Raw genomic sequence first — 54865 nt, 5'->3', positions numbered from 1 at the left:
TGGTCGCCGCCGGCGTTCTCATCCGGGAACACGGCCGGGGCGTGTTCGTCGCTCCGGAGAAGATCACCCAGGAACTCGTACCGGGGCGCCATTCACTGAGCGTGCCCCGCGCGTCGGGGGTCTGGGCCAGCCGGCTGCTGGAGTTCGCGACCGTGCCGGCCGGCGCCCGGGTGGGCCGCAGGCTGCGCCTCTCCCCCGCCGCGCAGATCGTCTACGTGGCCCGGCTGCGGCTGGTCGACGGTTACCCCATGGCCATCGAGCACTTGCACATCCCGGCCGCCCTGGTCCCCGGCCTCACCTCCCGCGAACTGGAGCACGGGGACCTCTACGAGCATTTGCGCACGCACCACGACGTGCACGTGAACGAGGCGACGCAGACGATCGAGCCCACCGTGGCGACCCGCGCGGAAGCCGAACTGCTGGAGGTGCCCGAGCTCTCGCCCGCCCTCCTCTTCGAACGGCTGACCACCGACACCGCGGGGCAGCCGGTGGAGTACGTCCACTCGCTCTACCGCGGCGACCGCTACCGCATCGTGTCCCGCCTGACGCTCCGCGCCGACACCGCCCCCGCCGCACCGTCCGACGGCCACCATCCGGGCATCCCGCCGGGCGAGTTCATCCACGGCGACCCGGTGGCCGCCTCGACGCTGGGAGACGTGCAGGGGCGACGACGCTGATCCCGGCAGGGGGCGGTTCGCCACCCGGGTTTCACCGGCGCAAGGGCAGTCGGGGTCCATGCCCATGCAGATGGGACGTGATCAGGACGGCCGCCACCCAGGCGATGACCCCGCTCCACGCGAGGACTTCGGACCCGGCGAGACTGCCTGCGATGAGCAGGGCGAGCGTGGCCAGGAGCAGGACCGCCAGGACGCCTCGGCGCCCACGCCCCGCGCGGCTGTGTGCCGTCCGCACCCTGCTCTCGCTCAGCTCGCAGACCAGCTGGTCCCAGACCGCCGTCTCCCGTGCCGTCAGTTCGCTCACGGCCAACCCCGCCTCCCCACACCGCGTACGGACTCAGGTGCTCCGATGCCCCGCCCCGGCCCACCCATGCGCCCGGCCACCGGGTCACGGCCAGCCGCGGCACGGCCTCTCGGCGTACCGGTCACGGAGCGAAGCCGGACTTGCGCGGCAGCGCGAAGGCCGCCACCTCCCCTCGCGGAGGTGGCGGCCCTCAGCGCATCAGCACTCGCGCAGGCCCGGCGCGGGGTCGACCGAGGTGTGGACGTCCACGGCCGCGACGTTGCCCCACTGGCCGTTGTCCAGCTTGGTCCAGTACCAGACGTTGTTGCCGCCGGCGTGCTGGTCACCACGGCCCCAGCACTGGAACCAGCTGGGGCTGGTGTTCAGCGGCCCGCGCACCGCGGAGTTGTACCGCCGGTGCTCGTAGCCCTTGGCGCCGACCCGGTTGCCGCACCACAGCTTGCCGTCGGCGCGGACGCCGCATTCGGCGGCGGCGCTCGTGCCGGTGGCGGGCGTCGCCACGGCGGGTCCGGTCACGGCGACCGTGCCGCCCGCCAGTGCGGCGGCGGCGAGGCCCAAAACGATCTTCCTGGCTGCGGACATGTTTCCTCCTCGGAACGGGCTCCTTCGGGAGCCGGGTGATGGATGTGGTGATCGGTCGTCAAGGGCGTGGTCAGGGACAGGTACGGACGCCGTCCAGCCAGGCGGGGCCCTTGATGTAGATGTTGGTGATCCATGACCCGTACTCGGGCAGGTAGGACCACGCGTCGTTGGTGTAACCCTCCGCGGTCACCGGTTCGGCGTGCTTCTGGCACTCGATGCGCACGGTGGTCGGGCCGGGAAAGCGGTGGACCCGCCTGCTCGTCGTGGACGGCTCCTCGTGGGTCCACACATCCGCGCCCCAGGTGCTGAACGTGCCGGGGGCCGCCGCCGCGGCGATGCGGACCGCTCCCGCGTAGTCCCCGCCCAGCCGTACGTCGCTGACGGCGATCCGAGTGCCCGATTCCCGGGCCTCGACCATCTTTCCCGCGCCCAGGTAGATCGCGATGTGGTGGACGGAGCCACCCGACCCCCAGGCCAGCAGGTCCCCCGGCAGCAGCGGCGCTGTCCCCTGCTCAGCCGTGAAACGCTGCTTCACCTGCGGCGAGTTGAACTGGTGGTACGCGTTGCCCGGCAGCGGGTCCCCACCGGCCGCGCGGGCATAGGCGTACCGGACCAGCCCCGAGCAGTCGAAGCCCAGCCGTTCCGGGTCGTGCGCGCTGTCCGGGTCGCTCGGGTCGACCTGACCGTACGTCGGCCCCGGCTGCGGCCCGTGTCCACCGCCCCAGGTGTACCAGACACCGACCTGTTCGCAGGCGGCCCGTACGGCTCCCTCCGCCACGGCGGAGGCCCCCGGGGCGAGCACGCCGCACGCCCCCGCAGTCTGCGGCGCGGCGGCCACCGCAGTGCCGTGAGCACCTTGCCACGCTGCCAGGAGGGCCACCGCCGCCACCGCCGCCCCGACCGTTCTCCGCATCGTCATGTCCGTCCGCTCCCCCGTACCCCGCCGCAGTGCGCGCGGCTCACCGTGCTGGTTGTGAAGTGCTGTGGCGAGGACGTCGTAGGGGCGCCGCGCCACCGGCCGTCCGCCGGCACTCCGAGACTGTTGCCGGCGAGCCCTGCTTGTCGAGGAAGCCCTGGCGTCCCACCACAACAGGAAACGGGAAACGTTTGGGAAACCCCTTCTCACCAGGCACTTTGAATGACCGTCAACTCGCCTGAAGGGGCCCGGCCGTCAGGCGACTTGCGTTGCCCGGTACGCCGAGGGACGCGATGTGTCCCTGTCAGAATCATTGAAAAGACATGTGACATGTGCCATTTTACAGCGCAACCCGTCGTGGACGGGATCCCTACTCCCCTCCCCAGGAGTGACTTTGCGCGCCATGGCCGTCGCCACCGCCCTGCTCACCGCCGCCATCGCGGCCTCCCCCGCCCAGGCCTCCCCCACCGACCCCAAGCAGGATCACGTCTTCGCCGACCCGGGCCGGCGCCCGGCCCACGGCAACGTCAAAGGTGCTCCCGGCGCGACCGGGACCACCGGCGGCAAGCTCGAATCGCGCATCCTGCCGATCGTCCACACCTGCAGCCCGTCGCTGCGGATCCGCGCCCAGGAGATGACCGCCGACCAGCTGACGGCGACCTGCGCGAGCCTGGCGAACCAGGACGCCTACTTCCACGGCGTGGTCAAGGATTCCGGGCCGGTCGCGAACGACTACAACACCACCCTGGAAGTTGACGTCTTCAACTCAAGCGCCGACTACAAGACCTACGCGGGGAGGATCTACGGCATCGACACCAACAACGGCGGCATGTACCTGGAGGGAGACCCCGCCAGGACGGGCAATCAGCCACGGTTCATATGCTACGAGCGCACCGATGTGAACCCCGGCTGGCAGATCTGGAACCTCAACCACGAGTACACCCACTACCTCGACGGCCGCTTCGACCTGTACGGCGACTTCAACGCCGGCCAGACCACCCCCACCGTGTGGTGGGCCGAGGGCATCGCCGAGTACGTCTCCTACTCCTACCGCGGGGTCACCTACTCGAACGCGCTGGCCGAGGCCGGCAAGCACACGTACTCCCTGCGCACGCTGTTCGACACCACCTACGCCAACAGCGACGTCAACCGCACCTACAACTGGGGCTACCTCGCAGCCCGTTACATGGTCGAGAAGCACCCCGCCGACGTCGGCACCGTCCTCGGCCACTACCGCGCCGGAAACTGGACCGCCGCCCGCTCCTTCCTCACCTCGCTGGACTACGAGAGCGACTGGAACGCCTGGCTGACGGCCGTGGCGGCGGCCGGATGACCACATACGCCCGCTGCCGGTCGGCCTCCCCCCGCAGGTGGCGCCCTCGGTCTTGCCGGCTCGATGTGGCCTGCGGCATCAGCCGCACGTGATGATGTCGTCGGGAGGAGGGAGAGGGGGCGAACTGCCCCCTCTCCCCAGGGACCTGCCCCTTCGGGGGCGGAGGACGGAGGGTGCCACAGTGATCGGGACGGTGTTCCGCAGCGAGGACGTCCCCGCCGACGAGCGCTTCGACCGCTGGCGGGAGCTGATCGACCACAGCCGTGCGAACGACACGACCAGTCCCCATGCCGCCGCCTTCCGGGCGGAATTACGGGTGATGGAACTGGGACCGGTGACCGTGTGGCGGACGTCGTTCTCGCCCGCGCGCTTCCGGCGGAGCTCGCGGAGGATCCGCCGGAACGACCCCGAGCTCTACCACGTGTCCTTGCTGACGGACGGCGGGCTGACGCTGGCGCAGGAGCGCGGGGGGACCGTCACGGTCGGCCCTGGCGGCCTCCTCGTGGACTCCAGCTGGCAGGCGTGCGCCTCACAGTCCTACGCGTCGAGCCCGACGGCCGAGGGCGGTCCGGGTATCGTCGCCGGTGTGGGCGTGGACCTGCCCAAAGCCTTGCTGCCCGTACCCGCACACCAGGTCGAGCGGCTTCTGGGACGGGGGTTGTCGGTGCGGAGCGGCACCGGGGCGCTCCTGGCTGACTTCCTCACCGGCCTTGACCGGCAGGCCGACACCCTCCGGCCGGCCGACGCGCCCCGCCTGGGCACGGTCACGCTCGATCTGGTCTCCGCCTTCTTCGCCCATGCCCTGGACGCCGAGGCCGCCCTGTCGCCGGAGACCCGGCACCAGGTGTTGGCCCGACGCATCCGGACCTTCATCCAGCAGCACCTGCCCGACCCGAAGCTGACCCCGGCAGCGATCGCCGCCGCTCACCACATCTCCCTCAGCCACCTGCACCGCGTCTTCAGTGAGCAGTCGGCGGGCGAGACGGTCGCCGCCTGGATCCGCTCGCAGCGGCTGGAGAGGATCCGCACCGACCTGGCGGACCCCTCGCTGGGTGCCACACCCCTCCACGTGCTCGCCGCCCGATGGGGCATGCCCAGCGCCTCCCATTTCACCCGCGCCTTCCGAGCTGCCTACGGGCTCTCGCCACGCGACTACCGGTACCAGGCTCTGCGGGCTTGAGAGGCAGGTCCCGACACGGATCGTGAAGGCGGCCCGTCGGCCGGCGGCTCGTCGGTGCGGTGGAGGAGACCACCGGCAGGGAACTCCGGGACCTGATGGAGCTGCATTCCGTCGTGCAGATGAGCAGCGTGGGAGGACGGCTTTCCTTCCCCGGGGTCGGCGCCTACTCGGCGACCAAGTTCGCCCTGGAGGGGCTGACGGAGGCGCTCGCGTGGCCGAGATGCCGGAGTACGCCGAAACGGCCGGCGCCGTGCGTAAGGGGCTGCCGGACAGCGACGGCAAGCAGGCCGGCGACCCGGCGAAGGCTGCCGCCGCCATTCTGAAGGCACTGGACAGCGAGAACACTCCGCTCCGGCTCGCCCTCGGCAACGACGCGGTCGACGCGATCACCGCGCAGGCCGAGGCCGCCCGGGCGGAGGCCCTGACCTGGGAGCCGGTCAGCCGCGGTGCCGACTTCGGCGACTGAGGACAACGGGCCCTGCGGCAACGGCAGCGCCCGCCGGGCGCGGACCGCCTCAGGCTCCGGGCGGTGGACTCGCCGATTCGGCGGCGCGGCGGTATTCGGCGTTGAGGCGCTGGGCCTCTTCGAGTTGGTCCTCGAGGATGACGATCCGGCAGGCGGCCTCGATCGGCGTGCCCTGGTCGACGATCTCGCGGGCCCGGGCCGCGATCCGCAACTGATAGCGGGAGAAGCGGCGGTGCCCGCCGGCGGAGCGGAGCGGAGTGATCAGGCGGGCTTCACCCAGGGCGCGCAAGAACCCCTGCGTGGTGCCGAGCATCTCGGCGGCCCGGCCCATGGTGTAGGCGGGGTAGTCGTCGTCGTCGAGACGGCCGAACGAATCGTCTGCTGTCATTGAACCTCTCTCATGGAACGCGTGGAGGGGCCCTGATGCCGAACGGCACCAGGGCCCCGAAGGAACTACTACACCATCTGCCGACCCTGATTCTGCGTCGGCCTTCTGTATCCGCGGGCCCGACCTGAATGCTGTCGGAGCTGCGGGGATCGCGGTTGCTTGACCGGAGACCACCTCACTGTCGATGTCCTGCGGTACCCGGACTCGGACTTCAGCCCGGGCGATCCTGATGGCGCTCTGCTCCTCCGTTCTTCCCTCGTTGATCAACTGCGTACTGCTGTACTGCGTACTGCTGGTGAAGCGACCTTCTCAGCGGCCTGTCACAGCGCCACTTTCCGGCAGCCAGCCCCGTCGCCCATCGTGCGTCTACTCCGGCTTGGAACCCCACTGCCGAACCTCCCGGTGCGCGCGCCCGCAGCCGACGCCTTCACCGAGGTACTGCTCACTGACTTCACTGCTGGGTACTGCGAACCACAGTTGCCGGTACTGCCACTGCGTTACTGCGGTACTGCTCACGGCGGCCCCTGATCACTGCGGGCCACCCGGTCCGGTGGTCAGCCCCGTCGCCGTCCTGCAACCGCTCTGGCTTCGAGACTCCACCACCACACCGTCCTGCTTGCTGCAACTGCGGGTACTGCTGCCCGGCAGTTCATCTCTGCCAGGCCCTTCGTTCTCTCTGGGCTACGAGAGAAACCATACTCATGCCACCACCCAATGTCTACTTCGGCCGTCATAGTTTTTCCGCTGTCGAAGGCGGAGGTAATCGGCCCCGGCCGCCAAGATCCGCCGTGCCCCGCCTCGGGCCGCCCGTCGAAGCGCAGGCGAGGCGGCGCGACAAGGGCTCGCCACCCTGGTCGTGGCCCTTAGCATCGGTGGCCATGGGGACGTACATCGACGGATTGATCGAGACCCGTGCGGAGGGTGGGGCCTGGGAGATGGCGGTCGATCTGTTCGACTTCGGCCTCGGGAAGGAGCGCGACGCCCGCGAGTGCCTGTTCGACTACGGCGGAAGCCTCGGTGTGAGCCGACCGCTGTTCGGCGCGAGGGGGTGGCCGGAGGACTCCTGCGAGGAGGTGCCGAAGGAGGAGGACGAGCTCAACCACAGTCACTCGTACGCGACGTGGGCCGAGGTCGCGGCGGTCGACTGGGACGCGCCGGTCTGCGACGCCCCCGACGGGAACAGGCTGGGGGTGTGGATACCGGGGCCGGGCGGCGAGCTCGTCCTGGACCACGTGCTCTGGGCGCCGGTCGAGGTGATGGAGGCGGCGGAGGAGCTCTTCGGCGAGGACCTGTTCCCGAACGAATGGCCGCCGGGCGGCGAGGTCCATCTGAACGGCGCCGTGTACCGCCCGGTGGTCTACACGGCCGGGTTCCTCGTTCCGCCGGACGGCCGTTGGGGCCCGGTGTGGGCCTCCATGGGTGCGCTGGCGGCCGAGTACGGCGACGAGAACGTCCGCCTGGTGGTGTGGTTCGGCTGAACCGGCCGGCCTGACCGGGGCGACCGACGCGACGACCGCACGCGGTGCGGAGTCCGCGACCGGGCGGTGCGGCGCCCGGCGGTCGCACCCGGCACTTGCGGATGTCGCGACCGCCGCCGGGGATCGCGCACCGTGGGCCCGCATGATGTCCGCCATCCTGGTCAGACGCCCGGCATGCGGCTGAAGAACCGGGTCGTCGTGATCACGGGAGCCTCCGGCGGTATCGGCCGGGCCACCGCCCTCGCCTGTGCGCGCCGCGGCGCCGACGTCGTCCTCGCGGCCCGCAGCGCCCTCGTACTCGAAGACGTGGCGGCCCAGTGCCGGCGCCGCGGCGCGCGGGCCGTGGCCGCACCGACCGACGTCACCGATGCCGGGTCCGTCAACGCCCTCGCCGCGGCGGCCACCGAGCGCTTCGGCAGGATCGACGTCTGGGTGAACGCGGCCGGGGTGGGGATGCTGGCCCGGTTCGACGAGATGCCGACCGCGGAGCTGCGCCGGCTCCTGGACGTCAACGTCGTCGGCGCCGTGCACGGGGCGCGGGCCGCCGTGCCGGTCATGGGGCGGCAGGGGGAGGGCATCGTCATCGACGTGGCCTCCATGCTGGGCGGCGTGGTCGAGGCCCCGTACCTCTCCGGTTATGCCATGTCCAAGGCCGCGCTCGTCACGTTCGGTGAGGTGCTGCGCCTCGAGCTGGCCCTCGGCGGGCCGCGCGGCGTCAGCGTGTGCACCGTTCTGCCCGTCGGGGTCGACACGCCCTTCTTCCGGCACGCGGCCAACCACACCGGCCGCGAGGTCCGCGCCCTGCCGCCCGTCGCGACGCCGGAGCGCGTGGCACGCGCCGTCACCGCCGTCATCCGCCGCCCGCGCGCCCGCAGGCTCGTCGGGCCCTACGCCCGAAGCCTGGCGGCGGCCTACGCGGTGGCTCCCGGACTCACCCGCCTCGCGCTGGGCCTGCGCACCGACCGCCGCTACCTGGGCCCCCGCGGCAGCGCCCCGGCCACGCAGGGCAACCTGCACGTCCCGTCCGGCAGCAGCGCCGCCGTACGCGGCGGCCGCGGCAGCGGCTGGCGCACGGCCGCCCGCAGGACCCTGGCGGCAGGCGCGGCGGCTGCCCTGGGGACCGCCGGGCGCGCCGCGCTGCGCAGGGGTAAGCCGTACCGCCCTGGGTAGGCGCCGCCCATCGACTGCGGCTCCCGGGTCGCACGACACAGCCGTACACCGCCGTACCAGCCGTACACAGCCCCCAGGAGACGACATGGCAGTGCTGCACCGGCTCGTCCACCGGCCGCCGTCCGGCGTATGGGACGTCCTGAGCGACGGCGACCGGTATGCCGACTGGGTCGTCGGCACGTATGACTCGTGGGAAGAGACGCCCCAGTGGCCCCGCGAGGGCGCCACCCTGGGCTACACGGTGAAGCTCGGCCCCTTGTCGTACGAGGGCACCACCGTCGTACGCGTCTGCGAGCCGCAGCACCGCCTGGAGCTGGAGGCCGTGGCGGGCAAGCTGGGCAGCGCCCGGATCGCCATCGAGCTGATCCCGTGGGGCGACGAGACGCTGGTCACCATCGACGAACACCCGCTGCGCGGCCGCAACGGCTCCGTGCACACGGCGGCGGTCGACGCGATCCTCCACCTCCGCCACAGGGGCATGCTCAGGCGCCTCGCCCGCGTCGTCGAAGGCGAAGGACACGGGTCCCGTGGCGACGCCTGACGCCGTGGTCATCGGCTCGGGTCCGAACGGGCTGGTGGCCGCCAACGTGCTCGCGGACGCGGGCTGGAGCGTCGTCGTGCTGGAGGCGCGGCCCGAGCCCGGCGGGGCCGTCCGCAGCGACCGTGGGGTGGACCCCGGTTACGTACACGACGTGTTCAGCGCCTTCTATCCCCTGGCAGCGGCCTCGCCCGTCATCCGCGCCCTGCACCTCGAGGACGAGGGGCTGCGCTGGAGCCGGGCCCCCGCCGTCGTCGCCCATCCCCTCGACGACGGGCGCTGTGCGGTCCTGTGCGACGACGTACACGACACCGCCGCCTCGCTCGAAGCCTTCGCGCCGGGCGACGGGGCCGCGTGGGAACGCCTCCACGCTCTCTGGCGGCGCCTCGGCGACGACCTGCTCGGCTGCCTGTTCACACCCTTCCCGCCCGTCCGGGCCGGGCTGCGCCTCGGGGTGCGGCTGGGGCCCGCGGAGGGCCTGCGGGTGGCGCGTTCCATGCTGCTGTCCGCCCGCAGGCTCGGCGAGGAGGAATTCACCGGCGTGGGGGCGCAGCTGCTCATTGCCGGCAACGCGCTCCACGCGGACCTCGGGCCGGACTCCGCCCTCGGCGGAGGCTTCGGATGGCTGATGTGCATGCTGGGGCAGACGTACGGCTTCCCCGTGCCCGTGGGTGGCGCGCAGGAGCTCACCGCGGCCCTGGTTCGCCGCCTCGAAGCGCGCGGCGGCACCGTCCGGTGCGGCTGCGCGGCCACGCGGGTGGTGGTCCGGGGTGGAAGGGCCGTGGCGGTCCGCACCGTGGACGGCGGGGAGGTGCCGGTCGGGCGGGCGGTGCTGGCCGACGTGCCGGCTCCGCTGCTGTACGAGCGACTCGTCGGCGAGGAGCACCTGCCCGAGCGGTTGCGTTCCGACCTGCGGCGCTTCCAGTGGGACTTCAGTACGGTGAAGGTGGACTGGGCCCTGTCCCGGCCGATCCCCTGGCGGGCCGAGGGCGCCGGGCGCGCCGGAACGGTGCACCTCGCCGAGGGAATGGACGAGCTGACCTGCTTCGCGGCCGACATAGCGATGAAGCGCGTACCGAAGGTGCCCTTCCTCGTGCTCGGCCAGATGACCACGGCGGACCCCAGCCGTTCACCGGCCGGCACCGAGTCCGCATGGGCCTACACGCACGTTCCGCAGACGATCCGCGGCGACGCGGCCGGGGACGGCGCCGACGCCATCTCGGGGCGCTGGGACGAACGCGACAAGGAGGCGATGGCCGCGCGGGTGGAGGCGCAGGTCGAGCGCTACGCGCCCGGTTTCCGCGCGTCGATCAGGTCCCGCCGCGTCCTCGCACCGCCCGATCTCGAACGACTGAACCCTGCCCTGGTCGGCGGCGCGGTGAACCAGGGCACCACCAACCTCCACCAGCAGCTCCTCTTCCGGCCCGTCCCGGGCAACGGCCGGCCCGGCACACCGATCCGCGGTCTCTACCTCGCCTCGGCGACCGCCCACCCGGGCGGCGGTGTGCACGGGGCACCCGGGGCGAACGCGGCCCGTACGGTCCTGCGTTCGTCATGGGGCCTGCGGCGCCGCCGCACCCCCTGACGTCCCCGCGGCGCTCAGCGCGGCTGCGCGTCCGGATCGCGGTCGGAGGCGGGCCAGACGTACGGCAGGTCGTCCGGGACCTCGGGGAAGTGCCTGCGGTAGAAGTCCGCGTCCTTGCGCACCAGCGCCGACTGGTGGCTCCGGTGGAAATCCGGGTCACCGAGCCACTGCGGCAGGTCCCCGTCTGCGGCGAGCTGCTCCTGCGTCCTCGGTTCTGCGCCCGGCTCCCACGCCCGGAGGTCCTGGACCAGGGTGACGGCGCAGGTGTCGCCGCGCCCTTCGGCCGTCCAGACGTGGCAGACGTCCAGTCCGTAGCGTACGAGGGCCTCCTCGTAGCCCGTCCACATCCGTACCGCCGGGTGCCGGCGCCAGCCGTAGCCCGGGACGGTCAGCCCGCGCAGCACCTGAACGGCCTCGACCCGTTGCTTTCCGAGCCGCCGTCCGTCGAGCACGGCTGCCGAGGCCCGGAACGACGCGAACGGCAGGAACGTCTGCACGGGGTCTCCTCGTCTTCTCTTCCTGACGCCCGCCGCTACTGGGCGCGGTGCGCCTTGTGCGGGGTGACCTTCAGGCGTACGCGTGCGGAGAGGCCGGCCTGACCGGTGGACCGGCGTGCACGTTCCACAGGACCGTCGCACAGGGCCCGCAGGACGGGACCGGGCTCGCTGTCGGGGGTGAGGGTGAGGTCGATGTGCGCTGTCGGGCGGTCGGGGCGGCCGGTCATCCGCACCCGTGCGTGCTGCACGCCGGGCTGCCGGCGGACATCGGCGGCGAGGGCGTCGCTGAGGGCCTGCTCGCGCAGTTCCACACCGTCCGTCCCATGTGGCCCCCCGAGGGGTACGGGGCCGGAGTGCGTGCGGCGCAGTTGCGCCAGCAGCCACCGCAGTGCGAGCAGTACGAGGACGGCCAGGACGGCGATCACCACGGGCCACCACCAGCTCTCGTCCGTCCAGCGGGTACGGTCCGCGGCGCTGAGCGGAACGGCGTCCGGAGAGCTCATCGGCCAGCCGTCAGGAGGCCGCAGCTTCCACCGCCGGTACACGTCGAAGCCACCCGCCGCCATCAGGAGGCCCGTGCCGAACAGGAGCGTGCCTGTCACGGCCAGCAGGACCCGGTTGACTGTGGATTTCCCCTGCATGGGATCCGTCTCCTCTTCTCCCCCGGGTGAGTCACTTGCGGCGGGTGCGTACCCGGACGGTGAGCCGCGGCGGGCGGGCGAGCGCGAGCCGGTCGCGTTGCTCACGCAGCGTCTCCAGCAGGTCGGCCCTGACGTCGGCTTCGTTGCGGAAGCGGACGTCCGCGCGCGTCGTGATGCGGTGTCGGCCGACCTGGATGCGGGCGGCACTGACGCCGGGGACGCGCATGGCGGCGTCGCGCAGCATGAGGGCGGCTGCGGGGCGGTCCAGCACGGCCTGTACCTGGTCATCGGGCTTCTTGAGGGGCAGCTGACGGCGCAGGCCGGGGGTCAGCGCCAGGACGATCAGCCAGAGGCCGACGACGGTGAGGACGGCCGCGGTCGTGCGGATCCAGACGTCGTCCAGAGGGCGGGTGGCCAGTTCGTCGGCGAGGCGCGTGCGCCAGGCCGCGGCGGAGCGGCCCGCGCGGACCCTGACGACGTCGAACAGCAGGGTCCCGGCCGCCGCTCCGGTGACCAGGGCGGTCAACGCGGCGGGTATCCGGCGTGGGGACCACGGTCGGCGCGAAGGGCGCGGACGGGCGGCCGCGTCGTTGCCGTCCTCGCGTCGCGGGGTACGTCGCGGGGTACCGCGAGGCTGCTCGACCAGCAGGTCCACCGTGGGGGAACGGCCCGCGTCGGTGGCGGGGGGCGGCTCCCTCTCGGCTGAAGGGTCTTGGTCCCGTGTCATGCCGGCTCTCCTTCCCGGCTCGCGGTGCCCGGTCCGGTCACTGCACGCGTCGCTGTTCGTGGCCGGCGGCGGAGACCAGGTGCTCGATGACCACCGTGACCTCGGTGATCTTCATGCCGGTCAGCAGGGCCACCCGCTCACCGACGTAGTGCTGCACCTCGCGTGCGGCGCCGGCGAGGTCTGCCGGATAGGGCAGGTCCAGAGTCAGGCCGAGCCGCGCGGACCCGCCGGCGACGGCCACCGAGGCGCGCGGAGCAGCCAGTTCCCTGTGTGCCGTGCCCGTGCCTGCCTGCCCGCGCAGGGCCTCGCGTGCGGCGCGCGCCGCTATGCGGGCCACCACCTTGTCCGGGATCACGGTCGCGCCGCGCTCGGCCGCCGGTGGCAGCGCCCGTGTGGCGCCCGCGGCTCCCCCGGGCAGGGCAGGGTCACCCTGCGTGGTCACTGCCGGTCCCGGGACCGCTTGAAGTCGGGCATCTCCATGTCGCCCTGCAGCACGAGGCCGGCCATCAGGCCCACAGCACCCAGGACGGCCACGAGGAGGAAGGCCCAGAATCCGCCGAAGAAGGCAGCGAAACCCAGGGCCATGCCGGCCAGCAGGCCTACCGTTGCTGCACTCATCTCACTCACCTGAATCTCACGTGGATCGGTTCGTCCTGCCCGGCCGCGGAACGCGGGCGCACAGGTTGCGCCGGGTCACTGGACGCGGCTGTCGCCCTCCTCGACTTCCTCTTCCTCGTCGGGCAGGTGAACGTCATCGACGGCGATGTTCACCTCGACCACTTCCAGGCCGGTCATGCGCTCCACGGCCGAGATGACGTTGGTGCGGACGTCGCCGGCGATGTCCACGATCGAGATGCCGTACTCCACGACCACGTCCAGGTCCACGGCCGTCTGCCGTTCGCCGACCTCGACCTTCACGCCCCGGCTCACGCTGGGACGTCCCGCCGGGACCTTGTCCCTCACTGCCCCCAGGGTGCGCGTCATCCCGGTGCCGAGGCTGTGGATGCCCGGTACCTCACGCGTGGCCATCCCCACGATCTTCTCGACGACGCTGTCGGCGATGACGGTCCGCCCCCGCGTCTCGGGCGCGGTCCCGGCGCCGCTGTGGCCCTGCAGAGAGCTGCTCGGGCCGCTCTCGCTGCTCGCGCTGCCCGGCCGGCTCTGATCCGGGGCGGGGCTGATGCTGTCCGACATGGGGACCTCCCAAGGATGTCCGTGTGGGCCCCGGTGCGGTGCCCTCGAAGGGTCTGACACCCCGCAGGCACATTCCTCACGTTCCTCGTGTCGCCCACGGCCGCACGTACCATCGAGGAGTACGTGCGAAGGGCCGAGACGACGGTTTCCGGCAGGAAGCGAGCGGCGGATGCGCGAGCGGACCGGGCGCCCTGCCCCGCCAGGCGCGACAGACCCGCGCCGGGTGGCCGCACGAGCCGTCGCCGATGTCCCGGCCGAATCCGACGCGTCCGGTGGGAGCCTGCCGGACAAAGTGCTTGCCGTACGGGCTGCAGAAGGGGACGACGACGCGTTCGCCGTCCTGGTCCGCCGTCACGGCGGCCGGCTGACCGCCCTCGCGTACCACCTGCTGGGCAACCGGCCGGATGCCGAGGACGCCGTTCAGGACGCCTTCCTCAGCGCTTGGCGACAGCTGCCCGAGTTCCGCCATGGCGCCGGGTTCGGCACGTGGATGTACCGCATCGTCACGAACCGCTGTCTCAACGTACTGAACCGCCGGCCCGCCGCCCTCCCCCTGGACACCGTCCCGGAACCCGCCGCCACCGACGCGGGCAGCGCACCACCCCGCATGGCCGAAACGGATGCCACGGCGGCCGCACTGACACAAGCCCTTGGGGAACTCACGCCCGAGCTGCGGGCCTGCTGGGTGCTGCGGGAACTGCACGGCCTGCGCTACGACGAGATCGCCCACGTGACGGGCAGCAGCGAGCAGACGGTGCGCGGCAGACTCTTCCGTGCACGACGCGCTTTGACGGAGGCGATGCGCCCATGGCGCTAGACGACCCGCACCCCACCCGGGGCGACGACCCGACTGCCGCAAGGCCCCAGAGGGCGGAGTCCACACTGCTCCCCGAGGCAGAGCTGCTTGCCGGTACCGAGCTGCTGCCCTGCGGCCGCCCCCTCCTGGCTGCCTGGCAGCAGGCCCGCAGCCCCGGCTCCACGGCCCCCGACCCGCACACCGGCGACTGCCCCTACTGCCGGCAGGCCGTCGAAGGGCTGCGCGCCCTCGACCGCGCCACGCTGTCCCTGCGCGCCGAGGAGCAACCCGACGTGCACAGCCTCGCCAATCGGGTCATCAACGCGGTCCGGGCCGAAGTGCGACTCGGGGCGTCGCTGCCGCTGGACGACCCCGATCACGACCTGCGCATCGCCGAAAGCGCCGCCGCGAAAGTCCTGCGCCGCGCTGCCGACACCGTGCCCGGCACCCACGCCGCCAGCTGCCGCCTGACCCCCACCCCTGACGACACCGCCGTTCACGTCGTCATGACGCTGGCCACCACCCTCGACCGGCCACTGCCGGAGCGGGCCGCACAAGTACGCCAAGCCGTGCTGCACGCCGCGCACCACGAGCTCGGCCTGGCCGTCACCGGCGTCGACGTGGAAATCAACTCCCTGCTGGATCCCCTCCCCGCGCCCTGGGGCGACTTCCCCGCAGCGAGCGGACGATGACCTCCGCCCCGGGCGAAGACGTCCGCCCCATCGCGGCCCGCGCCGCCCTGGAGGTTCCCGGCGTGGCAGCCCTCCAGCCCGTCCTGGCCGACCGCCTCGCCGCTGCGGCCTCCCGGCTACGACACGGCGCGGGCGCCGCCCCCCAACCCGTCGCCGGAATCCGGGCGGAGCGCGTCTCCGAGGACGGCTGGCATGTGGAAGTACGGTGCATGCTGTACGACGGCCGCCGCGTGGCCGACGTCGCCCGCCAGGTGTGCGAACACGTACAGGCCGCGGTCACCACCCACCTGGTCCGACTCGGCTCACCGGCGACCGTCAGCGTCCGGGTCACGGTCACCCGCACCCTCGTCCCCGCCTGAGCGCGCCCGGCCCGCCGAACTCCTTCACACCCAGGTGTAGTTCGCGTCGGTGACCGCGTCCAGGGCTGCGGTGGTGATGGCGGCGCGGGGGCCGGGGAGGGCGGCGAGGGCGGGGCCGATGGGTGGGAAGACCGGCAGCTCGGCGGTCTTGCGGTAGTCGATCCACTCGATCACTCCGACCTCATGGCTGCCGTCAGGGAGCTCGTCCAGTTCCTGCTCGGCCAGGGTCGCGCGAACGTCGGGGGTGATGTGGAAGCGGTAGATCAGGTGGAGCTTGCGCGGGGGCGGTGTGGGGCCCGGTCGGGTGACGCGCTGGTCCACCACCCACACCAGGTCCCCGCCCTCGGCCGCCGTGGTGTCCAGGCCGAGTTCTTCGGCAAGCTCACGGCGCAGTGCGGCGACGAGGTCTTCGCCGTCCTCGACGTTGCCGCCGGGCGGGGTGTAGTGGGTGGATCCCGCACGGTCGCGACGGATGAGGGCGACCTCGTCGCCGCAGAACAGCAGCGCCCCGGTCCGGATCTTGATCCGGGAGAACGGGACGGGTGTGGCAGGGGTGTTCGTCATGACCGACAGTATCCCGGCCGGACCCGCGTGCCGCCTCCCTCATGGCTCGCAGCGCCGCGGAGGTGCTTCGTACGGTTCACAGGTCCGTGGGGTCCCGGCGCTCCAGCGGCTTGAGTGCCGGGCCCTGCAGGACCTCGCCGTCGATGCCGAAGCGGGAGCCGTGGCAGGGGCATTCCCATGTCCGTTCGGCGTTGTTGAAGGCGACCAGACAGCCCATGTGGGTGCAGACGGCGGACACGGCGTGGAGTTCCCCCTGGTCGTCGCGGTGAACGGCGCACGGTTGCCCGCCGGCTCGGACGACGGTGCCGTCACCGGGCCGCAGCTCGCCGACGGGGCCGTTGGTGCCCTCTCCCAGGGTGGCGAGGCGGTCCTTCACGAAGTGCTTGCCCACATCCCACTGGGCCTTCAGGAAGACGGGCGCCGAGCGGACCACGGGGCCGAACCGGCGGGGGTCGTACAGCTCGGCCCACGGTTCGCCGGCTCCCGTGACGAGGGAGGCGATGAGCCGTCCGGCCATGACGCCACCCGTCATGCCCCACCCGGCGAAGCCCGTGGCCACGTAGACGTTTTCGCCGGCGGTCGGCAGTCCGCCGACGAGGGGGAGGGTGTCGGTGGAACTGTTGTCCTGTGCCGCCCACCGGTGGGTGATCTCGGTGCCGGGGAAGTTCCGCTCGGTCCAGGCGTGCAGGCGGGCGTAACCCGCTTCCGTATCGGTGCCGGAACCCGGAGCGAAGGCTTCTCCGGTGACGATCAGCAGTCGGCGGCCGTCGGCGAGCGGTGCGGTGCGGACCGACCGCTTGCCGCCTTCCTCGGTGATGTACATGCCGTCGGGGTCCTGGTCGGCGGGCAGCGGTCCCGCGATCACCAGGTCGCGGTGCTGGGTGAGCCGGGTGGACAGCAGGGCGTCGTCGAAGGCCGGGTGGTGGGTGGCCACGACCACGTGACGGGCCGGGACGGTGACGCCCGAGGCGGTGGTGAGGCGGCACGGATCGCCGCCTTCCACGTCCGTCACCCGTGTGTTCTCGTACAGGCGGCCGCGGCGGGCGACGAGGTCGTCCACGAGCCCCCGCAGGTAGGCGAGCGGGTGGAACTGCGCCTGGTCCTCGACCCGCACGGCGCCGGCGACCGGGTACGGCAGCCCCGTCTCGGTGACGAACGAGGCGTCGAGCCCCGCCGCACGGGCGGCCTCGGCCTCGGCCCGCAGTGCATCGACGCCGTCGGGGTGCACGCAGTAGGTGAGGGCGGGGCGGCGTTCGAGGTCGCACTCGATGCCGAGTTCTCCGGCCACCTCGATGACGTGGCGCAGCGCGGCGCTCTGGGAGGTCGCGTAGAGGCGGGCCGCGTCCTCGCCGTGTTCGGTGCGCAGGGTGTGGTAGACGGCGGTGTGCAGGGCGGTGAGTTTTCCCGTGGTGTGGCCCGTCACGCCGCCAGCCAGCCGGTCCGCTTCCAGGACGATCACGCTGAGTCCCGCCCTGGCGAGTTCCCAGGCCGCGCTGAGGCCCGCGATGCCACCGCCGATGACCGCCGCATCCACCTCCTCGGCGGCCGTCAGGGCGGGGAACGCGGGGAAGTCGGCCGTGTCCATCCAGTACGAGCGGCCGGGAGCGGAGATCTGAGTCATGACTGCCGGGTGCCCCGGGAGGCGGGTGGCAATGCGTGGCGTCCGGGTGGACCTGGCGGGGGGGGAAGCGCGATGTCAAGCAATCCTTGACACCACGGGCATGTCAAGGTTTCCTTGACGCATGTCGATCTTGAACGCGCAGACCTCCCGCAAGGACGCCTCCACCGCCGCCGGCCCCCTCGCCGGCCTGCTCCCGTTGACCGCGGTCCTGCCCGCCCTGACCGCGATGTTCGGTGACCGGTTCGGCGACGTCGGCTGGGCCGCGCTGGTCGTGGCGGAACTCGTACTCATCGCCACCACGGGCGCCCTCGCCGCCCGCGCCGGTGCGCGGCGATGACCGGCGAGCCGCTGCTCGGCGCGCAGGAGACCGTCCGTATCCGCGAGGGGATCGCGGCCGCGGTCCTCGGCGCCCGTGAGGGGATGGCCGCCTCGTTGGAGCACGACGCCCAGGAGTACCTGCGCCTGGTGGACGCCTCGCGGGTCGGCGCCGAAGAGGCGGGCCGGCTGCTGCGCGAGGCGGTCCAGGGCGCCAGGGCGGCCGGGCACAGCTGGGACACCGTCGGCCGCGTCCTCGGAGTGAGCCGTCAGGCCGCCCAGCAGCGTTTCGCGGGCAAGGCCACGGACGCCGTGACGGCCGCACCGTCCGGGGGCGGGCCGGGCGGCGCTGCCGAGCGCCGCATCCTCAGTCCGCTGTCCGCCTTCAACGAGATGGCCGCCCTGGCGGAGGCCGGGCGCGAGGGCTGGCACCTGGTCGGGTACGGCGCGCTGTTCCACGAGGTGGAGGCGTCCGACCAGCCCTGGGAACACTGCCGGGTGACGCTGGCCTCCTCCGGCCGGCAGCGGCGGATGGAGACCGAGGGCTGGATTCCGGTCGGCGCGGGGTGGTTCCCGTGGCGGTACTACAAGCGGCCACTCGGAGCGGCCGGAGAGCGCTGAGCGCGACCCCACGTCCGCGGAGTCGCGGAGAGCCGGTTCAGCCCGGCCGGCGGTCGCCGGCGGGCATGCCGGGCACAGCGCTGCCGAGGTGCTGCTCCAGCCAGTCGGCGGCGGCCCGCCGGTAGAGGCGGCGGTTGTCCGCCCGCAGGAACTCGTGGCCCTCGTCGCGCAGCGTCAGCAGCTCGGCCGGTACCCCGCGCTCCCGCGCGGCCCGCACGAACTGCTCCGACTCCGTCGGGGGCACATTGGTGTCGTGCTCGCCGTGAACCGCCATGACGGGCGCGCGCAGCCGGTCGATCCGGCTCATCGGGGACAGCGCCCGCAGCAGGTCCCGGTCGTGCTCGGGGTGCCCGTACTTGGCGGCCGCCGACTGGGCGATCCACGGCTCGGTCCCGGTGAAGAAGGTGGCGAAGTCCGACATCCCGCAGACGGCGACGCCGGTACGGAAGAGCTCGGGATGCCAGACCAGACAGGCCATGGTGAGGTAGCCGCCGTACGAGCGGCCCATGACGGCCAGCCGGAGCGGGTCGGCATACCCGAGGGCGACGGAGTGCGCCGCGCAGTCCGCGACGTCGTTGATCGCCGCGAAGCGGCCGGTTCCGAGGTCGGCGTCCACGAAGGAACGCCCCCAGCCCGACGAGCCGCGGACGTCGGGGGCGAACACGTCCATGCCCCGGCCCAGCAGTTCGTGGTACAGCGGGTTGAACACCGGCCTTTCCTGTTCCTCCGGGCCGCCGTGCAGGTGGATCACGCAGGGGGCCGGCCCGCCGGGGTCGCGTCGCGGTGCCCGGTAGTACCAGCCGCCGAGCATCAGCCCGTCCCGGGCGCGGCACCGCAGGGGAACCGGGCGGACCGGGGGCCGGCCGGGCGGCGCCGCTTCCTCGTCGCTCGCCGACCATCCGGTGCGCACCGGGGCGAGAGCGCCGGTCAGGTCCCAGATGCCGGGCCTGCGCCGGGAACCGGACAGCGCGGCGAACAGTCCCCCGCGCCCCACCGGTGCCATACGGGTCACCACCTCGTGGGGCAGGGACGAGGTGTGGCTCGGGCCGACGGGCCCGTTCACGGGCGCGGCGGGCAGGGCCACGCTCTCCAGTTCGCTGGCGCCCTGTACGTTCCAGGCCAGCAGCGCCCACCGGCCGTGGTCCGGAAGGCTCAGCAGGTCCAGCTCGGTCTCCCGCCTCTCGGCCGCCACCGACCACTCCTGCAGGGCGCCGTCCTGGTCCAGCCGTGCCCGGTGGAGGGCGGCGAACTCACGGTCCGCGTCGCTCCGCAGCCACAGGACCCGCGAGTCGGGCGAAAGCCTGCCGATCCACGGATCCCCGTCGGCGACCGGCAGCCTGGCGGTGGTGCGGCCCGAAGCGGTGTCCAGGAGGACGGCCTCCCTGCGGCCGCGCGGCCCGCGGCGCAGCAGCGCGAACCGGCCTTCGGCTCCGATGTCGCACACGCGCAGGGACGCGGCGCCCGCTTCGCTGTAGAGCAGGACGGGGGCCCGGGTGCCGTCCGGGTCGACGAGGTAGGCGGCCAGTCCCCCGCTCGTGGCGGCTCCGGGGCGGACGGAGGTTCCCGGGCCCTCGGTCGGTGCCAGCAGCGGCGGGCCGGCCCCGAACACCGCGCCCGGCCGTACGGAGCGCGCGGGGTCCGGCAGCGGATCGAGCAGGGTCGCACGGCCACCCCGTTCGGTCCACGACTCTCCCGGCGGGCCCTCGGGAAGGGGCGGGCCCGCGTCCTGCGGCAGGTGTCCGGCGCCGCTGTGGGCACCGGCGGCCGCGGAGGGCTGGGCGATGGTGACGGCCAGGGCCGCCCCGTCGCGGGTCCAGCAGCCCAGATGGGCGGAGGAACCCGGCTCGGCGCCCGCGAGCACCTGCCGGCCGGTACCGTCCGGGCGCACGACCAGGACGCGGGTGTGCTCGGCGCCTCCCGGCGCCGTGGTGTAGGCGATCCACCGGCCGTCGGGCGACCACAGCACTTCGGTCACCGGGTCGGGGTCCGCGTCGAGGATGTGGGCCTCTCCCCCGCGGGCGGGGCCGCTCCAGAGTTGCGGCACACCGGTCCGGTCGCAGATGTAGGCCACGTGGTCGCCCGTGGGGTCGGCCGAGGGGTACCAGCACCCGTGGACGGCGAGCAGCGTCGGCGGGTCCACCGCACCGGTGTCGGCCAGGCGGAGCGGAACGGGAGCGGGTGCCGGGCCGGACGGAGAAGACACAGGAGCCGGTACGGGCCCCACCGGGGCTACGGACGTTACGGGCGCAGTTCCCGGGGCGGAGCCGGCAGCGCCACCGCGCGCGGGTCCCGGGTCGCGGTCGCGGGCGCCCGCCGCGGCGCGGGCCGACCCGTCCCGTCGGGTCGGGGGATCCGGGGCGTCCGCCGCACTCGTGGCGGGCGGCGCCGCGGGGGCCCCGCCGGGGCCGGGGCGCAGGGTGCGGCCCGACGGCGCCGGGCCGGGGCGGAAGCGGTGGCTGTGCTGGGAGCGATCCAGGGGCATGGGGGCCTCTTCGAGGGCTTCCGGGGACTCTCACCGTTCAGGGTCATGTGATGCCGTGCGTCTGCAACCAGATCTCCAGGGAGGCCACCTGCCACAGGGTGCTGGCTCCGCGCTTCGTGCGGTGGCGGGCCGGGTCCGCGAGCATCTCGGCCACCCGGCGCTGGTCGAACAGGTCCCGCCGGCGTGCTTCGGGAGCCGTCAGGGCCTCCCGTACCCGGGTGAGGACCGGCTCGGCCATGTGCCGCACCGCCGGCACCGGGAAGTACCCCTTGGGGCGGTCCACGACCGTGCGGGGCAGGATCTGCCGGCCGATGTCCTTGAGCACCCCCTTGCCTCCCTGGGCCAGCTTGAGTTCCGGCGGGCAGGCGGCGGCCAGCTCGACGAGTTCGTGGTCCAGGAAGGGCACCCGCGCCTCCAGGCCCCAGGCCATCGTCATGTTGTCGACGCGTTTGACGGGGTCGTCGGTCATGAACATGTGGACGTCCAGGCGCAGGGCGGCGTCCAGAGAGGTGTGCGCGCCGGGGACCGCCATGTGGTCGCGTACCAGTTCCCGCGAGGTGTCGCGGCGAGGGGCCGCGTCCGGATGCAGCAGGGCCGCCACGTCCTCGTGCGTGCGGTCGAAGTAGGCCTCGGCGTAGGCGTCCGGCGCCTCGGCCCTCGGGGCCGCTGCGATCTTGGGGTACCAGTGGTAGCCCGCGAACACCTCGTCGGCGCCCTGCCCGCACAGCACCACCTTGACGTCCTTGGCGACCTGCTCCGACAGCAGGTGGAACGCCACGGCGTCGTGGCTGACCATCGGCTCGCTCATGGCGCCGATCGCCTCCTCCAGCGCGGCGGGGAGCCGGTCGGAAGGGATCATGAACTGGTGGTGGTCCGTCGAGAACTGCCGGGCGACCAGGTCCGAGTAGCGGAACTCGTCCCCCTCCTCCCCGTGCTCCGACTCGAAACCCATCGCGAAGGTCGCCAGATCGCCGTCGCACTCCTCAGCGAGCAGCGCCACGATCAGGCTGGAGTCCAGCCCACCGGACAGCAGGACACCCACGGGGACGTCCGCCACCGTGCGGCGCCGGACGGCCGTGCGCAGGGCGGCGTGCACGGCCTCCCGCCATTGCGCCGGGTCGCGCCGGAATTCCGCGGGCCGGGTGTACGACGGCTGCCAGTAGCAGTGGTCGCGGTACGTGCCGTCCCTCTCGACGACGCGGACGGTCGCCTGCGGCAGCTTGCGTACGCCGGACAGTACCGTCCGGGGAGCGGCCACGGTGCCGTGCCAGCTCAGGTACTGGTGGAGCGCCACCGGGTCGAGGGACGTGTCGACGCCGCCGCCCGCCAGCAGGGCGGGCAGGGACGACGCGAAGCGGAGACGGTCGCCGTCCTGGGCGAGGTACAGCGGCTTGACACCGAGCCGGTCACGGCCCAGCACCACCCGTCCGGTGTGGTGCTCCACCACGGCGAAGGCGAACATTCCGGCGCAGAACTCCACGCATGCGTGGCCCCACTGCCGGTACGCCTTGAGGAGTACTTCGGTGTCGGAGTCGGAGAAGAACCGGTGCCCCAGCCCTTCGAGCCGCCGGCGGAGCTCCCGGTGGTTGTAGATGCAGCCGTTGAAGACGGCCGTGATGCCGAGCTGTGCGTCGGTCATCGGCTGGGCGCCGTTCTCCGACAGGTCGATGATCTTCAACCGCCGGTGGCCGAGCGCCACCGCCCCCTGTGACCACACCCCTCTGCCGTCCGGTCCCCGTGGCTCCAGTTCATCGGTCATACGCTCGACCGCGGCCACGTCCGGCCGTCCACCGTCGAAACGCACTTCTCCGCTCAAGCCACACATGCGGCACCTCCCGGTCGGCCCCGCCACGGGGCCACCACGCGGCGGGCGCCTGTCCGACGCAGGCCCCGGCCTCCTCCACCCTGGACGTTCACGCCCGGGCGCCGCCCGCCACGGCCCGCGGCGAGCGCCACCCGGGACGAGCAGATGATCGACATACTCGGCGACTGCCCGCCCACGCGCCGCTTAAGCGTGGGATCGATCTCTGCCTCTCCAGCGGAGGAGTGGGCCGTCCACCGTTCGGCCGCCACGCCTGGAGAGAGCCGCGGCTCCCTCACCCGGCATCGGTGGGATACTCGGCCGGGTGATCACTCTCGGCGTCGAGGAAGAGTATCTGCTGGTGGATCCGGACACCGGGCTCCCGGTTCCCCGGGCGGACGCGGTGCGCACGGCCGCGGGTCTCGATCCGGTCAGCCAGGAGGACGACGTCCAGTCCGAGCTCCTCCAGGCGCAGGTCGAGATCGCCACTCCGGTCTGTACGGAGCTCGGGGAGATCGGGGGCCACCTGCTGCGCCTGCGGCACGCCATCGGCTCCGCCGCCGAGCAGAGCGGCTGCCGGGCAGCCCTGTCGGGGGCCGCTCCGGTCAAGACCGCGGCACCGGTACCCGTCACGCCCAAGACGCGCTACTTGGCGATGCGCAGCCAGGCCCGCCGCCTGGTGGACGAGCAGCTGATCAACGGCATGCACGTGCACGCGGGGGTCCCGGACCGGGACATGGGCGCCGAGGTGCTCAACCGGATCCGGGTCTGGCTCCCCACTCTGTTGGCGATGTCCGCGAACTCTCCGCTCTGGGAGGGGACCGACACCGGCTTCGCGAGCTGGCGCACCGTCGTCTTCGGGCGCTGGCCGGTCAGCGGCCCCACGCCGGTCTTCGACGGTGTCGCGGACTACGACCGGCGCGCGGCCGCACTCGTCGATTCGGGCGTCATCTCGGACACCGGGCAGCTGTACTGGCAAGCGAGGCTGTCGGAGAAGTACCCGACGGTCGAGATCAGGTGCGCCGACGTCCAGCTGCGGGCCGACGACGCGGTGATGTTCGCGGGCATCGTACGGGCGCTGGTCGCCACGGCCGTCAAGGACGCGAAGGCCGGAGCGCCACTGCCCGAATGCCACCACGAACTGCTGCAGGCCGCGACCTGGCAGGCTGCCCGGTACGGCGTGGGAAGCCAGCTGGTGGGCTGCGAAGGAGGACGCCAGAGCGGCCGCGACGCGGTGGCCCGGCTCATGCGCCACGTCCGGCCCGCGCTGGAGGAAGCGGGCGACAGCCGCGTGGTGACCTCCCTCGTCCACCGGCTGCTCCGCGACGGGGTGCCGGCGGACCGCCAGCGCCGGGCGATGACCGAGGGCGGCCTGCCCGCGCTGATCGAGCTGATCACGAGCCGGAGCACCGCTCCCTGACCCGCCCTGGCGGGGGCCTGACCACCCGCGGCTGCCGCCGGCTCATGGGGACCGGATCCCGGCCGGGAGCGTCCGCAGGGGGGACCGATGGCCGCCTCCCGCGCTAACCTCTCCCCCATGATTGACATGAGCATGAAGGGTCCGTGGCGTACACTCCGCCTGCTCTCCCTCGTGTGCCTCCTCCTGCCGGCCCTCCTGGGCGCGCAGGGCGCCGCCGCCTCGGCAACACCCCGCACCGATGCGCGCGCCACGGCCACCGCCGCCGCCTCCGCACGCTGGGGCGACCGCCGCCTCGACGAGGTCGCCTTTCTGACCACCCACAACGCCTTCACCAACTACGAGGACTCCCGCTGGAGTTCGGTCAACCAGGCCGAGTCGGTACGCGCCCAGCTCGACAACGGCGTCCGCGGCCTGAGCCTGGACACGCACTGGTACGAGCACAGCACCTGGCTGTGCGTGATCAGCTTCGGCAGCGACTGCTACCCCAGCGACGTGTACCTGTGCCACGGCGACTGCAAGACCTTCGCCGGGGCGACGTACGCCCTGCCGAGGCAGTCCTTCCACGGCACCATGCAGACCGTGGTGGACTTTCTCGCCGCCCATCCCGAGGAGGTCGTGACCGTCTTCCTGGAGGACTACGTCAGTGCCGAGCAGCTGGGGAACTCCCTCGGCAGGGTCGGAGGGCTGAAGGAGATGCTGTTCCGGCCCGACGAGTGGGGCGTACGTCAGCACGGATGGCCGAAGATGGCCGACCTGGTCACCGCCGGGAAGCGCCTGCTCGTCTTCTCGGACCGCTCCGACCGCGAGCACCTGGGCGTCATGTACGACAAGTCCTGGACGGTGAGCAACTACTGGAGCCTCGGCGACCTGGGCAACGACCTCGCCTGCGTCACCCGCTGGCCCGACGTGCCGCTGGACCGTCAGGAACCCGGGTTCCGCCGGCTGTTCACGATGAGCCACCACCGCAACGTACCCACCGTCCTCACGGCCGCCCTGGACAACGGGGCCAAACTGCGCGGCCGCATCGCCGAGCAGTGCCGGACCGCCGCCGGCGGCCGCGAGCCGAACTACGTCTCCGTCGACTTCCACCGCCTGTCGGACGGCAGCGGCCACACCCCCGCCTCGATCGTCGCCGAACTCAACGCGAGCCCGTGAAGGCGGGCCGCCCGGCTATCCGGCCTTCAGACGGCGGCCTATCTCCTCGCTCATACGGCGCTGCAGCTCGGCCAGTTGCTCGTTGGTGTACCCCGTGAGGTCGCCCGGATCCCCCGGGTTCTTCGCGCCCTCCTCCTGCTGTTTCTGCTGCTCCCGGCGTTTGAGCTCCTGTTCCTCGGGCGAGCCGGGAGCCGCGTACCCGCACCGGATGAGCGCTCCGTCGGCGGCCTTGAGGCAGGTCGCCTCGCGGCCGCCCACCTGGCCCTGCCCCTCCACCCGGTACCGGATGTTCTGCTCGCTGCCGACGGTGGCCGTCCACGTACTGCCACCGGTGGGGACGACCTCGAACACCTGGTCGTCGTTGTAGCAGCAGACGTCCCGGTACTCGGCCTTGATCAGGGCGACCAGCGCCTTCGGGGAGGACCACGCCGGAGCGAGGCGGTGGACGGTCATCGGCGCGAGCCCTCCGCCCTCGTGGCGGGTGGGCACCGTCGACACGGCCACGACCGAACTGGCCTCCCCCTGCGGTGTGAGGGGGGTGACGTACGCGCTGCGGCCGGCCTCCTCCCGGTAGCGCAGGGTGAACTCGGACTCGTTGCCCTCGTTGGCGCCGTCCTGCGAGGCGTCCCAGCCGCTGCGCTCGAACCACCAGTCGCCGAACCCGCCCACGGCGGCCGTTCCCTCCCGCTGGCGGGCCGCGAGGCTGAGCGGATAGGAGGGACCGGGAACGGCGGAGGTGTCACGGGTGAGGGTGAGCTTGCCGGTGCGCCCGTTGTAGAGCGCGACACCGGCGGGGCGTTCGGTGACGACGAGGATTCCGGTCTGGCGCTTGAGCGGGACGACCACGACCGGCTCGCCGCCCGAGCAGGTCACGTAGGCGTCCTCGGCCTCGAAGCGGACCCAGCGCTGCTCGGCCGAGATCTTCCTGCCGAGATTGTGGGTGAACCAGCCGCCGATCCGCGCGTCCGCGACGGACACGTCGAACGGGCAGCGCTCCTGGCTGCGGCTCTCGCCGCCGAGCGGGATGTCCTGTACGAGCCCGACCTCGTACCCGGCCAGCCAGCCGCGCCGCTCCACCAAGGTGGCGAACCTGTCCGCGTCGGGCAGGTAGGTGATGTCGGAGATCTCGCCGGTGACATCGCCCAGGTGCGGGGCGGCCTGTGCCTTGCCGACCACGTAGGGCGCCCGGGCCGTCAGCGCCGGTACGGGTTCGGTCACGATGTGCGCGTTCGCCATGTACGCCCGGTCCTGAAGGTACGAGCCGTACACCAGCCAGCAGACGGTGAGGCCCAGGCCGAGGACCGCGCCCAGGCACCCGAGGGCGACGGCCGCGTCTCCCGTGCCGGCGCCGCGCCCCGCGCGCCGCTGCCACCAGCGGACCACCAGCCATACGAGTGCGGTGGCCACCGAAGCCAGGACGGGCAGGGCGAACCAGGCGAAGAGCTTGCGCAATTCCCAGACCGCGATGGTCGTGTAGTACGACGCGTACCACAGCACGAACCCCGCCGGCAGAACGGCGAGACCCACCCGCAGTGCCCGATTCATGGCGCCCCCCGCTCATCGGCCCGTCCCTGCTCGCTCGATTCTGTACCCCGGACCCGACCACGTCACCGGGTTACGCCGTTTTCCCGGGGCCGCCCTTGGCCTGGCGCGCACGATCGGCCGGACCGCGCGCACGCCGGCAGGCCGGGCGGCGCCTGCTCGGGCCCGTGCAGGCGGGGCCCGGATGGCGCAGCGTCTCTGGCCCTCGCTCCGGAGATCGACCAGCATGAGGACAGCGGGATCCGCGGACGAGATGGGCACGCATGCGCGCCAGTCAGAGCAACCAGGACTATCCCTTCGCTGTCACGAACACGGCCGCGGCCGTGCTGGACGAGGCCGGGACCGTCGTCGCCTGGACACCCGCGGCCGAAGCCCTCCTGGGGCGCCGGTCCGCAGAGGTGTGCGGCCGACCGGCACGGGACCTCCTGGCGGACGCGAGCAGCTGGCAGGCGGTTCTGGCTCGCGGCAGGAAGGGGGAGCAGGAGGGGTGGGAAGGCCGGGCCACACTGCGGCACGGCTCGGGACGCGACCTGGAGATCGGCTTTCGCGTCGTCCCGCTGAACGACGGCGCGCAGGGGCACCCCGCCCGCTGCCTCGTACTCGGCGCTCCTCTGGAACTGGTCGCCCAATGGCGGCAGGACCACGCCTTCACGCAGGAACTGTTCCTGCAGGGCCGGGTGGGTCTGGCCGTCTTCGATGTGGACCTGCGCCTGCTGCGGACGAACACGCACCTGTTGCCGTATACCGGGGTGCCCGTCGATCTGAGCGGCCGGCGCCTGGCCGACTTCCTGTGGGCCGAGGACGCGCGGATCATCGACGACCGGCTGCGGGAGGTCCTGCACAGCGGGAACCCCCTGATCGGTTTCAACGCGACCGCACGCACCCTGGACGACCCGAGGGGCGGCCGGGTCGTGACCATCCAGGCGTTCCGGCTGCAGGAATCCGACGGACGTCCGATGGGTGTGGCGACGGTGTTCACGGACGTCACCGACCACGAGCGGGCGCGTGGGCGTCTGGACCTGCTGTACCGCGCGACGGAAGCGCTGGGCGGTTCGCTGTCCGTCCTGCGAGCCGTCGAGGACCTGGTCAAGGTCCTGGCGCCCGGGTTCGGCGACTGCGCCGCGGTGGATCTCGCGGAGACCCTCCTGACCGGCGGTGAACCGCCCGCTGACGGGCACCTTCCGCTGCCCCTGATCCGGATGGCGGTCGCCGGAGCGGACGCAGACGTGCTGCGCACGGGGACGGCCCACTTCACGGCTCCTCTCCCCCCGTCCGTTGCGTACCCGGCCGTGCCCGGGGCGGAGGTGCCCGAACCGGCCGCGCCGGCGGCGCGGGAGTGCCGGGGAGAGCTGGTCACCGGCCTCGGAACCCGGGCCACGGAGTCCGGGGGCGAGGCGGTCCCCGGGTGGGCCACCGCTGTCCCGGGTGCGCATTCGGCGATGACGGCGCCGTTGTGCGCACGGAACATCAGGTTCGGACGGCTGACGCTCTGGCGCACCGGGGACGCTCCCCCACTGGACCGGGACGACCTGGCACTTCTGGAGGAGATCGCCGCCCGGGCGGCGGTCGCCGTGGACAACGCGCGGCGGTACACCAAGGAACGCCGCACCGCTGTGGGCCTGCAGCGCAGCCTCCTGCCGCCGGCCACCTCCGAATCGCCCGCACTGGAAGCCGCCGGTCTGTACCTGCCCGCCGACGCGGACAGCGGAGTGGGCGGTGACTGGTTCGACGTCATCCCCCTGTCGTCGGCCCGTGTCGCCCTGGTGGTCGGCGATGTCGCCGGTCACGGGTTGCACGCCACGGCCCTGATGGGACGCCTGCGCAGCGCCGTACGGGCGATGGCGGACCTGGACCTGGAACCCGAGGAACTGCTGGCGCACGTGGACGACATGGTCCTCCAGGTCGGCGCCGAGGCCGAGAGCGACGACTCGGAAGACGGTGACGCGGGCACCCCGGTGCGCGGCGGACCCGCCTGGGCCACCTGCCTGTACGCCGTCTACGACCCGGTCACCCGGAACTGCGTCATGGCGAGCGCCGGACACCCGCCGCCGGCCGTGGTCAGCCCCGACGGCAGCCTGGAGTACGTCGAACTGAGCCCCGGCCCCCCGCTGGGGGTCGGCGGCTGGCCCTTCGAGCCGGTCGAACGCGATCTGCCGCCCGGGAGCGTCCTCGCCCTGTACACCGACGGCCTGATCGAGCGTGGAGAGGGGGACATCGACCAGGGCATGCGCGACCTGGCGGACCGCCTGCTGCGCGCGGACGTACTCGGCCGGCCACTGCGTCAGGCCCGGCACGACATCGTGGAAGGGCTGCCGCCGGGCAGGCTGAAGGACGACGTGACCGTCCTGCTGGCCCGTACCCGGGTGGTGGACCCGGACTCCATCGCGACATGGCGGCTCGACGCCGACCCGGCGATCGTCGCGGACGCGCGTCACCTCATCCTGGACCAGCTGACCGCCTGGGACCTCGACGAGCTCGCCTTCAGCACGGAGCTCATCGTCAGCGAGCTGGTCACCAACGCCATTCGCCACGCCGGTGGCCCGGTCCGGCTCCGGCTGATCCGGGCGGACACCCTGACCTGCGAAGTCGGGGACTCCAGCAACACCCAGCCGAGGATGCGGCGGGCCAGGAGCTCCGAGGAAGGCGGACGCGGCCTGTACATCGTCGCCCAGCTCTCGCACCGCTGGGGCAGCCGCTACACCAGGGGAGGAAAGACCGTCTGGTCCGAACAGAACCTCCCCCCGGCGTGACGGGCCCTGCGGGTGGCCTCCATGGCTGAGCCGTGGACGCCGCCCGCAGGGCCGCCCTGTTACGGCGCCATCTCGTACGCCCCCGCCAGCGCCTCGACGCGTGCCCAGACGCGCGCCGCGCGTGCTTCGTCGACGACGGGGCGCCGGACCGCGGCGAGCGCCCAGTCCTGCTGCGCCGCGGTGGCGGAGTCCTTGCCGTACAGCTCGACGGCGTGTCCGGAGAAGTCGCGTACGAGCACGGAGAAGAGTTCGTCGAGGACGGACTCGTCCAGGTCCGTCAGGCGGGCCTGCTCCAGTATCAGCTGACCGTGCACGACCAGGGCGAACAGCTGACCGACGGAGAGGAGGAAGTCGAGGTCTCGGCTCTGCTCCTCGTCGGGGGCGACGGTGGCGACGAACTCGCACAGGGCGTCGGCCTGCTCGCGGAAGCGGGCGACGTTCGGCACGGCGGCGTAGGCGTCGTAGGCCGGGCGCCAGTCGTGGAACCGTACGGAGCCGAGGCCGCGGGCCGGTCCCTGGCGGAACAGGAAGTCGTCATCGGCCGCGTCGAGACGGGTCGGCACGGGCGCGTACTCGGCCGGCTCCAGCAGGTGGTTGCGCATGAACTTGAGGATCAGCGCGAGGTTGACGTGGACCGTGCCCTCCAGCTTCGGCAGACTGCGGATCTCGACGGCGGCCTGGGCGAAGTAGGTGTCCTTCTCGAAGCCCTTGGCCGCGATGACGTCCCACATGAGGTCGATGACCTTCTCGCCCTCCGTGGTGACCTTCATCTTGGTCATCGGGTTGAAGAGCAGGTACCGGCGGTCGTCGGGTCCGGCGGAGCGGAAGTAGTCGACCGCGCGGTCGCTGAACAGCTTCATCCCGACGAGACGGACGTACGCGTCGGCCAGCTCTCGGCGCACGTGCGGGAAGGCGGTGACGGGGCGGCCGTAGAGGATCCGGTTGTGGGCGTGCGTGACGGCCTCGTACATCGCGTGCTCGCAGATGCCGATGGAGGCGGTGCAGAGGTTGAACTTGCCCACGTTGACGGTGTTCAGGGCCGCGTCGAAGGCGGCGCGGCCGGTGTGCAGTACGTCTTCGGCGAGGACCGGGTAGTCGTTCAGGCGGAACTCGCTGACGTACTTGGAGGAGTCCACGACGTTCTTCACGAGCTGGTAGGCCGGGTGGCGGCTGTCGGCGGCGAAGAAGACGTAGCCGTCGGGGCCCTCGACGTCGGTGCGGCGGCCGAAGACGGAGACGAGACCGGCGGCGTTGCCGTTGCCGATGTAGTACTTGGACCCGCTCGCGCGGAAACCGCCCTCACCGTCGGGCTCCAGCAGCATGTCGGTGGAGTAGATGTCCGCGCCGTGGGTCTTCTCGGACAGACCGAAGGCGAACACCTCGCCCTCGGCGAGGAGTTCGGCGGCGCGGGCGCGGGCGGCGGGATTGTCGCTCTGCCAGACCGGGCCGAGACCGAGGACGGTGACCTGCCACGCGTACCAGTAGTCGAGTCCGTAGAAGCCGAAGATCTCGTTGAGCGCCGCGATCCGTGCGGTGTCCCAGCGCTTGTCCGGCTCGTCCTGGCCGGCGGCGGGGGCCGGGGTCAGGAACGTCGCGAAGAGTCCTTCCTTCGCGGAGAAGGCGAGGAAGTCGGCCAGCCAGGCACGGGAGCGGTAGTCCTCGATGAGCTTGCGCTTGCCGCGGTCCTCGAACCAGTCGACGGTGGCGCGCAGCAGCCTGCGGGTCTCCGGGTCGAAGTGGGCCGGGTCGTACGTGTGCGGGTTGAACAGCAGAGGGTCGGACATGGCTGTACACCTTCCGAGGGGTGGGGTGGGGACTGGAGTGGGAGGTCGGACGGACGCGTGGGAGGAGAGGGCGCTGCCGCGTGGTGCGGTGCGGCGCCCTCGTGGTGCGGTGCGGTTCAGGCGGTCGCGGGCGGAGTGGCGCCCAGCCGGCGGAGGGTTTCGAGGACGTCGTCGAGCCAGGCGATCGTCATCCGCTCGTACGCGATGCCGCCCCGCAGCACGACGTGCTGGAGCTCCTGACCGACGTCGAGCGGTGCGGGCGCGTCGGGCCCGGTGAAGTCGCGCAGTTCGCCGGTGAGATAGCGCGCGAGGCGGTCGCTGTGTGCCCGGTGGTGCCGCTCGACCTCGCCGATCAGCTCGGCCGGATCGTCGAAGGCCGCACCACGGATCTTCACGGCGAGGTCGTGGCGCAGGCTCTCGGGTTCGATCGGCTCGTGGAGCCACCGGGCGAGGGCGGCCCGGCCGGGGCCGGCGACGGAGTACTCCTTCTTGTCCGGTCGGCCCTGTTGCGGGACGTCGCGGACCGCCAGCATGCCGTCGGCCTCCATGCGCTTGAGGACGCGGTAGATCTGCTGGTGGGTAGCGGTCCAGAAGTATCCGATGGACCGCTCGAACCGGCGGGCCAGCTCATAGCCGGAGCCCGGCTGCTCCAGTAGGGAGACGAGGATCGCGTGATCGAGCGCCATACCGCGATCCTGCTATGCAACTCGTTGCATAGACAAGCGGCAGCGGTCAGGTGAGACGCGGCTCACCCGATGAGCAGGCGTTCAGTTCCCCAGTGCGCCGGGCGCGTCCAGTGCCGGAGGCACCTCGCCGAGCACTTCGACCCCCGCCGCCTGCGCGAAACAGGGGTTCTCGTACACCTTCCCGTCGCTGCCGATCACCGGGCGGTACTCCATCGGACAGACGACCGGGCCCGGGGCGGGCCCATCGGCCGCGGCGGTTCCGGCCGCTACCGACACCGCCGCGGCCACCACGACGGGCGCCAAGGCGACACGGGCGAGGGCGAACACCATGCGAGTGCGATCCATACCGGCCAAGATCCCACCAAAGGTCCGTCCGCACAGCGCCCACGGCAACGCAACCACCCGAACGGCACAGTTGGTACGGTGCCCGGGTGGTGTACTCCGACCTGCGTCCCGCCCGATGATGAGCAGGGGCACCCTGCCGGTGGCGATCGTCCGCGCGTGCATGCGCGGAGGCCAGGGCGGTAGCCCTACGGCGGTGCTGGCCGAGGTGCCGTTGACCGATGACCAGCGCCGTCGTGTGCCGGTTCTGGCGGGAACCTCCCACGCCGTCTTCGTCGCGGTGGACGAGTCCCGGCTCGGCGGGCCCGCCGTTTCCCTCCGGTTCTTCACCGCTGAGGGAGAGCTGCCCGCGTGCGGGCACGGGACCGTCGCCGCGCTGGCGTTCCTGGCCGAGCGCGCCGGGGGTGATCAGTACCGGACCACCCTGCGCGCGTCGGGGCGGGCCTTCGCCGGCTGCTCCGTACGCGAGGCGGCGCAGGTCCGTGCGCGCTTCGAGGCCGGTCCCGTCGGCCTGCGCGAGCCCGAGGGGGCCGAGACCGAGGCCGTCCTGTCCGCACTGGGCGTCACCTCCGCGACGCTTGCCCCGGGTGTCCGCGTCGCCTCGGTGGGGCGGGCGCGGTTGCTGGTTCCCGTGCGTTCGTACTCCGCCCTCGCCGGCCTCGACCCGGACCACGAGCGGCTCCGGGCCGCCTGTGACCGTCTGGGCTTCCTGGGCTGCTACGTCTACTCCCCGCCCACGCCTGCCGGCCGCGCCGCGGCCCGTATGTTCGCGCCTTCGATCGGCGTCACGGAAGACATCGCCAACGCCAACAGCACCGCCTGTCTCGCCGCGCACCTGGCCGGTCGCGGCATCCACGACATCGCCGTCGACATGGGCGACGGCCTGGGCAGTCCCTCCACGATCACCGCGTCCACTCGGCACACCCCGGCCGGACCGCTGGTCCACCTGGGCGGCACCGCGAAGGTCTCACGCGTCGTCCGTCTGTCCCTGCCGGCCGGTCCGTAGGCCGCCGACAGCCGACAGCCGACTGCCGACGACGGAACCGGAACCGGAACCGGAACCGAGTAGGACTCACCCGCCGTCGTGTTCCAGTTGGCGACGCATGTCGAGCAGGTGGTGGCGCAGCTCGTGGAGGGTGTGCACGGCGACCCAGCGCAGGGAGCGTTCCTCGGGCTCGGGATAGGCGTAGATCAGTGTGCGCTCCCAGTCGGACGGAGACAGCCGGTCGAGAACCCCGCTGAACAGCAAGGCCGCGTCCTGGAGTTGGCGCGCGACATCGGCAGGCTTCTGCTGGGAGTATCCGTCGTGCTCGACCCGCTCGTCGCGTCCCATCGACTCGGCAACCGGAACATCACGACGCCGTGCGGCCAGCACCCGCTCCCGCTGGACGAGCAGCACGTCGCGCATGTGACAGGCGTACTCGAGAGGTGACCACACCTGCGGCGCCGAGCGCCGCCGCAGCCCCGGCGCTTCGGCGCCCAGCAGGTCCGCGTAGGCGCGCGCATGGCCCTCGACGAGTGCCGAGACCCTGGGAGCCAGAGCGAGGTCGTACGCGAAACCGCATTCCGCACAATCCGTCATGCACGCACGTTAACAACCGTCCATGCTGGGACGCTTATCGGTGACCCGTTACGGAGGGGGCACTACTCGCCGACCACGCCGTCGATCGCTTCGCGCAGTAGGTCCGCGTGGCCGTTGTGACGCGCGTACTCCTCGATCATGTGGGTGAGGACGTAGCGGAGCGAGAGGGTCTCACCGCGGAAGTCGACGGTGTCGTCGAGGGAAGCGAAGGAAGAAGCGACGGCGCGGGCACGGGCGCATTCCTCGCGCCAGACGGCGAACGCCTCGCCCACGTCGGCGTCCTCGACGTGGAACTCGGCGAACGTGCCGTCGACCTCGCCGGGCCAAGGTGCCTTGACGTCCTCGGCGTTCACGATGAAGCGGAACCAACTCCGCTCGACGGATGCCGCGTGGCGCACCAGGCCGAGGAGCGTGAGCCCTGAGGTCGGGATCGCCTTCTGCTTCAGCTGTTCGCCGGTCAGTCCCGTGCACTTCATGGCCAAGGTGGCCCGCTGGTAGTCGAGGAAGGAGGTGAGCGACGCACGGTCGTCGGCCACCTTCGAGGGGTGGGTGCGCTGGTCGTCGTCCACCAGGCGATCATGGCAAAAGTGCTGTGCCGCAGACACCCCGGTCCGAAGGGTGGACTCCAGCGCCCGACCGCGCGGCGCGCAGGCCGTAGCGGTTGAGATGGAAGGCGCGGGCGCGCAGCGGGTCGGCGACCACGGTGAAGTCGAAGCCGGTGAACGGGCTGTCCTCGCGCAGGTGCAAGCCTCCCAGCCGACCCCGCGCCACCCCGCGGTCGTCGACGAGGGCGAAGCTGAACTCCTGCCCCCGGTTGGTCGAGCGGTAGATCTTGGCCGTTCGCCGACCCCAGGGGTGGGCCCCCGCCGCTTTCGGGACCGCCGGGTGGGCCCGACTCCGCCGGGGATGACGGCGGGGTCGGGCCGAGGCAGTCAGGTCCGGCACGTCAGCCGGAGAAGACCTGGGTGTTCTGCGCGGCCGCGATCCGCCAGCGGCCGTTGTCCTTGGCGAGGACGTACATCGGGCGGCCTTCCGGCTGGTCCTCGATGGGCTGCCCGTCGAGGGTCACCGGACGCTGGCGGACGTTGACCGCAGCGACGTCCGGGCGGACGAACAGGATCCGCACGACCTCGTAGGTGGCCGTCGAGTGCTTCGTGGCGCCGGGCAGAACCTGGCGCGTGAAGGCGTCGATCTCGTCCCAGCCCGACAGCCGCTTGCCGTGCGCGGTCGTCCACACCGGCTGCTGCTTGCGGAAGTTGCTCATGAACGCGTCGACGAGCTCGTTCTGCTGCGCGTACTGGACGCCCGCCACGAAGCGGACGATGGCCTCGACGTCGGCCTGCTGCCCGTCCGCCGCGCCGAAGACCTCGATGCCGTCCGTGTCCACCTGGGGGTACGAGAGTGCGCGTACGTCGGCGACCGCCCCCGCGCGCCGCGGCAGCCAGCCGAGGCCTTCGCGCGCCGCGTCCCCGCTCACGGTCTGCTCGAGGGCGAGCGCGTCGGCGAACGGTGCGCCGAGCTCCGCTCGGGCGTCCTCCAGCGGCCACGGCTGCGGCTCGCCGCCGACCCCGGCCGCCGCTCCCGCTGCCGCCGCGAGATCGCGTACCGGAACCGCGGATTCGGCGACGCCGTGCCAGAGACTGCCGGCCGGCGCCTTCTCGACGGTGATGACGAACAGGTCGGCCAGGTCGTCGACGTGCACCATCGGCCAGTGCACGGCCTCCTCACCGACGTACGTCGGAGCCCCGTGCTTGCGAGCGAGGTCGACGAGCAGCGCGGGTATGCCGCCACCCTTTCCGTGCACGATGCCGGGGCGGATCACCGAGGCGCGCACACCGGCCTCGGCGGTGTCGAGCACCTGGCGCTCGAGCGCCGGGCGGTATCCGACGATCGGCAGCGGGTCGACCGGGGCGTTCTCGTCGGCGGCGTCCGGGCCGGTGGCGCCGAGGACCCATATGCCGCTCGCGTACACGAACGCGCGCCCGGTGCCGCGCAGCGGGTCGGTGAGCGCGGTGACCGCCGCGGCGTCCACCGCGGCGTCGCCGGTCGGGGGCGCGAGGTGGACGACGGCGTCGATGTCGGAGGTGACCGCACGGGTGAGCGAGGCGGGGTCGGCCAGGTCTCCGACGCGCTGCTCGTGTCCGGTGTCCGGGCGGCCGGGGGTGCGTACCAGGGCGACCACCTGGTGTCCGGCGTCGGCCAGGTGCGCGGAGACGGTGGAGCCGATGTAGCCGGAGGCGCCGATGAGGAGGACCTTCACGGGGATCACCTTTCACGGAAGCCGAGCACCAGTGAGGAGCGTCGGTCGAAAAATTCGATGTCGAAATATTAGACACCGGCCAGCCCTGGTGTCAAAACTTTCGACGTCGAAGTGTTAAGCTCGTGGCGAAGGCGGCTGGACGGCGGACGACTCGACGGCGGACGGCTGGACGGCCGAACAGGCCGGCGGGACCCACGAGGGAGGACACATGGCAGCAACCCCACAGGGCGACGGTGTGGACGGGATCATCCGGCAGTGGTCTCAGGTCCGGCCCGACCTCGACTGTTCGCCGATGGCCGTGATCGGCCGCCTCTCGCGGGCCTCCCGTCTGCTCGAGCGGGCCCTCAAGGAGCACTTCGCGCAGTACGGGATCGAGCCGTGGGAGTTCGACGTCCTCGCGACGCTCTACCGCTCGGGCCCGCCGCACACCGTCAGCGCGGGAGAGCTCAGCACGGCTGCGATGGTCAGCTCGGCGGCGCTGACCAACCGCATCGACCGGCTCGTCCACAAGGGCCTCGTCGACCGCGAGGTCGACCCCACCCACCGGCGCCGCGTCCTCATCTCCCTGACCCCCGCGGGCATCCGCGCCACCGAGGAGCTCGTAGGACACCACTTGGCGAACGAGGAACGCCTGCTCGACGGCCTGGCCGCCACCGAGCGCACACAACTCGAGCGGCTCCTCCGCACCCTGCTGATCTCCCTCGGCGACCAACCGCAGACAGCGGCAGCGGACTGAGGCGACCCGGGTGCCGGACTGGGCGGCGGGAAAGGTGGCCGGGCGGGCCCGGTGCGCCGCGCCGGGTTCGGTCCGCCGCGTGGCCATCGAGGGCTGATAGCGTCGCATGGCCTTGATCGGCATCGACGGTTCAGATCGACGACAGAGGAGACGGCCCCATGCCCGAGGACCTGGTCGGCGACACCATCCGGAAGCTGGCAGACGTGGTGGCGTCGAACACTCTGCCCGAGCACGTCGTCGAGCTGCTCCGCATCGCCCTCAGCCAGGCCGAAACGGCGAAAGCGGCGGGCCACGACGAAGAAGCCCTCACCATCGCCAGTCAGGCACTCCAGACGGCAGAGAACCCGATCGCGGAGCAGTAGCTCGTGCACGACCCGCCCCGCCGGTCTGCGAAGCCGCGCCAGGAGGGCGTCAGCGAACGCGGCGGATACGGATCGGGCCGCGGGCCTTCGCCGGTTCGACGGGACGGCCGCCTTGGGTGATCTCCACCTCGCCGGCCGCGGTCAGCCTCCGAGCGGCGCGGCGGGCCGGTTCCATGAGCGCTCGCCAGCCTTCGTCCTCCCCTGCGTACACCGCTCGCGCGGCGTCCGAGGGACAGATCGTCGCGGTCGGGTGGCGGTCCAGCAGCTCCAGAATGGCTCGCTCCAGGAGCTGGTCCGTCTCCCGTTCGCTGTCCGTCACTCCGCCAGTGTCGCACCGGAGGCGGGAGCCGGGTCATCGGCGCCGCTCCGCACGGGGCCCTGGTCCCCCGTCACAGCTGCGCACGGTGGAGGGCGGGCTCATGCGTCACCTCCCCCTTCGGCGGAGGACGGTGACGCGCCCGCCGGGGGTGCGCTTTCGGCCATGCCCCGAACACCGCCCGCGTGCGGCCGATCCGTTGAAAACCGGCGGCCGCGCGCATCGCCAGCACTCCGCCCGGGCAGCCAGCCACTGTGGCCCGTCCCGCTCCCCGCCCCCAGAACCGGTCCGCGGCGTCCGCCGTGGCCGGCGTGCCCCTGCGTCCCGTGCATCCTGCGTCCGCCCGGCACGCCCTCGTCGCGGGGTCCGTCGGCAACTTCGTGGAGTGGTACGAGTTCGGCGTCTACGGCTCCTTCGCCACTGTCATCGCCGCCTGCTTCTTCACCCCGGACGGCGGCGATCGCGGCCAGGCGCTCATCGCGACCTACGCCGCCTTCGCCATCGCCTTCTTCTTCCGCCCGCTGGGCGCGCTGTTCTTCGGGCGGCTCGCGGACCGGGCCGGCCGCCGGCCGGCGCTCGTGCTCACCGTCTCCCTGATGACGGGCACGACCGCCCTGATCGGAGTACTGCCGGCGTACTCCTCCGCAGGCACCCTCGCGCCGTGGCTGTTGACGCTGCTGCGATGCCTCCAAGGCCTGTCCGCCGGGGGCGAGTTCGGCGGCGCCGTGAGCCTGCTGACCGAGACCGCGCCGCTCGGCCGGCGGGGCCGCCACGGCGCCTGGCAGTCGTTCACGGTCGCCCTCGGACTGCTGACGGGCGCGGGCCTGGCCGCCGGACTGGCGACCCTGCTCTCCGAGAGCGCCCTGTACGCGTGGGGTTGGCGCGTCCCCTTCCTGCTCGCCCTGCCCCTGGGCGCCGTGGCCCTGTGGCTGCGCCTGCGCCTGCTGGAAACCGCCCCACCGCCGGACCCGCCCGCAGCCGAACCCCAACCCGAACCGGAACCCGATCCCGATCCCGGTCCCGGTCCCGGTCCTGAGTCCGTCCCGGCGGGCGGCCCGACTCCGGTGGAGATCCTGGGCGCCGTCGTGCTCGGGGTCGGGCGGATCATGGGATGGTCCGCGGCCGGATACACCTTCCTCGTCGTCCTGCCCTCCTACCTCCAGGCCACCCTCGGTACGACCTTCCGGCAAGCACTGGCCGCCACCTTCGTCGCCAACCTGGGATTCGCCGCCGCGATCCTCCCGGCCGGCGTGCTCAGCGATCGGGTGGGCCGGCGGGCCGTCATGCTCGCCGGCAGCGTCCTCGTCGTCCTGACCGCAGTACCGGTCCTGCACCTGCTGCGCGACCCCGCCATCTCCGTCGCGCTGAAAGCGGCGGTGCTGGCGGCGGCCGGCGCGATGATCGGACTGCTGGCAGGACCCGGCCCCGCCCTGCTCGCCGAGATGTTCCCGAGCCGCGTACGCAGCACCGGACTCGGCCTGGCCTACGCACTCTCCAACGCCGTCTTCTCCGGCTGCGCGGGTCTGATCGTCACCACGCTCGTCCGGCACACCGGAAACCCGGACGTCCCGGCCCTCTACGCGGCAGGTGCCTGTGCTCTGGCCGTACCCGCCCTGCTCACCCTGCGCCCCGACGACCATCTGAGGCCCCTGAGATGACGCCGCCCTCCGCACGGCCCACACCGCGGGCGACGCAGACCACCGTCATCGGCCTGATGTCCGGCACCTCCTGCGACGCCGTCGACGCCGCGGCCGCCCGCATCACGCTCGACGGCACCGCACTGCGCCTGACCCCGCTCGGCATGGTCAGCGAACCGTACGACGACGAGCTGCGCCACGCGCTCGCGGCGGCGCTGCCGCCCGGCCGCACCACGCTCGCCGACGTGTGCCGCCTCGACACCCGCATCGGGCAGGCGTTCGCGCGGCTCGCCGTCCGGGCCGGTCGCGAACTCTGCGCGGGGCGGGCCGAACTGGTCGCCTCCCACGGGCAGACCGTCTTCCACTGGGCGGATAGCGGCCACGTGCACGGCACTCTGCAACTCGGGGAACCCGCGTGGATCGCGGAGGCGACCGGACTCCCCGTCGTCTCCGGCTTCCGGACCCGGGACGTCGCCGCCGGCGGGCAGGGCGCACCCCTCGTCGGTCTGATCGACCGCATGCTGCTGCACGGACGCCCCGGCGTCCCGGCCGCGCTGAACGTCGGCGGCATCGCCAACGCCACCGTCCTCACCCCCGACGGCACCCCGGCCGCCTTCGACTCCGGGCCCGGCAACGCCCTTCTCGACGCCGCCGCCCGCCACTTCACCGCCGGGCTGCTCGACCACGACACCGACGGCCGGCTGGCGGCCTGCGGCACCGTCCACCGGCCGCTGCTCGACAGGCTGCTCGCCGACCCGTACTACGTGCTGCCGGCGCCCAAGACCACCGGCCGGGAGTTGTTCCACGCCGGCTACCTGCGGACGGCCCTGGACGCGGTCGGCCCGCTGCCCGGCCCCGACGTGCTCGCCACCCTCACCCGGCTCACCGCCCGTACGATCGCCGACGCGCTGCGCCCGTTCGGCGTCACGGAGGTGCTGGCCTCCGGGGGCGGCACCCGCAACCCCACCCTCATGGCCGCCCTCCGGCGGGAACTCGGCGCCTCGGTACTGCTGCGCACGTCGGACGCGCTCGGGCTGCCCAGCGCCGCCAAGGAGGCCTACGCCTTCGCCGTGCTGGGCTACCTCACCCTGCACGGCCTGCCGGGCACCCTGCCGCAGTGCACGGGCGCGAGGGGCCCGCGGGTCCTCGGCAGCATCACCCCGGGCCGCACACCGCTCCGGCTCCCCGCCCTGCCGGCGCATGCACCCCGCACCTTGACGGTCGACCCGGCGCCGGCCACTGCGCGTTGACGTGGGGGGACTGCCGACTTCACCGCCGGGTGGGGCCGGTCGTCGTCCTGAGGATGGGAGCCCTGTTGTGAGTACGTTCGTGCTGATCCACGGTGCCGGCGACGTCGGCTGGTACTGGCATCTGGTCGAAGCGGAGCTTCGGGCGCGCGGTCACGGGGTGGTGGCTCCGGACCTCCCGGGCGACGACGATTCGTTGACGCTCGACGACTACGCCGACGCCGTGGTCGACGCGGTCGGCGATCGCCACGATCTGGTGGTCGTGGGCCAGTCGTTCGGTGCATTCACCGCGCCCCTGGTCACAGCCCGCCGTCCGGTCGCATCGCTGATCCTGGTCGCCGGGATGATCCCCGCGCCGGGCGAACCACCGGACCAGTGGTGGACCAACACCGGCTACGGCGAGGCCGTGCGGCGCCAGGCTGCCCGGGACGGCGGCCTCACCGGCAGCGACGACCCTTACGTCGCCTTTTACCACGACGTGTCCCGCGAACTCGCCGAGGAAGCGATGAGCAGGGAACGGGCCCACCCGTCGCCCGCGGCGTCGGCCCAGCCGTGGCCGCTGGAGGCCTGGCCGACCGTGCCGACCAGGTTCGTACTGTGCACCGAGGACCGCTTCCTTCCCGCCGACTTCCTGCGCCGGCTCGCGCGGGAACGCCTCGGAGTGGTCCCGGAGGAGATCACCGCGAGCCACTGCGTGGCGCTGAGCCGTCCCATCGAGCTTGCCGACCTTCTGACCGGCACGGGCAAGAGGGGACACTTTCCACGCGGTCTCGGCAAGGACATGTCCCATGAATGAGGACGAGGCCGTCCGGCAGTTGTGGATGCTGGCCGACGAGCGGGCGACCGGCTGCGAGGTCGACTCCGCTCGGCTCATCCAGGCCGGCCTCGACGCGCTGCTCGCCGGTCTCGACACGCCGTCGATCCCGAGGCTGGCCGGCCTCGCACGCTGGGAGGCGGACCAGGCGCCCGGGCTCTTCGAGGAGGTCCTGGACGAGCTCGGCATCACTCCGCACCTCACCGCCGATCCCGAGGCGGTCCTTTGGGAGGTGGCGCGCTCGTGGGCCGAGCGGATTGTCGACGGCTCCTGCGATCCGGGAACCGCTGCCGCGGCGATCTGGAGTGAAGCAGCCACACCGCTGAACTATCCCGAAAAGCTCGACGCCCTGGTCGCGTGGGCTTCCACCTGGGAAGACCTGGACGAAGACCACCCGCACACCTCCCGAGACGAGCTCGACACCGGCATCATCCAGGCCGCCCGTGAGCTGCTGGCCACCCTCCCCCAGCCTCCCTGGATCACGGCCAACCCGCCCCTCCTGGGCTGAGCAGTCGTTGTCCTGGGAGGTGAACTTCCTTGTGCGAGCGCCCAGCTGAGGGACCAGCCGTGACGGCACCGCCTGTGGCGGCACTTTCCGGTGCCTGCGGGATCTCACTTGATCGGTTTCCCCGCCCCCTCTATCGTTCCATACACAGAACGTTCTGTATGTGGAACACGCCTCTCGGGGCGTCACGCATCAAGGAGTCACATGGAATCCGAGCAGCCCGTCTCAGCGCCCCTGCCCGCCCGAAGCGCGGAGGTGGCCCGCGCCCTCGCCGCCGCGGGCATCCCCGGTCAGGTCCGCCAACTCGCCCAGTCGGCCCGTACCGCGGCGGAGGCGGCAGCCGCCCTCGGATGTGATGTCGGAGCCATCGCCAACAGCCTGGTGTTCATCTCGGGCGACCAGCCCGTACTCGTGCTCACCAGCGGCCGGCACAAGGTCGACACCGCGGGCCTCGCCGCCCGTTGGGGACGCCCTGAGCTGCGCCGCGCAACGCCCGAACAGGTCCGCGTGGCCACCGGGCAGGCGATCGGGGGCGTGGCCCCCGTGGGGCACCCCATGCAGCTGCCGACCGTCGTCGACGAAGCGCTCACGTCCCACCGCCGCGTCTGGGCAGCCGCCGGGACCCCGCACACCGTGTTCCCCACCACCGCCGACGAACTCCTGCGCCTCACCGGTGGCCGCTTGCTCCCGGTGGGTCCGCCCACGGACCAATAAGACACAGCGCGCCCGGCTTACTGATCGTTTCGGAACGAGCCCGTGCACCCGAGGGCTCCCCGGCGCCGACCTCCACCCCTGCCATCACGCACATGTCGATCACTTCTCCCCTACCCGTTCTCCACGCCGGCGGGGAAACCGTCGCGCTCGTGGAGAACGATGCGCCGATCGTGCGCCGTCCGCACGAGCGGACGCACATCCCGCTCGATGCGGACCGCGGAGTCGGAGGCGATCGACGGCGCGGTGGTCGGTGCCTTCCTCGGCACGTTCGACAGCCCGGGCTGAGGCGCGCCGGTGCTCTCAGGGCCGGCGCAACAGGCCCTGCGGGTGCGGCTCCACCACCGCGACCTCCCATCCGAAGCCGACCACCAGTGCGCCACCGGGGTGCCAGGACAGTGCTCGGACGGGTTGCGGGAACACCGTGGGAGTACCCAGCAGCTCACCGGTGTGCAAATCCCAGACCCACACCGTGTCATCGTTGGGGACGCCGGCGATGACGACGGGGGCGCCCTCCACCACCGCGATGGCCATCGCGCTCACCCAGCCGGCTCCGAGGCCTCCCGTAAGGCCGGTGCCGAAGGGCCGGCCGAGCTGCTCGCCCGTGTGCAGGTCCCATACCCGCACCGTGGCATCCCGGCTGCCGGTGACGGCCACCGGCCGGCCGGCCGGCGTCGCCGGCGCCACGGCCCGCACCCAGGCGGTGTGACCACGAAGCGACTGGTCGAGCTGCTCGCCGGTGCGCAGGTCCCACATCCGCACGGTGCAGTCCTCGTTGCCGACGAGGACGACCGGCCTGCCGTCCACCACCGTGGTGGCCATGGCCTTCGCTTCGGCGGTGTGGCCGGGCAGCGGCCCCCCGCGCGGTGCCCGGGCGTGGAGGTCCCAGGTCTGCACGGTGCCGTCGTCGCCGGCGGTGACGGCTACGGCCCGTCCGTCCACGACGGCGGTCGTCACCGCTCGCACCATGCCCTCGTGGCCCGCGAGTTGGTACAGCGGTGCACCCGTGTCCAGGTCCCAGACCCAGACCGTGCCGGACCCGCCGCCGGTGACCCCCACCGGCCGGCCGTCCAGGACGGTGGTGGCCACCGCCTGGATCGCGCCTTCCTCGTGGCCGGTGAACGGCCGGCCCACCGGGACTCCCGTGTGGAGGTCCCACATCAGTACGGTTCCGTCGTCGCTGCCGGAGACGGCCACGGGCCGGCCCTCCAGCACTGCCGTGGTGACCGCTCCCACGGAGTCGGTGTGTCCGTGCACGGGGTCGCCGAGTCGTGGACCGGCGGTCAGGTCCCAGATGCGCACGGGACCGTCGCCCCCGCTGGTGACGGCGAGCGGCCGCGCTTCGCTCGTGCCGATCGCCACCATCCGTACGGGCCGGGTGTGATCGGCCAGCGGCTCGCCCAGCGGTGCGCCGGTGAGCAGGTCCCAGACCCGTACGGTGCAATCCTCACCGCCGGTGACGGCGAGGGGCCGATCCTCCAGCACCGTGGTCGCCACCGCCCGTACGGCGCCGACGTGGCCGGTCAGGGTCCGGATCAACTGACCGGTAGCCAGGTCCCAGACCTGTACGGCGCCCTCGCCTCCGCCGGTGACGGCCACCGGACGGCCCTGCAGCGTACAAGCGGCCAACGCGGTCACCCACTCGGCGCCGAGCGCGCCGTTCCCCGGATGGTCGTGTTGCTCACCGGTGTCCAGGTCCCACACCCGCAGCGTCTCGTCGCTGCTGGTGACGGCGATGGGACGGCTGTCCAGCACCGTGGTCACCACCCATCCCGTCTCGTCCACGCCGTCGTCCCAGAACGGGTGCTCCAGCGGGCGGCCCAGTATCCCCTTGCCGTGCAGGTCCCAGATGCGTACGAGGCCGTCGTCGGTGCCGGTGACCGCGACCGGACGGCCTTCCACGACCGCCGTCGCCACGGCCGTCACCGGGCTGTGACCGGCCGCCAGCCGGCCCAGCGGCGTGCCGCCGCGCAGATCCCAGATCCGCGCCGTCTCGTCCCAACTGCCGGTGATGACCACCGGCCGGCCGTCGAGCAAGGCAGTCGTCACAGCCTCCACCGGGCCGTCGTGGCCGGTGAGAGGCGGTCCCAGCGGCGCGTCGGAGCTCAGATCCCAAAGCCGCGGCCGACGCCAAGGCCGTCACCGGGCTGGTGTGACCTGTGAGGAAGCCGCGCAACTGCGGGCTGGTCTGGGATCCGGTGGCCCAGCACGGGCGCCAGGGGAAGGGGGATGCAGGCGGCTGCGCCGGCCGGTCCAGATCCGCTGCCAGATGCCGGGCGCCCCACCGGGCCGCGTTCAGGCTCAGCAGCCATCGCCGCAGGTCCGGCCCGACTTCCGCTCCCCGCAGCAGAGAGGTCCGATAGACCGCCGCGGCCAGGCGGGCCGGTGCACTGCGCGCTCGGGCCAACAGCGGCAGCAGCGCCTGCGCGTCGACGCGGACCAAGAACTCCGTGTCGGTCAGCAGCTCGTCGAGCGTCCCGTTCTCGGTGGCCCGGCGGGCCCTGCCGGCCAGGACGGCCGGCTCCAGCCGCGACCAGAGTGGTGGGGACGCCTGCGTGTTCACCCGGCACCTCCGGCTTGGCCGTCCCGTCCGGTGGCCGCCCACTGGCCGCCCGCCGGCGGCGCGGCATCGGATCGCACCGTCAGCATGCGCGATCGGACCGGCAGGTGCACCGCGACCCGCCGGTCCGGGTACCCCGTCGAGGCGCTCGTCCGTGCGGAGAGCGTTCCGGTCAGACCGGCTGGGTGACGCATCGGTCGACCGCGGGGACCGACAGGCAGTACGCGTCCTTGCCTGGAGAGGCGTCCACACTGACGGCGCCGAACGCATCCGGGGGAATCGTGAAGTCGGCAACGCGCGAGCGTGGCATCACCACGTGGCCGATCTGCCGCTCCAGCACCGCACGTTGCCGTTCGGAGGAGTTCTTGATCCGGTACAGCCCGATCGGTACACGGGCACCGACGGGATATCCGTAGACGGCGATCCGGTGGCTCCGCTCCCAGCCTTCCACCGTCGCTGCTCCCGGTTCGCGACTCAGCGGCTCCGCGTTGGCAGCCGTCACGTCACCGGAACGGGCCGTCAGCTCGAGCCGACCGGACAGTCCGATGGCCTCTCGGTGGGGACCCGAGGGCAGGAACCTCCAGTCTCCGCTTTCGAGCAGGCCATTGCCGGTGTCTGTGACCTCCATCGCCCGACCGTCGAAGAGCGAGTCGTCCGACTGCCCCCGCGGGGTCAGCTCCGTCACGCGTTTCAGCGGAGTGGTGTAGGTACGTCCTTGTGCCTTCACCGTGACCGTGATCGGCCCGCTCTTCGGGAATCCGGACAGGCACAGGACCGATGGGGCTCCCAGACCCACCGTCTCCGCGTCCCCCGCATCGTTCTTCTGCGAGGAGACCCAGACGGCGGGCCGGCCGGCGGGGTGTCCCCCGCTGGTGATCTCGCAGTAGTAGGGGCGGCCACCCACCCGCCCCTCGTCGAACTGCTGGAGGAGCCTTGGTTCCGGGGCCGACGAGCTCGGTGCCGCGGCGTGCACCGGCCCCTTGACGTCACGCCCGGCGGGCTGGCCGACCGGGGCCCCGTGGTCCGCCCCACAGGCAACGGCGAGGACGCACAGCGCCGCCAGGCAGAACGACAGCGGTTTTCCCCTCACTGGACAGCACCTCTCGGCTGACTGGTGAAACTCGTGCCGACCAGCAAAGTAGCGGTGCCGGAGAGGATCCGCTGATCGGCGCGCAGAGGGGCGCCGTCTCGACTTCCGATGGCTCTGACGGCGCCTGGAGGTTTCCTCGTTCGGGCGCCGAGACCCCGCCGCGGCACTGGAGTGCGGCAGCGGGGCCCGGGATGGTGCGGTGTCAGGACGCAGGCACCGGCTTTTCCGGCGCCAGCGAGTTGCCCGCGGGGATGTTGCCGCAGTCGGACGGGGCGTTCCTGCCCTTGAACCGGTCGTCCAGCCAGCTCACCGCGACGGGTGCCCAGATGACGGGTACGCCGACGTGACTGAGCAGGTCGAACTGCTGGTACTCGATGGACCCGTTACCCGTTGAGCAGTACTGCCGGGCAAGCGTCCGCACGTCTCCGGCGACCATGACCCCGTCGCCGGTGCCGATGCCCGGGCGGTTGCCGAAGGTTCCTTCGAAGACGCCCCCGTTGCCCTGCGCGATGAACCCGGGGATGGTCGGGGTGGGCGCGGAGCCGAGGTTGATCCTGTTCACCACCTCGACGAAGGCGGGCACCGAGTTCGGGTCGGCGTACTGCGGCTTCGCCATCTTCTGCCAGGTCAGCCCGGGGTAGTGGCCCAGCGCGTCGACGATCGACCCGTGCTCCAGCTGTTCGTACACCTGCACGCCGTAGGTGCTCAGGTAGGGCTTGAGGTCAATGCCGTAGGACCGGGAGACGCCGATGATCGCCATCGGGATGACACCCGTCCACACGAGTGAGCCGTCCACGTACTTGAGGTTGTGCGCCGGGTCCACGAGGAGACCGCCCTCGGCGAAACCCACCAGCTTGCTGTTGACGTCGGGCGCGTAGGCCGGTGCGAGCGCGGCCGCCCAGTTGGTCGCGATGGCGCCGCCGGAGTATCCCATCAGGCCGAACCGCGTGTCGGCGTTCATGCCGGTCTCCGCGGACCGGGTCGCGGCGCGGATCGAGTCCAGCGTGTTGGTCGCGTACTCCGGGCCGGCCGCGAAGTTGGCGGTCTGGCCCTCGGTGTCCGGGATGACGAGGTTGTAGCCCTGCAGCAGCAGGGGCACCAGGAAGACGGCCTCGGCGTTCGCGATGGCGCCGCCCAGGGTGAGGTCACCGGCGATGGCCCGGGACGGGCCGTCCTCGGGGCTGAGCGAGTCGTAGAACGATTGGTAGGACACCGCCTTGCCGCCGTCGCCCGTCAGGCTGCGGACCACCGTGGTCACGTTGGCGGACGGACGGCCCTGGGCGTCGGTCGTGCGGTAGAGCAGTTGGATGGCCTTGACCGGCGTGGGGAGGCCCACGAGGTGGTACTGCAGGGTTCGCGTCTTCAGCACGGTGCCCGGCGCGAACGAGGACAGGGGCTCGCTGCCGGAGTAGGTGTAGAACGGGTCGCTCGCGGTGGCACTCGACGGCGTGACCTCGGCGGCCGTGGCCGCCGGGGCCACGGTCACGGCCATCGCGGCGACGAGGGCGGTGGCCAGGAGACGAACGGCGTTTTTGGACATGACTCCCCCGAATCGTGGAATGGGATCGCGGACTGGTCGGAGATGGAAGGTGTCGGCGGGCTGCGCTTCTGCGCGGAACGCGGTGGGACGAGCGGGCGGGCGGGTCGCCCGCGTCGGTGGAGCCGTCCGCCGCGGCTGCTCCGCGCGGTCGGGTGGACCGGCTGAACGTGGGCGCCCGGGCAACGCCGTCGTGGCGGCCTCCACCGGCCGCCGAGCGCCATGCGTCGAGTGACGTGAGGTCAGTTTCCCGGGCCGTGGAACGCGCACGGCTCAGGTGACAGGGGCCCCCGGCAGAGGGGCGGCGTGCTCGGGTGGGGGCGCGGCGGCCTGGTGCGCGGACACGGCGGTCCTCCGGTGCGGGTGGGGGCGTGGGGATCCGGTGGAGGAAGCGCTCGGGGTCGGAACGCGTCTGGCGATTCACCGGGCGGGCGTGTTACCAACTAGTAAGTAACGTCCCGGAAACCAGGATGGGGGCGGAACGGGGCCGTGTCTCCGGGTGGCACAACAGAGATTCGTGAGGTGGATTGTGACCGCGTCCAAACCGGCGGAAAGCGCCGTGGGGCCGCAGTTCGGCGGCATCCCGGTCCACAAGCGGCTGCTGGCCGCCGCGCCGGCCCTGGCGCCTGCGGTGACGGCCCGGCTCGTCGAACAATTGCCCGCCTACGGAGCACTGCCCTCGGAACAGCTCCGCGGCGAGATCACCAAGGAGGTGGACCGCGGAATCCGCGCCTTCATCCAGGTGCTGCGCGGCGGCGAGCTGCCGGAGGAGGCCGAGCTGGCGAGGATCAGCGAGTCGTCGGCCCGGCGCGCCGACGAGGGCGTGCCGCTGGAGGCCGTCGTCGGTGCCTACCACTTCGGTGCCGAGGAGTGCGCGGCCCAGGTCCTCGCGACGGCCGAGCCGGGCGACCTGCCCGACGTGCTGTTCGTCCAGCACCGGCTGCTCGGTTACCTCCGACAGGTGAGCTGCGCGGTCGCGGCAGGGTACGTACAGGAACGGCAGGCGATCCTCGGTGACGAGCAGGTCGCCCGGCAGTCCCTGCTGTCCCGGCTGCTGGAGGGCGGCAACCCGCAGGCCGCGGCCGACCGCGCCGGCATCCGGCTTCCTCCCTCTTACCTCGTGCTGAGCATCACCATCGGACCGCACCCCGATGAGCTGCGGCCCGGCGTGAACCACTCGGTCGCCGCTCGCCGCAAACTCCGGCGGCTGCGCAACGAATTGCAGCGCCACACCCCGGGTGTCCCGCTGTCCGTCCTGTCCGGCGGCGGCGGGCTGGTGCTGATCCCGTACGAGACACCGGCCGCCGACTTCGCCTCCACGGACCGGGCGCGGCTCAATCGGCTCGTCGAGCAGCTCGGCCGGATGTGCGGCGCGGAGCTGCTGGTGGCGGCGGCCGCCGCCGCACCGGACGGCGTCGCAGACGCCGCCCGGATGGTCGGCGAGGTACGGAAGGTGGCCGAGGCATCCGGCCGGGGGCCCGGTCTCTACCTGCTCGATGACGTGCTGCTGGAGTACCAGCTGAGCCGCCCGAGCCCGGCCAGGGACGGGCTCGCCGCGCGTCTCGGCCCGCTGGCCGTGCGCCCGGAGCTGCTCGACACACTGCGCACCTTCCTCGCCTGCGGCCTCGACCGGCGCCGGGCCGCCGCCGAGCTCCAGGTCCACCCCAACACGGTGGACTACCGGCTGCGCAAGGCGACGGAACTCACCGGCCTGGACGCGGCACGGGGCACCGACCTGCTGACGCTGCACGCCGCACTGACCGCCCACGACGCCGTACGACAGGGCGAGCCCGAAACCGGCTGACGTGCCGGCCGCCGGTCCTTCAGTAGTACTGGACCAGGCAGAATTCGTGTGCTTCGGGGTCCGTCATCACGACGACCACGCCTTCGTCGTAGTGGTGCCGTTCGCCCGTGAACTGACCACCCAAGGCGATGACTTGGGCGATGCCCTCATCGATGTCGTCGACCGCGACGTCGAGGTGCAGGCGCAGCTTGGCGTGCTTCGGCTCGGTCACGGGCTGGAAGGTGAGGCGGGGCTGCGCGTCACCGGGACGGCCGAGGTAGACCCAGCCGGGACGGGACGGCAGGCGCGGGCGGTCCAGCAGTGCGCTCCAGAAGCCCGCGACCCGTTCTACGTCGGCACAGTCGATGGTCACTCCGACCCAGCGGTTCGTCATGTCGTCAGTTCTCCTGTGCCGGCGGCCGGAGGGGCTGCGGCTCGGGCCTTCTCGGCTCGGCGGGCGGTGAGGCCGGGGGTGCTGCAGTGCGACCCGGGTGCGTGACTGCCCGGTGAACCCGTTGCGCGGCGAGTTCCGCGGCCGCGGCCGCGGGCGTGGTCCGGCGGGTCCGGGCCGTATGGAAGACCTGCCGGAGCGTGGCGGCGATGCCGGAGAGACGCTGCGTGAGCTGTTCCTCGGGTTCGCGGCGCAGTTCGACACCCGTGGCGTGGATGACTCCTCCCGCGCTGACCACCACGTCCGGCGCCCAGAGGATGCCGCGTGCGGCGAGGAGGCCGGCGGTGCCCGGTTCGTCGAGTTGATTGTTGGCGGGGCCGGCGACGGCTGCGCACCGCAGCAGAGGCACCGTGCGGGCGGTCAGCAGGCCACCGAGCGCGGCCGGCACGAGGATGTCGACCTCTGCCGCGAGGGCGTCGTCCGGATCCACCCAGGTCGCGCCGAGCCCGGCGGCCGGACTGCGGGTGTCCGGGTTGACGTCGGTCACGACAAGCCGCGCGCCGGCCCGGTCCAGGAGCCGGGCCACATGGGCACCGACCGCTCCGAGGCCGATCACCCCGAACGTCCGGCCGGCGAGTTCCGGTGAGCCGAAGACCTCTTCGGCCACCGCGCCCAGTGCCGCAACGGTGCCGAGCGCGGTGTGGAGGGAGGAGTCGCCGCTGCCACCGTCCTCGACGGGCCGGCAGCAGACGTGTGCGGTGCGTTCGCCGATGACGGACATGTCGGCCGGGCCGCTTCCCACGTCCGGGCCCGTGATGTAGCGGCCGCCGAGCGATTCGATCACGTCGCCGAGGTCGTGGAGCAACGCCGTACGCTCCGCACCGGTAGGCCGAGTTGGGGTGGGGAGGGCGACGACCGCCTTCCCGCCGCCGTGTTCCAGACCGGCCAGCGCGTTCTTCGCGGTCATCGCCGCCGCCAGCCGCAGCGCGTCCGCGGTCGCGGCGGCGAGGTCGGGGTAGTGGGCGATCCGGCACCCGCCGGCGGCCGGGCCGAGAGCGGTCGAGTGGATCGCGATGGTGATCGCGAGGCCGCTGCGGCGGCCGCGCACGATGTGTACCAACTCATGTGACGCTTCGGAGGTGTTGAGGGCTTGAGTTTCCTCGAGTGCGGCTGTCATGGGGCGAAGCTAGCCGTTTCGACAAAGGTTACGGCCGTTGACCGAACAGAATTCGGCAGGGAAGCCATAATCACCGTGTGGACGAACTTGATTCGGCGATCGTCCGGCATCTGCAGCGCGATGCGCGGCAGACCAACCGCGACCTCGCCCGCACCCTCGGCATCGCACCGTCGACCTGCCTCGAACGCATCCGCGCCCTACGGGCCCGGGGAGTCATCACCGGCTACCACGCCGCGGTCGACCCGGCCAGCCTGAACCGCCACGTCCAGGCACTGATCCACTTCCAGATCCGCCCTCTCAGCCGGGCAGTCATCGAGGCGTTCAAGACCTACGCGGCCGGCCTGCCCGAGGTCAGCACGGTCTACGTGGTCACGGGAGGCGACGACATGATCGTGCACGTCTCCGTTCCCAGCGTGGACTACCTCCACGGTTTCCTCATGGACAAGTTCACCGAGCGCCGCGAAGTCGTCGGATTCCGTACCTCCGTGATCTACCAGCACACCCACAACCAGGTCCTCGCCCCCCTGACGCCTTGACCCGCGCCCTAGTCGGTCGGCTCCTGGGCTTCGGCGGAGCCCGGTTCGGCAGCGGGCTCCTCGGCGGGCTCGGCCGGCTCGCTGCCATCCTTCTCCGCGGTGTCCCGGAGGTCGGGGGCGTCCGGGCCGACGGGCGGCAGGTCCGGGGTCACGGCGTCGCGTTCCTCCGGTACACGGGCCGGAAGCTCCGGCTCCTTCGGGTCACTGGCACGCTGCATTGCACATCTCCTCGCAGGCTGATCCATTCACTGTCCCGTTTGCCCGGCCCGTCGAGCCTCTCCGCCAGTACCGGTCAGGCGTTCTCAGCGGCGAACATCCAGTGGTGCTTCTCGAATTCGCCGGTCAGCCCGATCAGCAGGTCCTGGGTGACGGGGTCCGCGGACTCGGTGGCCCGGATGCGCTCCCTCATGCGGGCGATCACCACACTGAGGGCGTCGACGAGGACGCCTACGGCGTCGTCGTCCTTCACCCAGCCCTCCGGCACGCCCGTGATCGCGCTGGACGAGGCCACTGTCTCCGCGCGGCCGTCGGGCGTGACACCGAGAGCCGCGGCACGTTCCGCGATCACGTCGGAGTGCGCACGCGCCGAGGTGACCACCTCATCGAGCTGCAGGTGGACGGACCGGAAACGGGGGCCCACCACGTTCCAGTGCACCTGCTTGGCGACGAGCGCCAGGTCCACCAGGTCCACCAGAGCGCCTTGCAGCGCCTCGCCGACGGTCTTCAGATCGGCTTCCGGAAGGGCGTTTTTCACGACCGGCACAATGGCTCCATTCCGCATGGTCGCCCGCAGCGTGGCGACGGAGAATCTCTGACGAAACACCGCCTACCCGTGACTTTCGCGATAAAACGGCCCATACGGCTTGATCGCCGGGTGGCGCGGGAAGCGCCGCACGCCACCCCGTCGGCTACGACGTCGTTCATGCGCCGAGTGGGGGCGACGGTCGCTACCGGTAGGGTTCCGTTCGCCGGTCGCCGGGGCGCGACGAGCCGGCCATCCCTTTCCGCTCGTTCCCCCAAAAGGACGCCACGCACATGTTCAAGGTCAACGAATACTTCGACGGCACGGTCACGTCGATCGCCTTCACCCAGGAGCAAGGCCCGGCCACCATCGGTGTCATGGCTCCGGGCGAGTACGAATTCGGCACGGCCGCCCCGGAAACCATGCACGTGATCAGCGGCGCCCTGACCGTCAAGCTCCCCGACGCCGCCGATTGGGAGACCTTCTCCACCGGCAGCCGTTTCCAGGTGCCGGGCGACAGCAAGTTCCAGCTCAAGGTCTCAGTCGAAACCGCCTACCTCTGCGAATACCGCTAGGCCGGATCTGCCGGTCGCGTGGTGCGCGGGAGAGGCCGGCCGGCCTCTCCCCCACCGCGGGGTGTCACATCCCCGGCCGGCTCGTCAGCGCCGTCCCGCTGGCGTGCCGCTTTCTCAGGACTTCGGCACGGTGTTGATGTAGTTGGTGCCGGCACTGTAGAAGCCGTCCACCGTTTTCTGGACGTCCGCCTGGGACACGGCCTCGCCGGCCTTGTAGTAGAACCAGTTGACCTTCATGTCCCAGGTGCGCGGACCACCGGTGAAGGGAAGGTCGATGAACCAGTTGCTGAAGTGGACGTCCATCTTCTCGCGCGGGACGTACTTCCCGGAGCTGGTGAACGTCTCCTTGCCGTCCAGGGAGTAGACGACTTTCCCGTCCATGGCGGTGATCATCAGGACGTGCCAGCCCTCGAGGCGCTGCTTGGACGTCTTGTTGACCCGGTCCGGGGGGTCGGCCTTGAACCAGCTGACGTTGTCGAGCCGCGGACCCGGCGTGCCCCAGCCGCCGTTCGGCAGGTACTCGAAGTCGAGTTCGCTGTAGTTCGCCGAGGCGTCGGAGGGGGAGATCGGGAAGAAGGTCTGGACGACGTGGTCGCCGTTGCGGCCGCTCGTGGGCTTGTCGCTGAAGTAGACCCGAGCCGCGTAGGTCCCCGTGAAGAGGTTCTCGCCGGTGGTCAGCACCTCCACCTGCTTGGTGCCCTGCTTGGTGCCGTCGATGGAGGACTGCAGCCGCAGGACCTTGCCGCCCTGGGCGGTCGTGTCGGCGGGGAAGTCGGCGCCGGCGGCGTTCCAGCTGTCCTGGATCCCCGGGCCGCCCGCGCCGGTACGGATCTCCCAGCCGTGGGCGGCGAGCTGGGGGTCGTCGGCGCCGCTGTACTGGAAGTTGTCGAACAGGGTTCCCGGCGGTCCGGAGGGGGTCGGCGAGGCGGCGGGCCGACCGTCACCGGTGCCCGCGCCGGACGCGGGGCCGCCGCCGGAACACGCGGCGAGTACCCCAAGGAGGGCGGGCAGTGTGAGCGCGGTCCACGCGCGGCGGCGAGAGGTGCGGCGGGGCTGGCTCACAGGGGCTCCTTGAGGGCAGAGGCGGTACGCGGACACACCTTCTGCGTGAGGTTCTACGGCTGATCTGATGAGGGGGTCATCCTAAGGTGCCGAGTGGGCATGAGGACGGCCGCCCGGGAGGCTTTCACGTCCCCCTGGGTACCGCGGTCCCAGCGAAATGGCCTGGCCGAAAACATACCCTTCGGTAACCGGAGCCTGTGGGGCCGTTTTTATCGGCCGGTACTGCCATCGGCATCTCGATCCGATTACAACAGCTGAGCAGATAATGCTAAATCCAGACATGGGCCCCAAGTCGATCCACGTCGGTGCACTAGCGTTCGCCCTGCGATCCCGTGGTCTACGTACCCTGCAATGAAAGGCCTCGCAAGGTGCGCCCAGTCATCAATCCCATCGAACGCGGGGCGACATATCAGGCAATGCCCGATGTGTCCGAGTCGAGCTTCGCGGAGCCCGTACCAGCACCGGTGTTCGTGTCCCAGTCGGGTCTGCGCGGCCGTCTGCTGCGCGGTTTGGGATGGCCGGTTTCCGTCGTCGGTGCGATCCTCGCGGTCGCCATGGCCAGCAGCCTGGTCGGTGTGCAGGCGGACGCCCCGGCGATGCGCATACCCGTGCAGCCCTCGCTGCGGCCGGCCCCGT

At 72.0% G+C, this 54865-nt stretch carries 58 protein-coding genes and 2 pseudogenes (2 of these 60 cut by a window edge); 28 read left to right on the top strand and 32 right to left on the bottom strand.

What is annotated here, in order from left to right:
• Positions 1-677: the 3' portion of a GntR family transcriptional regulator gene (locus ACIP5M_RS08135; RefSeq protein ID WP_401193458.1), read on the top strand. It extends 277 nt beyond the left edge of the window; the window shows 677 of its 954 coding nt (coding positions 278-954); its start codon lies off the left edge, out of view; the stop codon is at positions 675-677.
• Positions 678-708: 31 nt separating this feature from the next.
• Here ACIP5M_RS08135 and ACIP5M_RS08130 read toward each other — a convergent pair whose 3' ends face one another.
• From ACIP5M_RS08130 to ACIP5M_RS08120, 3 genes are all read right to left on the bottom strand, one after another.
• Complete coding sequence (locus ACIP5M_RS08130; protein WP_401193455.1) at positions 709-981, bottom strand: hypothetical protein; 273 nt, start codon at positions 979-981, stop codon at positions 709-711.
• 198 nt (positions 982-1179) lie between these two features.
• The gene (locus tag ACIP5M_RS08125; RefSeq protein WP_401193453.1) at positions 1180-1563 is read right to left on the bottom strand and encodes a hypothetical protein; all 384 of its coding nucleotides are present in this window, start codon (positions 1561-1563) and stop codon (positions 1180-1182) included.
• A 70-nt stretch (positions 1564-1633) separates the two neighbouring features.
• Positions 1634-2482 (bottom strand): C40 family peptidase, encoded by an 849-nt coding sequence (locus ACIP5M_RS08120; RefSeq protein WP_401193450.1) that lies wholly within the window; start codon positions 2480-2482, stop codon positions 1634-1636.
• Between the two features lie 562 nt (positions 2483-3044).
• Here ACIP5M_RS08120 and ACIP5M_RS08115 point away from each other — a divergent pair.
• From ACIP5M_RS08115 to ACIP5M_RS08105, 3 genes and pseudogenes are all read left to right on the top strand, one after another.
• Positions 3045-3803, top strand: a pseudogene (locus ACIP5M_RS08115) (collagenase); the annotation flags it as partial.
• A 190-nt stretch (positions 3804-3993) separates the two neighbouring features.
• Complete coding sequence (locus ACIP5M_RS08110; protein ID WP_401193448.1) at positions 3994-4992, top strand: AraC family transcriptional regulator; 999 nt, start codon at positions 3994-3996, stop codon at positions 4990-4992.
• A gap of 38 nt (positions 4993-5030) precedes the next feature.
• A pseudogene (locus ACIP5M_RS08105) lies at positions 5031-5458 on the top strand (SDR family NAD(P)-dependent oxidoreductase); the annotation flags it as partial.
• A 49-nt stretch (positions 5459-5507) separates the two neighbouring features.
• Here the strand turns inward: ACIP5M_RS08105 and ACIP5M_RS08100 are convergent.
• Positions 5508-5846 (bottom strand): MerR family transcriptional regulator, encoded by a 339-nt coding sequence (locus tag ACIP5M_RS08100; protein WP_401193445.1) that lies wholly within the window; start codon positions 5844-5846, stop codon positions 5508-5510.
• A gap of 878 nt (positions 5847-6724) precedes the next feature.
• Here ACIP5M_RS08100 and ACIP5M_RS08095 point away from each other — a divergent pair.
• The 4 genes from ACIP5M_RS08095 (at position 6725) to ACIP5M_RS08080 (ending at position 10617) form a co-directional block, all read left to right on the top strand.
• Positions 6725-7324, top strand: coding sequence for a hypothetical protein (locus ACIP5M_RS08095; RefSeq protein ID WP_401193442.1), 600 nt, complete (start codon positions 6725-6727; stop codon positions 7322-7324).
• Between the two features lie 174 nt (positions 7325-7498).
• Positions 7499-8494, top strand: coding sequence for an SDR family NAD(P)-dependent oxidoreductase (locus ACIP5M_RS08090; protein WP_401193439.1), 996 nt, complete (start codon positions 7499-7501; stop codon positions 8492-8494).
• A gap of 85 nt (positions 8495-8579) precedes the next feature.
• A complete protein-coding gene (locus tag ACIP5M_RS08085) occupies positions 8580-9035 on the top strand; it encodes an SRPBCC family protein (protein WP_401193436.1) in 456 nt (151 codons plus the stop codon).
• Entirely contained in the window at positions 9022-10617 is a 1596-nt protein-coding gene (locus ACIP5M_RS08080) for a phytoene desaturase family protein (RefSeq protein WP_401193433.1), read from the top strand. The genes ACIP5M_RS08085 and ACIP5M_RS08080 overlap by 14 nt, the downstream gene beginning before the upstream one ends.
• Positions 10618-10631: 14 nt before the next feature.
• Here ACIP5M_RS08080 and ACIP5M_RS08075 read toward each other — a convergent pair whose 3' ends face one another.
• The 6 genes from ACIP5M_RS08075 to ACIP5M_RS08050 form a co-directional block, all read right to left on the bottom strand.
• Positions 10632-11114 carry an MSMEG_6728 family protein gene (locus ACIP5M_RS08075; RefSeq protein ID WP_401193431.1) on the bottom strand — a complete coding sequence of 161 codons (483 nt, stop codon included), beginning with the start codon at positions 11112-11114 and terminating at the stop codon, positions 10632-10634.
• 35 nt (positions 11115-11149) lie between these two features.
• On the bottom strand, positions 11150-11716 hold the full coding sequence (locus ACIP5M_RS08070) for an alkaline shock response membrane anchor protein AmaP (RefSeq protein ID WP_401193428.1): 567 nt from the start codon (positions 11714-11716) through the stop codon (positions 11150-11152).
• 70 nt (positions 11717-11786) lie between these two features.
• Complete coding sequence (locus ACIP5M_RS08065; RefSeq protein WP_401193425.1) at positions 11787-12482, bottom strand: DUF6286 domain-containing protein; 696 nt, start codon at positions 12480-12482, stop codon at positions 11787-11789.
• 37 nt (positions 12483-12519) lie between these two features.
• Positions 12520-12924 carry an Asp23/Gls24 family envelope stress response protein gene (locus ACIP5M_RS08060; RefSeq protein WP_401193422.1) on the bottom strand — a complete coding sequence of 135 codons (405 nt, stop codon included), beginning with the start codon at positions 12922-12924 and terminating at the stop codon, positions 12520-12522.
• Positions 12921-13100 carry a hypothetical protein gene (locus ACIP5M_RS08055; RefSeq protein WP_401193420.1) on the bottom strand — a complete coding sequence of 60 codons (180 nt, stop codon included), beginning with the start codon at positions 13098-13100 and terminating at the stop codon, positions 12921-12923. Before ACIP5M_RS08055 ends, ACIP5M_RS08060 begins: the two co-directional genes overlap by 4 nt.
• 75 nt (positions 13101-13175) lie before the next feature.
• Entirely contained in the window at positions 13176-13676 is a 501-nt protein-coding gene (locus ACIP5M_RS08050) for an Asp23/Gls24 family envelope stress response protein (RefSeq protein WP_401193418.1), read from the bottom strand.
• Between the two features lie 223 nt (positions 13677-13899).
• Here ACIP5M_RS08050 and ACIP5M_RS08045 point away from each other — a divergent pair, with 223 nt between their 5' ends.
• From ACIP5M_RS08045 to ACIP5M_RS08035, 3 genes are read left to right on the top strand one after another with little or no spacing between them, the layout of a single operon-like run.
• On the top strand, positions 13900-14493 hold the full coding sequence (locus tag ACIP5M_RS08045) for an RNA polymerase sigma factor (RefSeq protein ID WP_401193416.1): 594 nt from the start codon (positions 13900-13902) through the stop codon (positions 14491-14493).
• On the top strand, positions 14484-15164 hold the full coding sequence (locus tag ACIP5M_RS08040) for a hypothetical protein (RefSeq protein WP_401193413.1): 681 nt from the start codon (positions 14484-14486) through the stop codon (positions 15162-15164). Before ACIP5M_RS08045 ends, ACIP5M_RS08040 begins: the two co-directional genes overlap by 10 nt.
• On the top strand, positions 15161-15523 hold the full coding sequence (locus tag ACIP5M_RS08035; RefSeq protein WP_401193410.1) for an Asp23/Gls24 family envelope stress response protein: 363 nt from the start codon (positions 15161-15163) through the stop codon (positions 15521-15523). Before ACIP5M_RS08040 ends, ACIP5M_RS08035 begins: the two co-directional genes overlap by 4 nt.
• Positions 15524-15547: 24 nt before the next feature.
• Here the strand turns inward: ACIP5M_RS08035 and ACIP5M_RS08030 are convergent, their stop codons facing one another.
• Both ACIP5M_RS08030 and ACIP5M_RS08025 read right to left on the bottom strand, forming a co-directional pair.
• On the bottom strand, positions 15548-16087 hold the full coding sequence (locus ACIP5M_RS08030; RefSeq protein ID WP_401193407.1) for an NUDIX domain-containing protein: 540 nt from the start codon (positions 16085-16087) through the stop codon (positions 15548-15550).
• Between the two features lie 76 nt (positions 16088-16163).
• A complete protein-coding gene (locus ACIP5M_RS08025) occupies positions 16164-17708 on the bottom strand; it encodes an FAD-dependent oxidoreductase (RefSeq protein WP_401193405.1) in 1545 nt (514 codons plus the stop codon).
• Between the two features lie 121 nt (positions 17709-17829).
• Between ACIP5M_RS08025 and ACIP5M_RS08020 the strand changes: the two genes are divergently transcribed.
• Together ACIP5M_RS08020 and ACIP5M_RS08015 are read left to right on the top strand one after the other, a co-directional pair.
• Entirely contained in the window at positions 17830-18045 is a 216-nt protein-coding gene (locus ACIP5M_RS08020) for a hypothetical protein (protein WP_401193402.1), read from the top strand.
• On the top strand, positions 18042-18644 hold the full coding sequence (locus tag ACIP5M_RS08015; RefSeq protein WP_401193400.1) for a hypothetical protein: 603 nt from the start codon (positions 18042-18044) through the stop codon (positions 18642-18644). Before ACIP5M_RS08020 ends, ACIP5M_RS08015 begins: the two co-directional genes overlap by 4 nt.
• Before the next feature lie 37 nt (positions 18645-18681).
• Here ACIP5M_RS08015 and ACIP5M_RS08010 read toward each other — a convergent pair whose 3' ends face one another.
• Entirely contained in the window at positions 18682-20784 is a 2103-nt protein-coding gene (locus ACIP5M_RS08010) for a S9 family peptidase (RefSeq protein WP_401193397.1), read from the bottom strand.
• Between the two features lie 385 nt (positions 20785-21169).
• Positions 21170-22951 (bottom strand): N-acetylglutaminylglutamine amidotransferase, encoded by a 1782-nt coding sequence (locus tag ACIP5M_RS08005; RefSeq protein ID WP_401193395.1) that lies wholly within the window; start codon positions 22949-22951, stop codon positions 21170-21172.
• 301 nt (positions 22952-23252) lie between these two features.
• Between ACIP5M_RS08005 and ACIP5M_RS08000 the strand changes: the two genes are divergently transcribed.
• Positions 23253-24347 carry a glutamate--cysteine ligase gene (locus ACIP5M_RS08000; RefSeq protein WP_401193392.1) on the top strand — a complete coding sequence of 365 codons (1095 nt, stop codon included), beginning with the start codon at positions 23253-23255 and terminating at the stop codon, positions 24345-24347.
• 117 nt (positions 24348-24464) lie between these two features.
• The gene (locus ACIP5M_RS07995; protein ID WP_401193389.1) at positions 24465-25502 is read left to right on the top strand and encodes a PI-PLC domain-containing protein; all 1038 of its coding nucleotides are present in this window, start codon (positions 24465-24467) and stop codon (positions 25500-25502) included.
• A 15-nt stretch (positions 25503-25517) separates the two neighbouring features.
• On the opposite strand, the gene ACIP5M_RS07990 is transcribed toward ACIP5M_RS07995, so the two are convergent.
• Entirely contained in the window at positions 25518-27047 is a 1530-nt protein-coding gene (locus ACIP5M_RS07990; protein WP_401193387.1) for a hypothetical protein, read from the bottom strand.
• 260 nt (positions 27048-27307) lie between these two features.
• On the opposite strand from ACIP5M_RS07990, the gene ACIP5M_RS07985 reads away from it, so the two are divergent.
• On the top strand, positions 27308-29794 hold the full coding sequence (locus tag ACIP5M_RS07985; protein ID WP_401193384.1) for a SpoIIE family protein phosphatase: 2487 nt from the start codon (positions 27308-27310) through the stop codon (positions 29792-29794).
• Positions 29795-29853: 59 nt separating this feature from the next.
• Here ACIP5M_RS07985 and ACIP5M_RS07980 read toward each other — a convergent pair whose 3' ends face one another.
• The 3 genes from ACIP5M_RS07980 to ACIP5M_RS07970 all read right to left on the bottom strand — a co-directional run bounded on the left by ACIP5M_RS07980 (position 29854) and on the right by ACIP5M_RS07970 (position 32609).
• The gene (locus ACIP5M_RS07980; RefSeq protein ID WP_401193381.1) at positions 29854-31578 is read right to left on the bottom strand and encodes an acyl-CoA dehydrogenase family protein; all 1725 of its coding nucleotides are present in this window, start codon (positions 31576-31578) and stop codon (positions 29854-29856) included.
• Positions 31579-31694: 116 nt separating this feature from the next.
• The gene (locus tag ACIP5M_RS07975; RefSeq protein WP_401193378.1) at positions 31695-32264 is read right to left on the bottom strand and encodes a PadR family transcriptional regulator; all 570 of its coding nucleotides are present in this window, start codon (positions 32262-32264) and stop codon (positions 31695-31697) included.
• 81 nt (positions 32265-32345) lie between these two features.
• Positions 32346-32609, bottom strand: a complete 264-nt coding sequence (locus ACIP5M_RS07970; protein ID WP_401193375.1) for a Kazal-type serine protease inhibitor family protein — start codon at positions 32607-32609, stop codon at positions 32346-32348.
• Between the two features lie 118 nt (positions 32610-32727).
• On the opposite strand from ACIP5M_RS07970, the gene ACIP5M_RS07965 reads away from it, so the two are divergent.
• On the top strand, positions 32728-33612 hold the full coding sequence (locus ACIP5M_RS07965; protein WP_401193372.1) for a PhzF family phenazine biosynthesis protein: 885 nt from the start codon (positions 32728-32730) through the stop codon (positions 33610-33612).
• Between the two features lie 66 nt (positions 33613-33678).
• On the opposite strand, the gene ACIP5M_RS07960 is transcribed toward ACIP5M_RS07965, so the two are convergent.
• From ACIP5M_RS07960 to ACIP5M_RS07945, 4 genes are all read right to left on the bottom strand, one after another.
• Complete coding sequence (locus ACIP5M_RS07960; protein ID WP_401193369.1) at positions 33679-34188, bottom strand: DinB family protein; 510 nt, start codon at positions 34186-34188, stop codon at positions 33679-33681.
• A gap of 62 nt (positions 34189-34250) precedes the next feature.
• Positions 34251-34757 carry a DinB family protein gene (locus ACIP5M_RS07955; protein WP_401193366.1) on the bottom strand — a complete coding sequence of 169 codons (507 nt, stop codon included), beginning with the start codon at positions 34755-34757 and terminating at the stop codon, positions 34251-34253.
• Between the two features lie 7 nt (positions 34758-34764).
• On the bottom strand, positions 34765-34935 hold the full coding sequence (locus tag ACIP5M_RS07950; protein WP_401193363.1) for a hypothetical protein: 171 nt from the start codon (positions 34933-34935) through the stop codon (positions 34765-34767).
• A 199-nt stretch (positions 34936-35134) separates the two neighbouring features.
• A complete protein-coding gene (locus ACIP5M_RS07945; protein ID WP_401193361.1) occupies positions 35135-36448 on the bottom strand; it encodes an SgcJ/EcaC family oxidoreductase in 1314 nt (437 codons plus the stop codon).
• 208 nt (positions 36449-36656) lie between these two features.
• On the opposite strand from ACIP5M_RS07945, the gene ACIP5M_RS07940 reads away from it, so the two are divergent.
• Both ACIP5M_RS07940 and ACIP5M_RS07935 read left to right on the top strand, forming a co-directional pair.
• Positions 36657-37184 (top strand): MarR family winged helix-turn-helix transcriptional regulator, encoded by a 528-nt coding sequence (locus ACIP5M_RS07940; RefSeq protein ID WP_401193358.1) that lies wholly within the window; start codon positions 36657-36659, stop codon positions 37182-37184.
• Positions 37185-37342: 158 nt separating this feature from the next.
• Positions 37343-37546, top strand: coding sequence for a hypothetical protein (locus tag ACIP5M_RS07935; protein ID WP_401193355.1), 204 nt, complete (start codon positions 37343-37345; stop codon positions 37544-37546).
• A 49-nt stretch (positions 37547-37595) separates the two neighbouring features.
• On the opposite strand, the gene ACIP5M_RS07930 is transcribed toward ACIP5M_RS07935, so the two are convergent.
• Positions 37596-37865, bottom strand: coding sequence for a DUF3253 domain-containing protein (locus ACIP5M_RS07930; protein ID WP_401193353.1), 270 nt, complete (start codon positions 37863-37865; stop codon positions 37596-37598).
• 323 nt (positions 37866-38188) lie between these two features.
• On the opposite strand from ACIP5M_RS07930, the gene ACIP5M_RS07925 reads away from it, so the two are divergent.
• The 6 genes from ACIP5M_RS07925 (at position 38189) to ACIP5M_RS07900 (ending at position 43064) form a co-directional block, all read left to right on the top strand.
• Positions 38189-39520 (top strand): MFS transporter, encoded by a 1332-nt coding sequence (locus tag ACIP5M_RS07925; protein WP_401193350.1) that lies wholly within the window; start codon positions 38189-38191, stop codon positions 39518-39520.
• Entirely contained in the window at positions 39517-40749 is a 1233-nt protein-coding gene (locus ACIP5M_RS07920) for an anhydro-N-acetylmuramic acid kinase (protein WP_401193348.1), read from the top strand. The genes ACIP5M_RS07925 and ACIP5M_RS07920 overlap by 4 nt, the downstream gene beginning before the upstream one ends.
• Before the next feature lie 67 nt (positions 40750-40816).
• On the top strand, positions 40817-41542 hold the full coding sequence (locus ACIP5M_RS07915; protein WP_401193345.1) for an alpha/beta fold hydrolase: 726 nt from the start codon (positions 40817-40819) through the stop codon (positions 41540-41542).
• Positions 41535-42068 (top strand): hypothetical protein, encoded by a 534-nt coding sequence (locus ACIP5M_RS07910; protein ID WP_401193342.1) that lies wholly within the window; start codon positions 41535-41537, stop codon positions 42066-42068. Before ACIP5M_RS07915 ends, ACIP5M_RS07910 begins: the two co-directional genes overlap by 8 nt.
• A gap of 201 nt (positions 42069-42269) precedes the next feature.
• Positions 42270-42779, top strand: a complete 510-nt coding sequence (locus ACIP5M_RS07905; RefSeq protein WP_401193339.1) for a YbaK/EbsC family protein — start codon at positions 42270-42272, stop codon at positions 42777-42779.
• A gap of 159 nt (positions 42780-42938) precedes the next feature.
• Positions 42939-43064: a hypothetical protein gene (locus tag ACIP5M_RS07900; RefSeq protein ID WP_401193336.1), complete on the top strand. Its 126-nt coding sequence runs from the start codon at positions 42939-42941 to the stop codon at positions 43062-43064.
• Positions 43065-43079: 15 nt separating this feature from the next.
• Here ACIP5M_RS07900 and ACIP5M_RS07895 read toward each other — a convergent pair whose 3' ends face one another.
• The 3 genes from ACIP5M_RS07895 to ACIP5M_RS07885 form a co-directional block, all read right to left on the bottom strand.
• Complete coding sequence (locus ACIP5M_RS07895; protein WP_401193583.1) at positions 43080-44867, bottom strand: WD40 repeat domain-containing protein; 1788 nt, start codon at positions 44865-44867, stop codon at positions 43080-43082.
• Positions 44868-45508: 641 nt separating this feature from the next.
• A complete protein-coding gene (locus tag ACIP5M_RS07890; protein WP_401193333.1) occupies positions 45509-46426 on the bottom strand; it encodes a hypothetical protein in 918 nt (305 codons plus the stop codon).
• A 202-nt stretch (positions 46427-46628) separates the two neighbouring features.
• On the bottom strand, positions 46629-47966 hold the full coding sequence (locus ACIP5M_RS07885) for a lipase family protein (protein ID WP_401193331.1): 1338 nt from the start codon (positions 47964-47966) through the stop codon (positions 46629-46631).
• A gap of 526 nt (positions 47967-48492) precedes the next feature.
• Here ACIP5M_RS07885 and ACIP5M_RS07880 point away from each other — a divergent pair.
• Entirely contained in the window at positions 48493-49767 is a 1275-nt protein-coding gene (locus ACIP5M_RS07880; protein WP_401193328.1) for a PucR family transcriptional regulator, read from the top strand.
• Between the two features lie 19 nt (positions 49768-49786).
• Here the strand turns inward: ACIP5M_RS07880 and ACIP5M_RS07875 are convergent, their stop codons facing one another.
• Both ACIP5M_RS07875 and ACIP5M_RS07870 read right to left on the bottom strand, forming a co-directional pair.
• Positions 49787-50140, bottom strand: coding sequence for a VOC family protein (locus ACIP5M_RS07875; protein ID WP_401193325.1), 354 nt, complete (start codon positions 50138-50140; stop codon positions 49787-49789).
• Positions 50141-50144: 4 nt separating this feature from the next.
• Entirely contained in the window at positions 50145-51314 is a 1170-nt protein-coding gene (locus tag ACIP5M_RS07870) for a Glu/Leu/Phe/Val dehydrogenase dimerization domain-containing protein (protein WP_401193323.1), read from the bottom strand.
• A gap of 77 nt (positions 51315-51391) precedes the next feature.
• Here ACIP5M_RS07870 and ACIP5M_RS07865 point away from each other — a divergent pair, with 77 nt between their 5' ends.
• Positions 51392-51850 (top strand): Lrp/AsnC family transcriptional regulator, encoded by a 459-nt coding sequence (locus ACIP5M_RS07865; protein WP_401193321.1) that lies wholly within the window; start codon positions 51392-51394, stop codon positions 51848-51850.
• Positions 51851-51858: 8 nt separating this feature from the next.
• Here the strand turns inward: ACIP5M_RS07865 and ACIP5M_RS07860 are convergent, their stop codons facing one another.
• Both ACIP5M_RS07860 and ACIP5M_RS07855 read right to left on the bottom strand, forming a co-directional pair.
• Positions 51859-52068 (bottom strand): hypothetical protein, encoded by a 210-nt coding sequence (locus ACIP5M_RS07860; protein ID WP_401193319.1) that lies wholly within the window; start codon positions 52066-52068, stop codon positions 51859-51861.
• A 74-nt stretch (positions 52069-52142) separates the two neighbouring features.
• The gene (locus ACIP5M_RS07855; protein WP_401193316.1) at positions 52143-52613 is read right to left on the bottom strand and encodes a Dps family protein; all 471 of its coding nucleotides are present in this window, start codon (positions 52611-52613) and stop codon (positions 52143-52145) included.
• 272 nt (positions 52614-52885) lie between these two features.
• Here ACIP5M_RS07855 and ACIP5M_RS07850 point away from each other — a divergent pair, with 272 nt between their 5' ends.
• Positions 52886-53167, top strand: coding sequence for a pyrimidine/purine nucleoside phosphorylase (locus tag ACIP5M_RS07850; protein WP_401193313.1), 282 nt, complete (start codon positions 52886-52888; stop codon positions 53165-53167).
• Positions 53168-53281: 114 nt separating this feature from the next.
• Here the strand turns inward: ACIP5M_RS07850 and ACIP5M_RS07845 are convergent, their stop codons facing one another.
• A complete protein-coding gene (locus ACIP5M_RS07845; RefSeq protein WP_401193310.1) occupies positions 53282-54229 on the bottom strand; it encodes a glycoside hydrolase family 16 protein in 948 nt (315 codons plus the stop codon).
• Between the two features lie 409 nt (positions 54230-54638).
• A protein-coding gene (locus ACIP5M_RS07840; RefSeq protein ID WP_401193308.1) for a hypothetical protein crosses the window boundary here: on the bottom strand, positions 54639-54865 show its 3' portion. It continues 271 nt past the right edge of the window; only the last 227 of its 498 coding nucleotides appear in the window; the start codon falls outside the window, past its right edge; the stop codon is at positions 54639-54641.

Origin of the sequence: Streptomyces sp. NPDC088762 (genome assembly GCF_044750905.1) — a bacterium.
Classification (GTDB): Bacteria; Actinomycetota; Actinomycetes; order Streptomycetales; family Streptomycetaceae; genus Streptomyces.
The sequence above is the reverse complement of the archived record's forward strand: the minus strand, read 5'-3'. Positions and strand labels throughout refer to the sequence as shown.

Bases quoted from the DNA above. Each gene is read 5' to 3' on its own strand.
- ACIP5M_RS07995 (WP_401193389.1), top strand. From the start codon at position 24,465: ATGATTGACATGAGCATGAAGGGTCCGTGGCGTACACTCCGCCTGCTC.
- ACIP5M_RS08055 (WP_401193420.1), bottom strand. From the start codon at position 13,100: ATGAGTGCAGCAACGGTAGGCCTGCTGGCCGGCATGGCCCTGGGTTTC.
- ACIP5M_RS08005 (WP_401193395.1), bottom strand. From the start codon at position 22,951: ATGTGTGGCTTGAGCGGAGAAGTGCGTTTCGACGGTGGACGGCCGGAC.
- ACIP5M_RS08015 (WP_401193400.1), top strand. From the start codon at position 18,042: ATGACCGGCGAGCCGCTGCTCGGCGCGCAGGAGACCGTCCGTATCCGC.
- ACIP5M_RS08100 (WP_401193445.1), bottom strand. From the start codon at position 5,846: ATGACAGCAGACGATTCGTTCGGCCGTCTCGACGACGACGACTACCCC.
- ACIP5M_RS07970 (WP_401193375.1), bottom strand. From the start codon at position 32,609: ATGGATCGCACTCGCATGGTGTTCGCCCTCGCCCGTGTCGCCTTGGCG.
- ACIP5M_RS07920 (WP_401193348.1), top strand. From the start codon at position 39,517: ATGACGCCGCCCTCCGCACGGCCCACACCGCGGGCGACGCAGACCACC.
- ACIP5M_RS08125 (WP_401193453.1), bottom strand. From the start codon at position 1,563: ATGTCCGCAGCCAGGAAGATCGTTTTGGGCCTCGCCGCCGCCGCACTG.
- ACIP5M_RS07980 (WP_401193381.1), bottom strand. From the start codon at position 31,578: ATGTCCGACCCTCTGCTGTTCAACCCGCACACGTACGACCCGGCCCAC.
- ACIP5M_RS07910 (WP_401193342.1), top strand. From the start codon at position 41,535: ATGAATGAGGACGAGGCCGTCCGGCAGTTGTGGATGCTGGCCGACGAG.
- ACIP5M_RS07900 (WP_401193336.1), top strand. From the start codon at position 42,939: ATGCGCCGATCGTGCGCCGTCCGCACGAGCGGACGCACATCCCGCTCG.
- ACIP5M_RS08120 (WP_401193450.1), bottom strand. From the start codon at position 2,482: ATGACGATGCGGAGAACGGTCGGGGCGGCGGTGGCGGCGGTGGCCCTC.
- ACIP5M_RS08085 (WP_401193436.1), top strand. From the start codon at position 8,580: ATGGCAGTGCTGCACCGGCTCGTCCACCGGCCGCCGTCCGGCGTATGG.
- ACIP5M_RS07975 (WP_401193378.1), bottom strand. From the start codon at position 32,264: ATGGCGCTCGATCACGCGATCCTCGTCTCCCTACTGGAGCAGCCGGGC.
- ACIP5M_RS07990 (WP_401193387.1), bottom strand. From the start codon at position 27,047: ATGAATCGGGCACTGCGGGTGGGTCTCGCCGTTCTGCCGGCGGGGTTC.
- ACIP5M_RS07985 (WP_401193384.1), top strand. From the start codon at position 27,308: ATGCGCGCCAGTCAGAGCAACCAGGACTATCCCTTCGCTGTCACGAAC.
- ACIP5M_RS07960 (WP_401193369.1), bottom strand. From the start codon at position 34,188: ATGACGGATTGTGCGGAATGCGGTTTCGCGTACGACCTCGCTCTGGCT.
- ACIP5M_RS07870 (WP_401193323.1), bottom strand. From the start codon at position 51,314: ATGACAGCCGCACTCGAGGAAACTCAAGCCCTCAACACCTCCGAAGCG.
- ACIP5M_RS07875 (WP_401193325.1), bottom strand. From the start codon at position 50,140: ATGACGAACCGCTGGGTCGGAGTGACCATCGACTGTGCCGACGTAGAA.
- ACIP5M_RS08095 (WP_401193442.1), top strand. From the start codon at position 6,725: ATGGGGACGTACATCGACGGATTGATCGAGACCCGTGCGGAGGGTGGG.
- ACIP5M_RS08020 (WP_401193402.1), top strand. From the start codon at position 17,830: ATGTCGATCTTGAACGCGCAGACCTCCCGCAAGGACGCCTCCACCGCC.
- ACIP5M_RS07885 (WP_401193331.1), bottom strand. From the start codon at position 47,966: ATGTCCAAAAACGCCGTTCGTCTCCTGGCCACCGCCCTCGTCGCCGCG.
- ACIP5M_RS08040 (WP_401193413.1), top strand. From the start codon at position 14,484: ATGGCGCTAGACGACCCGCACCCCACCCGGGGCGACGACCCGACTGCC.
- ACIP5M_RS08025 (WP_401193405.1), bottom strand. From the start codon at position 17,708: ATGACTCAGATCTCCGCTCCCGGCCGCTCGTACTGGATGGACACGGCC.
- ACIP5M_RS07935 (WP_401193355.1), top strand. From the start codon at position 37,343: ATGCCCGAGGACCTGGTCGGCGACACCATCCGGAAGCTGGCAGACGTG.
- ACIP5M_RS07965 (WP_401193372.1), top strand. From the start codon at position 32,728: ATGAGCAGGGGCACCCTGCCGGTGGCGATCGTCCGCGCGTGCATGCGC.
- ACIP5M_RS07850 (WP_401193313.1), top strand. From the start codon at position 52,886: ATGTTCAAGGTCAACGAATACTTCGACGGCACGGTCACGTCGATCGCC.
- ACIP5M_RS08090 (WP_401193439.1), top strand. From the start codon at position 7,499: ATGCGGCTGAAGAACCGGGTCGTCGTGATCACGGGAGCCTCCGGCGGT.
- ACIP5M_RS07860 (WP_401193319.1), bottom strand. From the start codon at position 52,068: ATGCAGCGTGCCAGTGACCCGAAGGAGCCGGAGCTTCCGGCCCGTGTA.
- ACIP5M_RS08030 (WP_401193407.1), bottom strand. From the start codon at position 16,087: ATGACGAACACCCCTGCCACACCCGTCCCGTTCTCCCGGATCAAGATC.
- ACIP5M_RS07940 (WP_401193358.1), top strand. From the start codon at position 36,657: ATGGCAGCAACCCCACAGGGCGACGGTGTGGACGGGATCATCCGGCAG.
- ACIP5M_RS08050 (WP_401193418.1), bottom strand. From the start codon at position 13,676: ATGTCGGACAGCATCAGCCCCGCCCCGGATCAGAGCCGGCCGGGCAGC.
- ACIP5M_RS07905 (WP_401193339.1), top strand. From the start codon at position 42,270: ATGGAATCCGAGCAGCCCGTCTCAGCGCCCCTGCCCGCCCGAAGCGCG.
- ACIP5M_RS08065 (WP_401193425.1), bottom strand. From the start codon at position 12,482: ATGACACGGGACCAAGACCCTTCAGCCGAGAGGGAGCCGCCCCCCGCC.
- ACIP5M_RS08035 (WP_401193410.1), top strand. From the start codon at position 15,161: ATGACCTCCGCCCCGGGCGAAGACGTCCGCCCCATCGCGGCCCGCGCC.